We start from the raw sequence: 57,671 nt of genomic DNA on the forward strand, positions 1-57,671 counted from the left end.
CCATGAGAGTAATCCTCCTTTGATATATGTTTTTTTCGTCGAAACCATTATACCTTAGAAAGTGATTACTCTCATTTTTATTTTCTTTATTCAACTAACAATTTCTTTACACCAATAATCTAAAAATAGTCTTGCGTAGACATAAGAAATCATTTATAATAGCCGTACAGAAAATAGTATTCCCAGACAGGAGTACTTTCAACAAATCAGATTATAATCAGTATTCGAATTTTCAAAACATCAGAGATTTTTCAACAACATATCCATGCCTAATAATATTATATGCAGTGTATCGTATTTTCTGTACCGGCAATATATCACAATGCACATCCGGTCATTTATTTATACGTAGTCCTGCGCTGGGAGTCGATGCATTGAGGGAGGAACCCATGACATCAGAAGAAAAAGAATATCAGAAGCTTTTCAATGAACTGTATCAATATGAGAAGCAGGGAGTCTATATGGAAATGGAAGGCAGCCCGGCAAGTCCGACACAGATCGTGCGTGCACATATGCTGCGGGAAAATACGGGATATATGCGGGATTATGTGCTTAATGAAAATGGTGACATTAAAGAATTGTATTTTCATCAGATTACTAATAAGGAAATGTAAATACCCTCTAACTAATTCATAAAATGTCGAAATATATAATGACGCTCCGGTTTTTTGTTGGTATAATGAAAAAAGATAACAGGGAGGTAGATTATGGATCAGAGGAGAAGAAGACGACGACGGGGAAGGAGACAGACACGCCGTAGACGTAAGCGTAATCTGTTACTGAAGATGATTATTCTGATCATATTAATAGTAGGTACTATTGCAGCGCTTTTATTATGGAAGAAGTATGGACCATCGAAAGAGACTGCTGATTTGAATAAATATTATGGGGTTGAAAATGATAATCAGCTTGCTATTGTTGTGAATAATCAGATCATAGATTCGAAAGGGATGATTACGGACGGTAAGGCGTATGTGGAATATTCCGTCGTACGGGATTATATCAATGAAAGATTCTACTGGGATCCGAATGAGAATACGTTGCTGTATACATTGCCGAATGGAGTAGTATCTGTTGGCGTGGGAAGCAAGGATTATTCTGTTGGAAAAGAGAAGAACAGCGAAGAGTATGTCATTGTAAAGGCTGAAGGAAGTACAGCTTATGTTGCACTTGATTTTGTTAAGCAGTATACGAATATGGATTTTGAAGTATACGATAAGCCGAGTCGTGTAATGGTGAATACCGAGACTGGAAGTGTTGATGTGGCTCAGGTAAAACGTGACACACAGGTACGGTATCAGGGTGGTGTGAAGAGCCCGATCCTTACAGAAGTAAAGAAGAACGACAAGGTACGCGTGATCGAGGACGAAGGTGACTGGAAGAAAGTTCGTACAGAAGATGGATTTATTGGATACATTGCCAAGAGATCGTTGAAGGATGTTACAAAAGAAAAGATTTCCAGAGACTTTAAAGAACCGGAATATACGAATATTTCCAAAGATTATACGATCAATATGGCCTGGAGTAATGTGACTAATTCGGATGCTAACAGCGGCATTCTGCAGTTGATTGCACAGACAAAAGGACTTACTACATTATCACCGACATGGTTCCATGTGGCAGATACAGATGGTGATCTGGAATCTATTGCCAGTACAGAAGTTGTGAACTATGCACATCAGGCTAATATTGAAGTATGGGCCGCAATCCGTGATTTTGACGGAGGCATTGATTCATATGATGAATCCTATGAACTGCTCAGTCATACGTCAAGCAGAACGAATCTCATTAATCAGCTGATCTCAACAGCGTTGTCGACGGGCATTGATGGTATTAATGTAGATTTTGAGAAGATTTCAGAGAAGTGTGGCGAACATTACATTCAGTTTATTCGCGAATTGTCTGTAAAGTGTCGTCAGAATGGGCTGGTGCTCTCTGTGGATAACTATGTACCACAGGCATATAATCAGCAGTATCACAGAAAAGAGCAGGGTGTATTTGCAGACTATGTAGTCATCATGGGATATGATGAGCATTATGGCGGCTCACCGGAAGCCGGATCTGTGGCATCTTATGATTATGTGAAAAATGGTGTAGAACAGACGGTCAAAGAAGTTCCGTCAGAGAAGGTGATCAGTGGTATCCCATTCTTTACGAGAGTGTGGAAAGAGACGCCGAAGACCGATGCGGAACTGGCAAAAGCAAAAGGGACGGATAATGAAGACTATACTATGAATGTAGAAAGTACAGCGTACGGTATGGCAGAAGCACAGACCGTAGTAGAGCAGGTTGGCGTCACTGCTGAATGGGATGATAAGACCAAACAGAATTATGCGACCTGGGAAGCTGACGGAAGTACTTATGAAGTATGGCTGGAAGATGCGGAATCGCTGGCACCTAAGCTGCAGCTTATCAAAGATTACAATCTGGCGGGTTCGGCCGCATGGCGTCTGGGACAAGAGACATCTGATATCTGGGATGTAATCCTTAAGTATGTGAACTGATATCAGAGCTAAGAAAGTAAGGTCTGATATTAACAGGTAAGTGGAAATGAATAGATATCCTCCGAGAGGCATATATTTAATTGATATAAGCCATCGGAGGATATTTTTTTGCGTCAGAAAATAGAATTGATGATTACAGTATTATTGTTAGCTGGGCTGATATTTGCCAGCAGAAAAGTAAGCAGATATGCGGCGAGTGACAACGTAAAAGATGTCGCTGGAAATAAAGTGGTTGTGGATGCCGGGCATGGGGGTTCTGATCCCGGAAAGATCGGAATTAATGGATTGGAAGAAAAGGAAGTGAACCTGGCAATCGCGCAATATGTGGAAGAGTTATTGGAAAAGGAAAAAATTGAAGTTGTAATGACCAGAGAAAAGGATGAGATGCTGTCAGAAGATAGTGGAGAAAAAACTAAAATCGGTGATATGAAAATGAGAGTAGAGCAGATTAACAAAGAGAAACCATTGCTGACGGTCAGCATTCATCAGAACAGCTATCCACAGGAAGAGATTAAAGGAGCACAGGTGTTTTATTATACGCATTCAGGGGAAGGAAAGAAGGCAGCAGAAATCATGCAGGAATCTTTGCTGGTATTGGATGATACGAATCATAGAAAGGCGAAAGCAAATGATACATATTATCTGCTGAAACGAACGGAAAGTCCTACAATTATTGTAGAGTGTGGATTCTTAACCAACGCAGAAGAGGCTGGCTTATTAAAGCAGGAGGAGTATCAAAAAAAAGTCGCAGAAGCGATTGTGGCAGGAATAAAGGCTTATATGGAAAAATAAAAAAAAGCGTGTTATACTGAGGGTTAAGAAAGCGAGAGAAACGAATGAAGACAATAATTAGGAAAGTAAATAAAGAACATCCGGAAGCAGATATCATTTGCCAGGCCGGAGATATTTTGAAAAAAGGCGGACTTGTTGCATTCCCGACAGAGACAGTATATGGACTGGGTGCCAATGCATTAGATGAAGAGGCGGCTATGAAGACTTATGCCGCAAAAGGAAGACCATCGGACAATCCGCTGATCGTGCATATTGCAGATATGAAGGATCTGCCGAAGATCGTGACAGAGATTCCGGAAGCAGCGAAAAAAGTAGCAGAGAAGTACTGGCCGGGACCGCTTACGATGATATTTCAGAAGAGTGACCTGGTGCCGCATGGAACAACCGGTGGACTGGATACCGTGGCGGTTCGTATGCCAGATCATCCGATAGCGAGAGATCTCATATTGGCTGGCGGTGGATACATTTCCGCACCAAGTGCTAATACTTCAGGAAGACCGAGCCCGACGACTGCACAGCATGTGGAAGAAGATCTGACTGGTAAGATTGATATGATCGTGGATGGTGGACCGGTGGATATCGGAGTGGAATCTTCGATTCTGGATGTGACCGTAGATCCACCGATGATTTTGAGACCGGGAGCAATTACCAAAGAAATGTTTGAGGGTGTAGTTGGAACGGTTGCAGTAGATCATACATTGATCAAGCCAGACAGTAAAGAAGTACCAAAAGCTCCGGGCATGAAGTATCGTCATTATGCACCAAAGGCACAGCTTACGGTTGTAGAGGGTGACACAGACGCAGTGGTAAACTATATTAATGAACGGACAGCAGAACATGTAGCAAATGGAATGCGGGCGGGTATTATCGCAACGGCTGAGACGATGGAACAATATCAGGCAGGCGATGTTAAGTGTATTGGAACGAGGGCGGATGAACGCACGATAGCGGCAGGTCTGTTCGGCGTTCTGCGTGAATTTGATTCAGACGGAGTCCATGTGATTTATAGTGAAGCATTTCAGGAAGAAGGCATTGGAAGCGCGATCATGAACCGGCTGTTGAAGGCGGCAGGTCATCAGGTAATTCATGTATAGAGCCTGTATAGAGAAAATTATAGATAACATAGAGATAACGGAGGTGCGTAATGAGTACGAAAAGAGAAGACTATATCAGCTGGGACGAGTATTTTATGGGAGTTGCCAAGCTGTCGGCCAGTCGTTCGAAAGATCCGAATACACAGGTGGGATGCTGTATTGTCAGTCAGGATAATAAGATTTTATCTATGGGCTATAACGGATTCCCGATAGGTTGTTCTGATGACATGTTTCCATGGGTCAGGGAAGGGGAAGATGATCTAAAGACCAAGTATTTCTACACGGTGCACAGTGAATTGAATGCAATCCTGAATTATCGTGGCGGAAGTCTGGAAGGCTCGAAATTATATGTATCTCTGTTCCCTTGCAATGAATGTGCCAAGGCAATTATTCAGAGCGGAATTAAAGAGGTCATTTATGACTGCAACAAATACGATGGCAGCAGCAGGGTGCAGGCGTCTATGATGATGTTTGATGCGGCGGGCGTGAAATACCATCAGTATCAGCGGTCGGGAAGAAAGATTGAGATAGAATTATAAGTAAATAATGAATGTGATAGAAAGAATGTGTCTGCGGATGCATTCTTTTTTTTGTATGGGAAGCATATATCTGTAATAAAAACAGAAATGGAGAAGGATATATGTCTGAAAAACGTCCGGGATTTATCGTAAACTTTTTTGTGCGTGCATTTGTCGGTGTATGTATGATTTTCTTTGTAAATGAATTTCTTGCTTATCAGGGGATAAATGTTGCGGTTGGAATGAATCTATTTAGCTTTTTGACAAGCGGAACCCTTGGAATTCCTGGGGTTGCGTTGCTTTATGGTATTTCCGTATATCACATTTTGTGAAAAATATACAATGTTTACATATTCTTAAAAAAGTGGTGGACTTTTACGAAAAGTAAGAATATAATACATCTTACAAGTTACATAAACTTGTATCTGAGTTGTTGAATCTAGTTGAAAAATCTGATTATGTTTCGTGATCTGATCAGGTCGATCAGAAATCAAAACAGAAGTAACTGAAAAATGGAAAAGTACAGAAGGAGGAAAAGTCTAAAAAGAAATACTTTATGTAAATTAATTTAAGGAGGGAGGATGATGGTGAGTGGAAAAAAATTAGTCATTTGCGATGCAGAAACGGAATATGCTGCTCGTCTTGCCGAGTACCTTGGTGGGAAAAGAGACCTGTCATTACAGGTAAAGATCTGTGAGAGCCCGGAGCAGGTACTGTCAATGAGGCGGGATACGAAGATTGATATTCTGCTGGCAGATGAAAATATGAAATTCACGGAAGGAGTATTGGATGCAATCCCGGAAGTGATGTATCTGTCGGTCTTTGAGACAAGTGCACCTCCGGATCATAAGCCCCGGATCTACCGTTATCAGTCAGCAGATGCCATCTATACATGTCTGGTTGATGGATTGACTGCGAGTGGAATGGGAGATCTGTGGGCTGTGAGAAAAAAGAACAGAGGTCAGCTGATCGGATATTATAGCCCGATACGTAGACTGGGACAGACCTCACAGGCGATTAAGCATGGTATACAGCTTGCGAAGAAATCGAATGTTCTGTATCTGAATATGGAACCATATGCCGGAATAGGTGGTCACTTTGCAGACGAAAAGGAAAGGAATCTGTCGATGCTTCTGTATTATGCAAAACAGGAGATCGGTAATCCGGGACTCTTAATAACTACGTTGGTACAGCAGATGTCTGGGATGGATTATATTCCTCCGGTGACGTACCCAGAGGATCTGAAAACAGTGACAACAGAGGAATGGCTATGGCTGCTTCGGGAAATATTGGAACGAAGTATTTACGATGTGTTGATTCTGGATATAGGTGACTGTATTCAGGGAATCTTTGATATTTTACAAAGTTGTGACCAGGTCTATATGATGACTTCCGGAGACAGGCTGGCTGTTTCCAAGCTCTGTCAGTACGAGGAAACACTTTGCCGACATGGGTACGGCAGTTTATGGGAAAGGATGATTCGCTGTGACGTCAGAAGAAGCATTAAAAACAAAAATACTGGGGCGGCTGGATCTGTCTCGTGAAGTAGAGGATGAAGAATTACAGGAACTGATATTTTGTGTGCTGGAAGAAGAAAGTGCGGTGGAATATATTCCGTTGGAAGAAAAGGCAAGACTTGGGAAGGAGCTTTTCAATGCGTTTCGCAAGCTGGATTTGCTGCAGGAGTTGATTGAGGATGATGAGATTACAGAGGTTATGATTAATGGAGTGCAGAATATATTTGTAGAAAAGCATGGACGGCTGTATCTGACGGACAGGCATTTTGTATCTCGGGACAAACTGGATGATGTGATTCAGCAGATTGTGGCTGGGACGAACCGTCTGGTAAATGAGGCATCGCCGATCGTAGATACCAGACTTGCTGACGGCTCGCGTGTTAATGTGGTGCTGTATCCGGTGGCGTTGAATGGACCGGTAGTTACGATTCGTAAGTTTCCGAAAGAACAGATTACGATGGACAGGCTGGTAGAATTGGAGGCTCTGAGCGAGGAAGTAGCAGGAGTGCTGAAAAAACTGGTTGTGTCCGGATATAACATATTTATCAGCGGAGGAACCGGCTCCGGTAAGACGACACTTTTGAATGCACTCTCTCAATATATTCCAAAGGAAGAACGTCTCATTACGATCGAGGACAACGCAGAATTGCAGATACTGGATGTTCCGAATCTTGTGCGGCTTGAAGCCAGGAATGCCAATGTGGAAGGCATTGGCGAGATCACAATTCGTGAGCTGATACGCTCGGCACTTCGTATGCGTCCTAATCGCATCATTGTCGGAGAGGTCCGCGGACCTGAGACCATTGATATGCTGCAGGCGATTATATGTACTATATAATAATTATATATATAACGTATATAAGGATGGAAAATATAGCCTGCAAATAAAAAGTCAAGGCTAAATTGAAGAACATTGAAAATTTTATACAGGTTGAAAATTAGGTATCAAAATAAGACCACCACACCAGTGCTGGTCTGAGAATTATAATGATGATTAGGATTCTGGAAGAGATGAAAGATATTCTTTCACTCGTCCGTAATAGATTCTTAGAAACTTGTTGGCACCTGCAGTCATATAGACATAATAAGGCTTGCCTTGTGCCCGTTTCTTATCTATGAACTGATACACAGGATCATCCTGTGGGTGTGTTTTTATTAAGACATCCATTACCTGAAATAAAGTCTTTCTAAGATCAGATGAGCCTCGTTTTGAAGTTGGAACACTTTTTTGTTCATAACTTCCCGATTCATTAACACCAGGATCTACACCGGCAAAAGCAGTAATAGCACCTTTATGGGTAAAACGGGAAACATCACCAATCTCAGCCATCAATTGAGGACCAAGCGAAGCACCAACCCCTTTCATCGCCATAACAATAGGATACTCTGGGAGTTTGGATGCAGTTTCATTCATAAGTGTGCGTAGTGATTCAACGGTTGTAGAAGCACTGTTAAGCTGGTTTACAGCCTGCTTGATAATAAGCTTTGTAATGTCATCCTTAGGAAGTACAGGAACAAGTTCCTTTGCTTTTCCATAGATTTCCTCAGCTTTGGATTGGCTGAAGTTGTACTTCTTACGTTTGCACCAGTTTTGATAATGGTCGATAAAGGCATTCAGAGACATTTTACGGACACAGTCCACATGCCAGTATGTAGATGCAAAATCAACCCATTTCTGGCTGCCGTCACTGCGTGCAGGACTGTCAAAGTAAGTATTAACACCAGGATAGGTTTGGTCAAGGATGCCGATAAGATTATTTTTCATAGCCGTCTTGTGCTTCATGTAAAAGCCGAACTGACGGTTCATGGTTTTGAGCTGATTGCGTAATTCATCCATAACATTATACTGTTTAAGATTTTGCCATTTGTCAAGAGCATATCGGGCAATCTTAACAGAATCCGCTTTATCAGATTTCACTTTACGAAGAGAATCATTATCAAAGTCTTTGATAAGTTTTGGGTTAATGGCACTGACGAAAAGATTTGCCTTTGAAAGCTGATGGGCGAGGACTTCATAATAACGTCCTGTGTGCTCCATCACGATTCGGGACTCCCCTTCAACAGAGTTGATGAGTTCTACAAGTGAATGGATATCACTGGCTGTGTGTTTGATTTCGAAAGGTGCGGAAACAATTTCACCGAAAGGTCGCATGATAGCAACCATACTCTTACCTTTTGAAACATCGATACCTACTGCGTTCATAAATTGTCACTCCTTAAGATTATTGCAATGGATAAATACCAGTTTTACTCATTGCCTATTCAATCTACTGTGGTGTGACGCGAATGCACCTATGGCGATTCAACCTGCATAAAACGAACGCTGCGAATGAGGAGCTGGTTATCAGTCTAATTTACGGACGCGAAGTCCAAGATTGGAAGACGATATACCGATTGCTCCATCATTATACAGCTTAAGCAACAAGATGGATAATTCCTTACTGGCTGTAAGGGATATTAACCATAAACATATTGTAGTAGATTAGAGGGAGGGGCATAGGAACGATATGAACATTAAGTATAGGTTATTGTGTAAAAGGTTAATAGAGGAAAGGAAGAGAGTAGGTGTCATTCAATATTATAATGTACTGTTCATAATGGAGTTAGTGTCAGATAAAGACATATGGGCTTTAGAACAGTGGATGAATGGTATAAATAACATATATATGAAAGATATACATAATTGGTGTAGAATACATTTTGTTAAATATCACACTGTATTTGTTTACAGGAAAGAGTATCCGGTAAAAGCAAATATTTGGAATGGGTATTCATATATAAGGTGGCGGATGGAGCGGTTGATGAATTTGGGATAAGATAAAATAGTGATTGCATGAAAGAGAGCCTTAAAGCAGGGTGTTCTTTTGAAAGTATGGATAGAATTAAAGGCTGAAGGGCTCTGCGCTATTCGTTTGGCAGAGCCTGAGTATTCTCTTGATCCGTAGAAAATAAATCTAACTGACCTTCTGGAGTGGAACTTTGACCGGATTCATCTTCAGTTGATGGTTCTCTTTTTTTGGGTGTTTTATGAGTGTATAATTTCTCAAAAGGAAGTGAATACTTGGATTTTTTATTGTATTCTAGTAAAAGAGCTTCTGCGAATCCTAATGAACCGGCACGACGTTCTCTGGCAGTACGACTGATTTCTCTGACAGAGACACGCCCAACTTTTTCTTTGAAGGTGTCATCTTTCATTGTTTCTCCATAAGCATTATCCAGACGGGCAATAGCATTAAGCATATTGGAACTAAAGGACATAGGCGCACCTTCCCATGTGGCAACACAAAGGCGTAAAACACGATCAAGAGTGTGAAAACCATATTTTTCATAGATATTAATTAAAGTGGATACAGCACATATACCTCCGGGGCGAGAGGAAGAAGTAATAGTGAGATCATATGATTCAACAAGGTCACGAATAATAAGTTCTCTATCATTACCAGCTTCAATATTAGCCATGAATATTTCATAAGGTAATAACGATTTGACATATTTCATCTGATTTGCAAAAATATCTGCTTCTTGGGTGTAAACAAGATCATCATAAACCATACACCAGACAGGAGTTTCTCTTGATCCAGAGACGAGAGCAACAATCTCTATAGTGTGTTGTCCGTTGAACACATAATTTATCCCATCACGTCTACTTACTTTTACAGGGTTTATCTGATAAAGATCAAAATTAGCTGCAGCACGCTGAACGTGTTTGATGGAAAGATTACGTTGATAATCTTGATTTGAACATAAATTTTTAATAGGTATTTGCTCAAAATGCACTTGGGGAACAAACTTTTGTAAATCTTCGGTATTTCCATCCATAATTATATTTCCTCCAATTTTTTTAAAATATTATTTGTGGTTGATATTAGACACATAAGCTGATATTTAAGCTTATATTTTGCTGTATCAGATGCAATTTTAAAATCTGAAACTTTTAATACTCTTTCGATAGAACTGTTCCACGAGGGAATCGTCAATGTAAGACTTGCAATTTCCGCATCTGGATCAAATTGTGGCAGGTTGCGTATTGAAGGAATAGAAACGGAAGATTCTTTCCTTAACATCGGTTTGGCGTAATTATTCCATAGTAATTCCCTTTTCATATCATGATAACTGAGATGTTCTATCTTTTCGGCAAGAAGGTAGTTATTTAGACTTAAAAGTTGCTCTTTTGGTAATCCTGAAAGCTCAATAATATTAGCTTGGGAAATCCAGAGTTGACCAGAACGAACTCGTTTGACAAAATCCGGAACTTTTTCATCAATTATATCTAGTGCACTACTGTAAGCAGAATATTTGTAAACGGTAGCCATTGCTACATTACATTCTTCGGATATTTTTTTTGCTGCGATGCTTGCACCGGAAATATGAGATTTATTCGTAGATGAAAGTTGTCTTGAAACTATAATTTTTTCAGCATCATATTTTTTCCCAATCAGGTATTTTTTATTGATATTGGTTAAATCCTCTCGTTTAAGTTGGTCAGTACATATCCATGAAATTACATCTTCTTTACTGGAAAAATGGAGTCTTTTTATTCGGAAAGGAATACTGTGTTTACGAAATAATTCATATGCTTCTATACCATTAATGACAATACCATTCCATGTGCAGATGGGGGTGTGATAGGAATGACATAATATCTGTTGTTCAAGTTGTTTATAATCTTTTTCACTGAGATATTGATACAAATTGGTGAATTCTAGTTTTGTTTTTAATGTATATATACTATAATTGCGCATACTCATCTCCCATTATTTCTGATTTGAATTCTGTTTGTGGCAGTTTTGTGATGATGTTATCCATGGAAAATAGAGCTATTTTTTTATCTGGGTAAATATTGCCTTCTAAACGAAAAATGTTAAATTTCTCCCAAGAAAGGTTAAGTTGGGAAAGTGAATATAGTAATTCTCGGCTGTACAATTCATAACTGTTACCATTGATGACAAAATAATCCTTAACTTTATGTGCCAATTTATCCTCCGCACAACTAGCCTTTATACCTATCATTTTTTGATCAGGATTAACAAGAAGTTGAATATATTCTGGGTTACCAATTTGACGGAGTGTATTGCGGTGGATTCGTATACGATTCTTTTTAAAGTCAATACATATTAGTGGATGGGAAGAGTGTTTGTTGTTCATAGGATTTTTCCTCACTTTCTGCTGTTGATGGTTCTTTTGCTTTTTCTATGGATTTATCAGTTGCCTTCTTCTTTTCTTGTATGTCAAATACTGCGTAGCCTTCAAATATATTGACTTGCATTGATTTTTGATGTTCTTCCACTGGAATACCGAACTGATTCTTCCATTCTTCAGGATAAGAAGGTGTCCTAGCAGTGGTTACAGTTCCATTGTCTTTTAGAGTACGAGGAAATATTTCAGGTGAAGTTAAATCGAAAATGAACAGTATTTCATTGCCAGAACGAATTAGTTTGCCGAGAATCTTGTACCGATAATTAGGATTCCAGTCCATGAGAGATATCACTTTAGCAAAGAAAATTCGACAGGTGATTTGTTTTGGCGAACGCTTTTTTCCAGAGGAACACCAACGAAAAGAGTCTTTTTCTTCTTCTCGACAGGGACGGACAGCCAGTTTTTTTTCAATGGAATTGACTAATATTTGCACATATTCGACATCGGGTAGATTTTTTATGCAGGCGGTATTTACAGATACCTTGTAGTTATTAAACGTAAACGAAGGTTCGTAAATATGAGCGAAGAATTCGCCACGTACAACTTGATAACCGTCATAGCTGAAAGAATCATCGTCAATGACTTCCATTTGATTTGAGGGGCTGGGCGCGACTGTTATTGGCATAGGTGTGTTGATTTTCATCATATCAGAAGGTTCTGTAGTCATATTCCATTGATTTATAGGTTGCTCGCTCATTGGGTGTCTCCTTTAATTTCTGTAATAATATTCTTTATATTTTGTATAATGGTTTCTTTGGGAGTGGTTTGTAGCTCGGGTTCTTTATAAGGTTTACTTTCTGAAGCAGTCTGCCAGTTTTTGTCTGCTGTAAATTCTGTTAATTCTGGCGCTTGAGACTGAGTATAGTAATTATTACCGAAGCTATTCATCCAGTCGGCAGGATAAGCTAACACACTCTTAGAATCAGATATTGTATCAGGCATGTTGTTATTGGGGGCGGATACGTCGTTGGTACTTGTCGGTATTCGTATTTCTGTATCGTCCATGTTGAAAATAAGGACATTTTCATTGCCTTTTTGGTGGGCAACTCCTAATATTCTATATTTGCATTTTTTGTCCCATTTAAATATCTCGTATAATGTTGGCAAAAATGCAGCGCCGGAAATTGGTTTTGGAATAAGTTGACCATCTTTGAGACGTGACCACTGCACTTTATTTTTTGTTTCAGAGGAACATGGTCGGATAGCAAGTAGTTTTGAGCTTGGGTGTATTAGCAGTTCGACAAATTTTATGTTTGGAAATTTCCGTATAGCATCTTTGTTAAAAGAGATCTGTTTATATGAAAAAGAAACAGAAATCCGACCAACAGAGGAGAAAAATTGTCCTCTGGCAACTTCATAGTCTCTTAAATCGAAGGAACCGGCGGAAGCAGTAATTGTATCAGGTACATTCATATTTGCCGGTTTAAGGACGCTTTGAGATGCTTCAAAGTAGTCTCTAGCTTTAAATCCAGACCATCTTGGATTAATGCTTATAAATCCACTTAGAGAGCCTTCTTGTATCACATGTAATTCTGGTAAAATCTCTTTATTTCCATATTTCGCATTTGTAATTAATTTTTGAACAGCTATGAAATCATCTCGGGAGATAATAGCTTCGTGATGTCCGACTTTTCTGTATTGATTACGGTCTTGATTGTTTTTCCTTGATTTATGGTCAAGATAATTAGGAGTCCATGTTTTTCTCGCCAGAACATCCCCACAATGGCGTTCATTTTGAAGGATTTGTAGTATGGTACTGGATGACCAGACATCATTATTCTTTTTTGTTTTACAACCGAGTTCTGTCAAAGAATCAGCAATTTGTTGAGTACTGCTTCCATTCAGATACATATAAAAAATAAGCTGCACAATTTTAGCTTCATGTGGATTGATTACAAGATCTCCATTTTCGTCTTGGTCATATCCGAGCAGAGGAGGTGTAAGGAATATTCCCCGACGAAAACGCATTTCAATGGAAGAATTCATAATTTCACTTTTGGTATGACTTTCTTCCTGTGCAAGTGTTGACATGAATGACAGAATCATTTCGCTTTTGGGATCAAGAGTATTTAAATGCTCTGTTTCAAAAAATACACCGACGGGTGGACGGAGTGAAGAAAGCTCTCGTACATATCGGATACAGTCAACAACGTTTCTTGCAAATCGGGATACACTTTTTGTTATGATTAAATCAATTTTTCCGGCTTCACAATCTTCAATCATTTTTTTGAATGCATCTCTATGTTGAAGCGAAGTGCCTGAAATGCCTTCGTCGGCATATATTTCGACAAGCATCCAATTCGGATTTTTATTTACTACATCCTGATAATGATTTTTCTGTAATTCATATGAGGATGTTTGGCGTGGATCATCCGTAGATACCCTTGCATATACAGCTACTCGTAGTTTTTTTTCTGTTTTAAAAATATCCTCTGGTGGAAGTGCCGGAATTACTTCCAGTTCTTCTGGATCAATACCTTTGTATCTTTGCCGGATTCTGGCTTTCTGTTCATCAATATTACTGCTTCGTTCTTCACTTTCTTTCATCAATAGCGACATCCTTTATAGTTGATATAACTATCATAGAATTTTTGGATTGAAAAAGACATAAACCATCAGTTAAGTGATTAACAGATGGTTTATGTAGAAATAGATATTTGATTGTTATTGAATGATTTAATAATCATTCGGGTTATCAGCATCGTAATTGTGTTTTGAGGATAGATGCCAATCATTGATTCGTAAAATATTCTTTATGGCTGAAAGAACCTCGAATATGTAACGTTTTTCAGTGCTGGTACAATCTGCCATTAATAAATCAATATCAGTTTGATATTCCGTAGGATTGTATAACAAGTTTCCATAGAGTAATTCATCAATAGTAATTTCAAGGGCATTGCTAATTTTGATTAAAGATTCTAAACTGGGTTTACGCTTGGCATTTTCTATATAGCTTATATAAACAGTAGAAAGATCAGCGATTTCAGCCAGCTCCTCGGCAGATAATCCTCGTTGTTTGCGGGTTTCTCTTATACGTTTGCCTATAAGTGCATAATTTATTTCCATGTCCTCACCTCCTTTCCATCACAACTTGACTTTTTTGTGTTGTAGATAGAAAAAATGGTGAGTTATACAATAGTAATTGGTTGTATAAAAAGAAGTATATCATATGTATATAGCAAAAAGAAGATTGTCGATTGATGGGAGAAAAAGGCGATAAGTTGTAATTGAACAACAGCGAAAAAAAGGTTATTATTTATGTATTAAAAATTATGTCTGAGAGGAAAATACATGGCAGATAAAGAGGAAATTAAAACACTGGAGGAATTAGAGGAAAAAGGAAGAATACTGCGGGAGTACAAAGAAAAATTCCGGCAGATGTGCCAAGAAAATAAAATGATAAAGGGTTCGACAGTGCTGAAACTATATGATAAAATTGAAGAAATACAAAGAGAATATGAGCATTTAGATAATAAGCTGACATTAATGGAATACAACTTTATATAGTTCTATTTTTTTTGTTTTAATACTACTGTTTCCCTTAGTAAATACTTGCAAGATACATCTCTAATATTTTTTCGGATTTCTAGTTACAATTAAGGTAACTACTATCGGAAAGAGGTGTATTTACTTGCGTACAGAGGATTATATTGCGGACAATATTATAGCTTTATGTAAAAAACGTGATATGAGTAAATATCGGCTGTCACAATTGACTGGTATATCTCAATCTTCGATTGGAAAAATTATTGCTAAAGAAAGTTTACCCACTATGCCTACTGTAGAAAAGATATGTGATGCACTGGGAGTAACAATGGCACAATTCTTTGCCGGAATGGATGTTCCAGTAAGCTTATCAGAATCACAACAAGAGGTTTTGAATATTTGGAATAATCTTGATGAAAAAGAACAGAATGTAGTGATACAAATGCTCCGGGGACTTCAAAAATAAAGGAAACAGTTGTAACGAAAATGTTGACTGTTTCTTTTTTTATGGAGTTGGGAGATTATGGTGATTGAAAAGAAATATTATGATATTGCACAGCGTGAATTGGAAGAAATGCAAAGAGAAATTAATGCAGAAAAAGCGCAAATGTCAGAAGAAGAGATACTAGAGGATAAAAAATGGCATGATGAACAATTGGAAACAATTATAAAAAAGGCAGAAGCTCATATGCGTTGTTTTAAGAAAGTTCCAGATCCTCAAAAAGTAGTGAAATTCACTTTTTTACAAAAAGATGCATTGGAAATTGCACGAAATATGCAGATGAATATAAAAACTGAGCGTAAAGAAGATGATTTATGGGGGACGATAGAAATGTCATTTAAAAATATGTGGTTTTTAGATTCGGCTCCTAGTGAATGGAAAGATATTTGGAATAACTTGATGAAAGAAGCTCAGAGAGTGTATATAGAAGCAAAAGATAACATGGTCATGTATCAATATTATTATGATTTGGCGGTAGAAGTTCCTTGTGTGTAGACAAAATACAAATAATGATATATGAATGCTGTTCTGTAATAATTTTATGATATACTGTGGATATGATATGTAAAAATAGTCGGAGAAAGATTTGTGAATGTACGATTATTTAGGAGGAAAAAGCATGACAGATGCAGAACAAAGAGAGGCTGCCCGTCAATTTGTAAACCGATGGATGGGAAAAGGGAAAGAAGATGAAGATGGACGTTCTTATTGGATTGATTTATTGACGAATGTTTTGGGAATGGATAATGTGACAGAACGTTTGAACTTTGAAAAGAAAGTTGTAATTGATGGAAATACAAAACGTATTGATGTATATATTCCTGAAACACGAGTAATTATTGAACAGAAGAGTCTTGGAAAAGCATTGGATCAGAAAATCAGGAATTCAGGAGATGTTGATCTTACTCCATTTGAACAGGCAGACAGATATAATGGGAAGCTGACTTTTGATGAAAGAGCTCGGTGGATTGTTACGTCAAATTTTGCTGAAATTTGGATTTATGATATGAACCAGAAACAGCCAGAACCGACAAAGATTGCTTTAGATGAATTACAAAGCAAATATCCATTGTTGGACTTCTTGGTGAAAAAGGAAGTAAAGACAATATCGCATGAAATGGAAGTATCAATAAAAGCAGGAGGTATTGTTGGGCTTATTTATGATGCGTTTTTAAAACAATATCGTATACCAGATATTAAGGAAAAGGATGAAACATTTGAGCAGAAAGAAAAAAGAGAGCATAAACTAAAGAGCCTGAATGCTTTATGTGTGCGAATTGTTTTTTGCTTGTATGCAGAAGATGCTGGTATTTTTGGAAAGAGAAATATGTTCCATGATTATTTGGAAACATATGAAGTAAAGGATTGCCGGAGAGCTTTATTAGAATTATTTAAGATATTGGATACACCTGTATCAGAGCGAGACGAGTATTTGGAGGAAGAACTTGCTCAGTTCCCGTATGTAAATGGTGGGTTATTTGCTGATGAAACTATTGAGATACCACCTTTTACAGAGGAAATTAAAGAATTACTTCTTACAAAAGCGTCAGAAGATTTTGATTGGAGTGATATTTCTCCAACTATATTTGGAGCGGTATTTGAATCTACATTAAATCCTGAGACCAGACGTTCAGGAGGAATGCATTATACATCTATTGAAAATATACATAAAGTTATTAGTCCGCTTTTTTTGGAAGATTTGCAAAAGGAATTTGATAGTATTAGAGCAATTCAAGTGAAGCGTACCAGAGATAAAAAATTGGAAGAATTCCAAAATAAATTGGCATCACTTACATTTTTTGATCCTGCGTGTGGTTCTGGAAATTTCCTTACAGAAACATACTTGTCGCTTCGTCGTTTGGAGAATGAGGTGATAAAGGAAAAAGTTGGCGGACAAATGACATTGGTAGAGGTAAATAATCCAATTAGAGTTTCTATTCAGCAATTTTATGGAATAGAGATTAACGATTTTGCAGTTACAGTTGCAAAAACGGCTTTATGGATTGCAGAATCTCAAATGTTGGAAGAAACGAAAAATATTGTGTATGGATTTAATGATGATTTTCTTCCTTTAAAGACATATGTAAATATCACAGAAGGAAATGCATTAAGAATTGATTGGAATGATGTAATTCCTGCAGAAAAATTATCGTTTATAATGGGAAATCCGCCATTTGTAGGAGCACGTTGGATGGCGTCGGAGCAGAAGGAAGATGTTGAGAAGATATTTGAAGGATGGAAGAGTATAGGAAATCTTGATTATGTTAGTTGCTGGTATAAAAAAGCAGCTGACTATATGGGAAATTATAATATCAGAGCAGCATTGGTATCAACTAATTCAATTACACAGGGAGAAAGTGTTTCGATTCTCTGGAAACCGCTTTTTGAATCAGGTGTACATATTGATTTTGCATACAGAACATTTATATGGGATAGTGAAGCGTCAATAAAAGCGCATGTTCATTGTGTAATTGTTGGCTTTAGCAGAGCTGTAAATAATAAGCAGAAAATAATTTATTCAGGTGAGAACGCAATTCCGGCGAATAATATTAATGGATATTTGCTTGATGCAGAAAATATATTCATTGAAAAAAGAATGAAACCATTGTGTAATGTTCCTGAAATAGCATTAGGTGGGCAAGCAATTGATGGTGGATTTTTAATATTGACGGAAGAGGAAAAGGAAGAGTTTTTGGAAAAAGAACCACAGGCTTCTCCGTTTTTTAGACATTATATGATGGGAAAAGATTTTATTGATCGAAAGCCGAGATATTGTATTTGGCTTGTTGGAGCTGATCCTGGATTATTAAAAAAATGTCCGATGATATTAGAACGGGTGAATAAAGTACGTGAATTTAGACTTAGTAGTACAAGAGCGAACACAAAAAAAGCGGCTGAGAATCCAACTTTATTTGCATCAATACTTGAACATAAAAATCAATATATTGCGATTCCCAAAGTTTCTTCTCAGAATCGTAGATATATTCCAATGGATTATTTAGATGGTGAAATTATTCCGGGAGACAAATTATTCACTATGCCAAATGCATCATTTTATGAATTTGGTGTATTGATGTCGAATGTTCATATGGCATGGATGCGAGCAGTGTGTGGAAGATTAAAAAGTGATTATAGTTATTCAAACACAATAGTGTATAACAATTTCCCGTGGCCTGTAGTAACGGAGAAGAATCGGGAACAAATTGAAAAATCGGCACAGGAAATTTTGAAAGCAAGAACATTATATCCTAATAGTAATCTTGCGGCTTTATATGATCCTTTAACAATGCCAGCCGAGTTACGGCGAGCACATACTGCAAATGATAAAGCTGTTATGGCTGCGTATGGCTTTAGTACAAAAATGACGGAAGCAGATTGTGTGGGAGAGTTGATGAAATTATACCAGAAAATGCAATGATAAAAGTTTATAGAGCTGTTTTTTGCTCAAAGTAAAATATTTGAAAACATAGAATATTCCAAATCCATAAAAGCTGAATGAAAACCAATATGGGAATTTTACAGGTGGTACAAAATTTGTAAAATTTTCATATTGGTTTTTTTGTAATCTGTAAAAATTATAAATTTGGATATCAAGTAAGGTTTCGGATTTTTGATTTTTATGTATTTTTCAATTTTGGATATGGCTCCGAAATTGGCAATTTTGCGGAAGTGTATCCACACTTCCTGTCCTTGCTGTTTTTAAAATCACATAGTGATTTCACAGGGATATAGAGATATTTAGTCTATTTTATATCCCTGTGTTGTGACCGGAAAAATTCGGGGAACCAAGTGTATATTTATGCTGAATGTGAGGAACTGGGGAGCACAATCCTCAGCAAGAATCCTACGTCCGGAAAATATCATATTGCTAAAATAGCGATATGGTATTACCGGGGTGGATCTTGCTCTAGTGTGTACTAAGACCTCGGCATAAATAGAAAAATGGGTTTGGGGAATCCCCAGCAAGATGAAAACCTGATGAGAGAATATTGTGATGAAAGACAATATTGTTAAACACAGGTGGATCTTGCTCTGGGGTAAGAAAGAAGTATCTTTATATTATCAAAATGATATTTGGAGTTTATGTTGTTGGAAAGTCGTAAGCAGGAAGATAACTTCAAGTTGTTGGTGCAAATATAATGAATAGAAGTGTCCAGTACATTTTTGGTGATGGGTATTTTGGTGGAATCCATTTTTATTTATTTTTGAATAATAAAATTTTGAATCTGCAGCCGATTCTGCCTGCTGGACAATGTTTTTAGATATCTGTAAACGTCACGGACTGGAACTTGATGAAGAACCATCGTATGATGGAAGAAAGTATTTGGAAACACGATAGAAGCAAACGCTGTACTTATCGTCTTGTCTGGCAGGGAAGATTATTAGGTATTAACCAGAGAGATATCGGCAGAGAAAACAGAAGTGATAGACAATGATATTTGTTAGATATGCTTCTTGTCGTTGGCTGCATCATATTAAAACGCTTTTTACGTTAAAAAAGTGCTGTGATCACAAGGCTTTTTGCAAGCAAAAATGAAAAGGCTATATATAGGTAGCCTGTGAAACTGGAAGTGCCCATTTTGGGCCTGATTTAAAGAATAATGTTCTGACAGAGACCAATGGAATGACTCTCTGCTGGGGCTCCAAAAGAAAGGAAAAATGATTATGGAAAAAATGATGAATACAAAAACAGAGGGTAACACATTTACAAAGAAAATCGGGCAGACAGTCTATGTTGTCCGTTATCATTTCAATGAAAATGCAAAGGAAACAATGCAGGAGAAGATTAACCGGATGCTGGTTACAGAAGCAAGTCGACAGGCAGTGTATTAAAATTAGGTGGATGTAATTGAAGAAAAAATATGATATCATGTGAGTAACAAATCGAGATTGGACAAATAAAGAAATTGTAGGAGGAATATATATATGGTTGGAAGAATTTATCACATTGGATTAACCGTTTTTGATTTGGATCGCTCGATTGCTTTCTACAGAGATATTCTTGGGCTTAAATTTCAGGGTGAAATCTTTATGGAAGACGAAGAGACAGATAAAATGTTCCGTAAGGAAAATTGTAAAGCAAGGGTTGCATATTTGAATGGTTCAAAGGCTCTTGAAGCACCACCGATTGAATTGATTCAGTTTGTAGACAGTAAAATCCATAAAGAACAATCAGACTTGTTTACGACATCTATCTCAGAAGTATGCTTTTACACGGATGACATTGATTCTGTTTACAAAACCCTTATCGAAAATCATGTGGAGTGCTTGTCTGAACCGCAGTATTTCGACTTTAGGGCAGATGGATTTGGGGAAAGCAGAGCTTTTTATTTCAGAGACCCGGATGGAATCATTCTTGAGATGATGCAACCACTTTGATGAAAAATTATAAGTACAGGAAAGTGACAACTTCACGTTTGTAGAATTCAAAAATTTAATATGAAATGTGAGATAGAGCGTATGGAAATAATCTATACGTTCTATTTTTTTGCCTTTTTTGAAAAAGTGATTAAAAAACTATTGACATTTTGTTACTGGTAGAAGCAGATGGTTATAAAAAGCTTTTGATAACTATGAGTGCAAAAACAGATAGCTGCGAAAATTTATTATGAGCTAATAGCAAAATTTGATATTTTGTGATATTGAGGGTATGGGGAATAGTAATCTCCATTAAGTTCGTCAGAGAATTATAATCCAGAAATGGGATTTTGAGTTACTCTAGGCGATACTTGCTTTAGAAAATGATTTGCCATAATGAGTTAGAATATGGGAGGAGGAAGCGTTAAAAAAAGAGAGAGCCATAAGCAACTCTCTCTGTGATAAAATCAAAAAGTTATAGTATCAGTGATTCGGTAAGATTACAAAAATCCTTAACAGGAATATTTTCTTTAAGTGGTAAAGCTGTCTCTAAAAAGGTTTCGTCTGCAAATCTTTCGAGTTCGGAATCAAAATGTATAATAGAAGCATTTGTATTTAATTGGTATGGCGGAATTGTAATAAAATAATCATAATCTTCGTAAGAAGGAGTGGCGCAAGAAACTTTGATTTTTCCGCCCAATTTCAATTTTGCAAATTCTCCATAAATGGCAGTTAAGGCTTTTTTCCTTTCTTCATCAGAAGTAATTCTATCTACATATCTAATATACCAATAATCTATATTTCCCTCTTTTAATTCAATTAAATAATCGTATGATCTGGGCGTTCCAGATTTTATTGTCCATTCAACTTTATGAAGACTTGTCATCATGGAAAGTCCACGCATTAAGGTAGAAAAAAACTTTTCATGCACCTGAACAGTAGAGAGATCCAAAGAAAATCCATTGTCTGCAATTATCTTTTTTCGTTCCCGTATTTTTTTAGAAGAATATCCCGTTGCATCATATAATTCTTGGATAAGTTCTGGATCATCAATGGCTTTTGCAATTTTATCAATAGTGCTTTTATATGGTCTTCCAGATCGGACACCGTTGAGCATTCGTGAAATGGTTGCATTATTTAAGCCTGTTTGTTCAGATAATTCTTTTTGTGTTTTTTTCTGTAAAATGATTTGAAGTATATTGATGAATCTTTCCTGATCGTAAACGCTGTCAGGATTTATTAGTGTGCCTGAATTTGATATAAATTCGTTCATTCAAATCTCCTCTTGACTTCTTTGACTTTGTATAAATTGACTTCTTGTATTTTATTTTATCAATTATATCCCTAAAAATCAATTTAAAACATAAAGAAATCAAAAAATGCTTTATTGATATTCTCTTAAAAGTCAAAGAAGTCAAAAACGTAATTGACATTTTGATATCTTTGTGTATAATGTAAATCAAGAAGTCAAAGAAGTCAAACGAATCGAAAAGAAAGGAAGGAGGGCTGTGGATTGAAATATAGGGTTGTTTCGGTTTTGAAAGATAATAGACCACGTTTTTTGATTATTTCTGATATTGAAGAAATTGAAATCCTTCCATCAAAGTATTTGAAGCATCTGGATCAGATTAATGCTTCTCCGAATACTGTAAAATCCGCAGCCTTCGCACTTTCATATTATTACAATTATCTGCAGGAGCAAACGATAGGATTGGATGAGATTACATTGCTATCCTATTCAGAGCAGAATAAACATTTTATTGATTTCTTGTATTGGGTTAAGAGTGGAAAGCATACTGAGCATAATACACAGACGAGCAATAAGACCTGCAATATGTATCTTGGTGCAGTCTTCAGATACTACCAGTTTTTGGCACTGGAAGATGTTTTGCCAATGCTTAAAGTCTTACGAGTAAAAAAAGTATCATATTTTGACAGTATGGGAGTAAATCATCAAAATGCAGTGAATTCGTTTAAAGGTTTCTTCAAAGAAGAAGAACCTAATCTGGAAGAAATAACATCCGAAGAAATACAGGAGCTGATAAATGCCTGTACGAATGATAGAGATCGATTGCTGATAGCAATGATGGCAGAAACCGGTCTTAGATTAGGGGAAATTCTGGGAATCCATTATACCGAAGATATTGATTTTGAAAGAAGGACGGTTCGGGTAAGGTATCGTGAATCCAATACCAACTTGGCAAGAGCAAAAAATGCAGAATATAGAATGGCTTTGTTAAGTAATACAACTTTTGAGTTCTTGGTTAAGTACATTTCTGATAACCGAAAAAGTCTGATGAACTCGGAGTATCTATTTACAAAATTAACTGGAAAAAACAAAGGAGAGCCATTAGATGCGGATTCTGTGTATAGCATGTTGAAAAGGCTATCCAAAAAAACGGATATCAATTCCCATCCGCATCAGCTCCGACACTATTTTGCGGAGGAAAGAAGAAAAGAAGGATGGGATTTGAATGACATTCGTTTTGCCCTGGGGCATAAGAAAGTTGAAACTACCATTAAATACTTGGGTGAAAATAATGAACGATTGATAGAAGCGACAGATCAATACTACTCAAATAATGAAGATTTATACCAAATTGCAGATTTTCTGTAAAAGGAAGGAGGGATTACCTTGGCAGTATTAAAAATTGTTCCGAAGTTATATCAGGAAAAAATATCTGAGAAATTAAAGGAAGAAATATCTTTAGTTACGACTGGAGAAGCAAAATACTATAACCGGTTATACAAATTTTTTCAGTATACAGATATACAGTGTACTGCAGATATTAACTATGAAACGAGAAAAATGTATATGGATTCTCTTGAAAAAGAGGATATTTCAGAAAAATATAAAGCGGAATTACTGAGCTTATTTGATCGTTTAAAAATAGAAAATATGCCAGATGTCTATTCACAAGGAAAGCCCTTCTCTGTAGAACAGGAGTTTTTTAAGCAAGACAAATTGTTTTTGCTGTATGTCCCCAATAAGAAGAAAGCACAATCTTTCCGTCAGGTGGTTGATAAGAATGATTTGTTATGGGACTTAACGAGGATACATTCATCACAGTTGGTGCGACAGACAAAAATATTGCTGTGTGAAATTCTGAATATGGATAAGGTACAAAGACATCGAAGATATTTTTTAGAACCATTAAAAGCACTTATACGGTTTTGCGATAAGTACGGAATAGATGATATTGAAGAAATGGAACAGGCAGACGAAAACAGATTTTATCTGTATTTAAACAAGGAGTCGGAAATTATAAAAAAACATGCTTCTAAGATTGTTGAGTTTGCGAGAAGAACGTTATTTCTAACAGATTCAGAGACAAATTGGCGAGCGTGTATCTGGTATATGGATAGGTTTCAGTTTGATAAATCGAGAATCAATGCTAGTTCACCTGTTAAAAGCCTTTCATTTATTAATATTTACGAAAAAGAAAATCGTTGGTATTTACAATTATACGCAAAATATTTGGTCGGGATATCGGATCTGTCTTTATCAAATATCCGAAATACAATAAGTTTTATTTCACAATTTTTAAAATATCTGGATGGACAGAGTAAGAAAGTAACTGAACTGGAGATACAAGATATAGAGGGTTATGTGTCTGTTTTGGATAAGTCCGATATTAAGTATTCTACTTTTAACCGATATATCACACATATGCATACATTTCTACAGTTTTTGAAAATGAAAAATATTGAAGTGTTGAAGTTTTATCCGGAACGATTTTTAAAAAAAGGTTTTTCAGAACACAATGAAAGAAGTGTTCCAGAAAAAACAATTGCTCATCTGATTAAGGAGCTGCCGGCATTCCCAGAGCATTTACAGTTGATGTATTTGATTTTGTTTTGCACAGGAATTAGGAAAAGCGAGGTTTGTACAATAAAATCGGGAGCCTTTTATTCACAAGGCAATGAGAATTGGATGCGCATATATCAAAGCAAAATGCGGAGAGAAAAAGTCATTCCTGTTCCCAGTTTATTGGTTGGACTGGTGAATGATTATGAAAAAAAGTACGGAATAAAAAATGGGGAGTATTTATTCAAAAATAAAAAGGGTGGTGCATTTAATGGACAGACATTTTCAAATCAGATGATTCGGGAGTGTAAGGTTCGTGGGATTGCCTGCGGAGATTATATCTTTAGAGCACACGATTACAGACATAACCTTGCAACTTCAATGTACGGAAATGGGGTTTCTATACAAGGGGTACGAGATTATCTAGGACATTCAAGTGAGAATATGACAAAACAGTACATTGATTTCATGCCGGAACGTATTGTATCGGCTGAAGATAAATATTTCTCTAAAAATCAGTCATTTAAATTGAAAGGAGCAGAAGATGATGAAAGGTAATATTAATTTGATTTCGTATGACTGTTATCAACAAGCTACAGAAAAACAGTTGGCAGGACTGAAATGGAAGGAAAACAGGGTGTACTACATATCAGAGATTCATAATGAAAAGATGCAGGATGAGATTTATGGGTATATCGATGATAGATGTAGACGTTTGTCATTATCAACAGTAGTAAATGATATTTACAGATTTGATCTGTTGAAAGAATTTCTGAATGAGAAGTGTACAAGTTGTAGTAGCATCACTGATAAAAAATGGGAAGAACTGGAGAGAAGTTATAAAGCATTTTTATATAAAAAAGGATTGGCGCTGTATGTTAGAAGAAATAGACCGGATAGGCGGAATGTTGAGCAACAAAGTAGCGCTCAGATTTCTTTTCTGAAAATGTATTATGAGTATGTTGTGAAGTGTAAAACAGCAGATATTCCAGAAAATGAAAAAGATGTATGGGATATGAGAAAGTTGGATATTGTGCCAAGGAGTAATCCGATTCGTGGAAGATATAGATTAGATTTTCGTGAGATCAGGCAGAAAGAATTTAAAGAGATAATAAAGAAAATATTGTATAGCCACTGCCAGACAAAAGCAATGGGTAGTATAAAAGGTGAATTGCGTGGATTCCGTCGGTTTGCTAGTTTCATGTATGATCGATTCCCAGAAGTAAAGCACTTTACAGAAATTAGCAGGGATATGATAGAAGATTATCTGGTTTATATAAAAACGGATACTGGTCTTACATCAGTCAGTTACACGACAGAGCTGTCGGTTTTGGATAATCTGTTGGATGAAATAGGGCGTGAACTGGAAATAGGAAATATATGCAACCTTTTTCTGTCCAGTGATTGCAGAGCATATGACAACGCTTTACCAGAAGCGTATTCAGATGCAGAAATCAGAAGATTTAATTGTGCATTAACAAAATTAAAGCCCCAGTTAGGCAGATGTTTAATAATACATCAGATGCTCGGTACAAGAATAGAGGATACGTTGACTTTGCGAAGGGATTGCTTATCTGAGAAATCTGGACATTATTTTATAACTATTATCCAGCAGAAAACAAGGAAATATAAAAGACCAGTTAGCAATCAGCTGGCAGAATTGATTAGAAAAGCAATAGAAGTTTCAGAAAAGGAGCATCCAGATTCAGAATATATTTTTCTGCAAGATAATGGAAAATTGTATACAGATTCAATGCTGAAATATCATGTAAATATCATGATTTATGAAAATGATATCAGGGATGATAATGGAAATTATTTTGAGTTTCGTACACATCGTTTTAGACATACTTTTGGAGTAAAACTTACAGAAATGAAATTAGATGATGATAGCATTGCAAGGCTGTTGGGGCATAAGGATACACGAACCATACCACATTATCGGCGGTTAAGAAACGAAGCATTAGCGGAGGATACAAAGGCTGTACGAGATGAAATGAATGAATTATTAGCACAATACAGGAGGGAAAAGGAAAATGCAGAAACACGATAAAATGGTAGCACTGGCAAAAGAAAAAAGTGCGGAAATGACGGAAACAGCAATAACAGCTATTGAAACAATGTATAGAAAAAATATAAAAATTTCAGTTGCTGAACTTACAAAACTAACAGGACTTTCCAGAGGTTTTTTCTATAATAATCCGAATGTGAAACAGGTCATGATGGAATTGAAGGAAAAACAACAGGGAATGATATTGCGAAATCCTAAAAGTGATGCTATTGCAAAAGCACAGGAAGCACGGATTAAGAGTTTAGAACAGAAATTATCCGATAGTGTTCCGAAAAACGAATATGAAAGTCTTCAGAAAAAATATGAAGAATTACAGGTGAAATATAGTCAAATGAAAAAGGGAACACTGTTGAAGATGTACGACCAATTATAGGAAGAAAAGGAGAATATTTTATGCAGAACGAAATTTATGATGAGAAAAATGGACTTACTTATATGTTATGTGGTGATTATTATTTGCCAAAATTGGCACTTACAGATATCGAACCAACTTATGGGAAATATGGGATGCTTCGTAAAAGCTATTTACAGGAACACAGAAAGGCAAAATATCAAATATTGTTGTTACAAGGAAAACTTGTCGAGCATTTGAATCAGATTGATGCAGAAGCAAGGGATAGGGAAGAACAATTAGTAAAACAGATGATGGAGAAACAAGGAATTACAGAGAAATTAAAAAGGCAGGACAACATGGAATGGACAAGGAGGATGAATGCCATTTGTCATGATGCAGAAGAGATGATTTTGACGGAAATGATATACACAAAAGGATAATGAACTGCATTGGATAGCAAGAATTTTGCAGCCCGGATAGCAAAAAAGTGGAAGTCCGGATAGCAAAAAAAAGGAAGTCCGGATGGCAAGATTCTTGCTGTCCGGAAAGACAAAAAAGTGAGGGATTAAAAATGTTGGTTAAGTACATAATAAAAGTGTTTTTATATTTAATTCTTGCAGTAATGACATTGATTCGCTGGTTATTAAAAATTCCGATGATGTTGGGAAATATTTTGCTTTACTTTTTATCAATTATATTTATTCTGACAGGTGTTTTGAGTTATGGATTTGCATTGGAATCTGCAAGAGAATGTGGGCGAATGATAATAATTGGGATGGCATTTGGTGCAATACCAGATTTTGTCCCATTTTTGGGAAAAAGTTTAGAGACATTGGTTGCCAAACTGTTAAGTATGACAAATGAATGAGAAAGTCAATATGAAAGAGGGCTGTGAAAGGCTCTCTTTTCTTTTTGCAACTGTGGAATGGCAAGATAATAACGTTATATACAGTGTGTATTAAGTACAGATATTGTATTTCTGCATGATGGGAACATAGGGAGTCCATATAAAGGCGTTGTCAACAGGACATAAAGGTAGTTTGAGTACCGGGCATTCGGATAGTCCAAAGGACATGCTCAGGCGATTGGAAACGATGGTGCTTATGGGGATGGACGTACCACTGGCAGCTATTCAGAGACAGATTGCATCGGCGATAGATATCATTATTCATATTGGAAGACTTTGGGATAAAAGCAGAAAGCTTCTGGAGATTGTAGAGGTGATGGATTATAACGGGGAAGAAATTGATACAAGGATTTTGTACCAGTTTGAAGAAACAGGCAGAGAAAATGGAAGAATTGCCGGCAAGTGGAAGAAAGTTCAGGATCTTGCAAATACGGAAAAGTTATTTTCGGCAGGATATCAGACGCTCTGAATATGCATCAGCATTATTCAAAACTGTGTCACTTCAAATGCTTTTGGCGTATCTGTTCTATGAATCAAAAATCGCATTTATCATTTTAACACCTGTTGGTGTCTGGTATTTTTTGCACTGGGAAGTGGATAAGATTAATCAGAAACGAAGAGAATTTCAGGAGCAGTTTCGGGAGGCAATACAGTCACTTGCAGCATCACTTCAGGTAGGATATTCGATTGAAAATGCCATGAAAGAAACAAAAAAGGATCTAAGTATACTTTATAAGGAGGATACGGCCATACAAAGAGAATTTACGCATATGGTTCGACAGATTTATCTGCAGATTCCGGCAGAACGGATTTTGGAAGAATGGGCAGAGCGTGTAGAGCAGGAGGACGTCAGGAACTTTGTAAATGTATTTGTTATGGCGAGAAGAAGCGGAGGTAATATGATTGGTATTATTCGCAATACAGCCGGGCAGATCCGGGACAAGCTGGAGGTAAGAGCTGAGATAGAGACGATGCTTGCAGCACGAAAATACGAATTTAAAGTCATGGCAGTAATTCCCTTTGTGATGATTGCTTATATGAAATTCAGTTTTCCGGAATTTATGAAGATACTATATGGGAATCCGACAGGAATAGGAGTGATGACAGCATGTCTGGCAATATATTTCGGCGCATATTTGCTTGGGGAAAAGATTGTAAATATCGAAGTCTGATGCTGGGAATCGTCATTGGAAGCTGCGTATTGGCAGTGATACTGCTTGTGACAGATCAGAGAGAGGCAACGAAATCGGTGACGAGTATCCCCAGAGAAAGCAGTGGACATGGAAGTATAACAAAGGAACTTCAATTGATAGTAAACGGTATACGTCAGAAAGACAAGGTGAGGATTACGGTTCAGGAAAGGAATTATTCAGATGAAGAACTTCAGAAAGTCTTCGATCAGGAGACAGAAAAACTTGGTGATCGAATCCTTGGACAGAATAAAAATCTGGACAATGTGCGGTATGACCTGAATCTGATCAAGGAAATTCCAGACGTTCCTGTTCGCGTAGAGTGGGAGGTTGATCGCTATGATGTGATCAGTGTATATGGCGTTCTGAATGAAGAAAATCTGATGAAAGAACCAGAAGGAGTTCTGGTAAACCTGAAGGCCTGCCTGATATATAAGCAGGATGAGACGAAGCGTGCGATAACTGAAATGACAGTAAAAATATATCCGCCACTAGATGATAATGATGAGAAAACAGTCTTGCTTGTGACAGAAGAACTGAGAAAACAGGAGGAGTCTTCCAGGCAGAAGTCAGAATTCAAGATTCCGACACAGATAGATGGTAATACGATAGTGCTTCGTAATCCTCAGAATCTCCGGGGATGGTATGCGTTAGCGTTAGGACCGATGATATGTATACTGTTGCTGGTATTAGACCGACAGAATCGTCAAAAAGAAGATCAGGAGACAAAGCAGCAGATGATGTTAGATTATCCGGAGATAACGGATAAACTCACGCTACTTTTGGGAGCAGGAATTACAGTAAAAAGTGCCTGGCAGAAGATTGTAACCGATTATGAGAAGCAGAAAAATTATCGGGGAATCCGTTTTGCTTATGAAGAAATGGCGAAGACATGCAACGAGATGCAGAGTGGAGTAACAGAGTTGGAGTCGTACGAACAGTTTGGGAAAAGATGTGGGTTAAAAGCATATCGGAAGTTGGCTGCGTTGCTTACACAGAATCTGCGAAAAGGAAGCAAAGGTTTATCAGAACTGCTTCGGGCAGAAGCCGATCAGGCATTTGAAGAACGTAAAGCTGCTGCGAAGAAAAGAGGCGAAGAGGCAGGAACTAAGCTTTTGCTGCCAATGTTTATGATGCTTTCGATGGTACTTCTGATTGTTATAGTTCCGGCATTTTTATCTATTCAAATGTAAGGTCCCCAGATGTAAAGACGATTAGAGGCAAGGAAGCTTGGATGTGAAGAAAGGAGAATATGTATGATAAAGAAAAAGTTGTACCGAATGAGATGGAAGGGGTTTCAATTAAAAAAGAGGATCACGGACATCCTGCGTGATGAGAAGGGGATCGGTGTGGTGGAAGTTATTCTGATCCTTGTTGTGCTGATTGGTCTGGTAATCATTTTTAAGTCGCAGCTTACCAGTCTTGTAAATACGATATTTGAGAAAATTACCAGTGAAAGTTCCGGCATATAAATCAGAAAAGAAACGTGGTGAGGTAACAGCATTTCTGGCATTAATCTTTATGCTACTGGTTGGATTTACCGGAAGCATGATGGAAAGTGCGTCCCTGCAATCTGCCAAAAGTTATCGGAGAGCAGATATGAACTGTGCCATGGAATCAGTATTTGCGGAATATCAGCGGGATATGCTGGAAGAGTTTGATCTGTTTGTGCTAGATGCTTCTTATGAGAGCAGTGATTATAGTGAAGAAAAAATTTTTGACCGGTTGTCTTATTATGGAGCATCCGGCATGGAACAGACAATGAAACGGGTGCAATTGTTGACGGATTATAATGGCGCAGCATTAGAGGATCAGATAGCGAAATATATGAAAAGTAAGTATGGTCTTAGTTCGTTGAATCCTTTCGGTGAGGATGAGGATGTCTGGAAAGAGCGGGCAGATGAAGCGGAAGAGTCGGTTAAGATGGAGGATCGTGTAAATGAAGAATTGACGGGAATTCTGTCGGAGAATGAACAGGAACTTCCGACAGAGAATAACCCACTTCCCAATATGCAGAGGGTTGCATCTACTCCATTGGCTGAACTTGTAATGCCAGAGGGGAAAGAAGTGTCTGATGCCAGTGTGACGTCCGATACTTTGGTATCAGGAAGGACCCTTCAGCGTGGATATGGAGATTTCAGTGACAAGGCAAAACAGGAGTCTTTATCGAAGATATTGTTGGATGAATATCTTTTAGGACATTTTGATACAGCAGTGGAGGAAGATGGGGCAGATGGCACACTGAAGTATGAAATGGAATATCTGCTTGCCGGGAAGAACAGTGACCGGGAGAATCTGAATGCAGTATTAAAACGTTTGTTGATGCTTCGGTTTGCGCCTAATTATGCGTTCCTTCAGCAGGACGCAGCAAAACAGGCGGAGGCGCAGAGTCTTGCTCTGACACTATGTAGTCTGATTGCACTTCCGGTGGCAAGTGAAGCGGTAGCACAGGCATTGCTGTTAGCGTGGGCACTTGGGGAAAGTGTTATGGATCTTCGAAGTCTTATGAAAGGTGGGAAAGTACCGTTAGTAAAAAGTACGGAGACATGGCAATTGTCGCTTGCCGGGCTTATGACACTTGGAACTGAGGATGACCATGGAGAAGGAATGGATGCAGAAGAAGGTCTGGATTATAAGGGCTATCTACGAGGATTGCTTCTTCTGGAAAATAAAACAAACCTGATTCTTCGGACTGAAGATCTGATAGAACTATGCATGCGTAACGAAAAGGGACTTACGTGGTTTCGTGCAGATCATTGCGTTTACAGGATGGAAGTGGCCTCGACGGTGCGGCTTCGAAGAGGAATCACTTATACATTTAACACTTATTATACTTATCAATAGCTGAAAGGCAGAAGGATGTCCTTTGGGATATAGTAACAATCTTTTTTGCATATATAGAAAGGAGATGCTCTCTATGATGCCTCCCTCAAGGCATATGATGAATTACTCTGTGAATCCCTCGTATCACAATACAAAAACAAATGAACAAACTGAAAACCAGAGGACATCCTTCTGCCTTTTGGCAACAAAAGGATCTATTACAATAGAGGCGGCATTTGCAATTCCATTGTTTTTTCTGGCAGTTTTAGCTCTTTTTTACATGATGGAAGTAATGTCCATACGCACCAGTGTGCGCAATGGAATGCAATATGCGGCAAAACGCGCGGCAGAAGACTGCTATCTGACACAGATGGTCTCACCGTCCGCATTGGAGACAGAGATTGTCAGGGCAATTGGCAGTGAACGATTGGAACGAAGCATTGTCGTAAATGGAAGCAGTGGAATCAACTGTCAGAATTCACGTATGTCGATGTTGACAGGCATTCTGGAAATGGAAGTGATTTATCAGGTGAAGCTTCCGATACCTGTATTTACAGCAAAGGCGGTTCACATGAAAGAAACTATGCGGATGAAAGGATGGAATGGTTATCAGTCGGCATTCTGGGATAAAGAGGATAATGAGACTGTGTACATTACGGAGACAGGCATGGTATATCATCGGGATTATCATTGTAATTATCTGGAACTATCTATTCGAACAGTCAATGCAGGAACGGTGGATGACCTGCGTAACAATGATCAGGAAAAATATCATCCCTGCGATAAATGTGTGCATGGAAGTGCGGCTTCGCAGGTATATCTGACAGACTATGGCAATCGTTATCATAATTCATTAAGTTGTAGTGGACTTAAACGAACGGTATATGCGATTCCTGTATCAGAGGCAGTAGGGAAAGGAGCATGTACAAAATGCAGCAAATAAATATATATCTGATGGAATACGGTTGGTTCCAGGTTATTGGCAGAATGATGGTATGTCTGGCATTAGTATTCATGGCTTATAAAGATGTACGGGAGCATAAAGTATCTGTGATTGCACTTATAGGCTGTGCTTTAATAACCGGAATTGAGAGTGGTATAGCTGTGGTTACCGGGGGCTCCGGAGCATGGAAATCATATCTGGCAGGTCTGGTGATCGGATCACTTTTTATCGTAATCAGTAAAGCAACACGAGAAGGTCTGGGATATGGAGACAGCTGGTTGATGTGTATTCTGGGAGGGTATCTTGGAATCTGGAATATGCTTGAACTGTTAGTGATGACCTGGATGTTAACTGCAGTGGTAGCAGGGATTATACTGGCGCGAAGTCGATTCAAAAAGCGAACGTCAATACCTCTGGTTCCGCTTATTACAGTTGGATATATAGCCGTATGGCTGACGGAGATAATGGTGGCTGCAAATGCATAAGAAAACGAGGTATGGATGAAAAGAAATTATAAAATATACAAAAATGAAGGAAAACTTGCAAAAATTAGAACAATGGAATTGAATGGAATGTTTACAGTAGAAATGGCATATATTGTGCCTTTTATATTAATGATATTTTTTCTGAGCATTATGGGAATATTTTATTATCATGATAAGGCACTTACAGCGGCTGCCGCACACGAAACGGCAACAATTGCCGGAACAAAGGTCAGAGAAAAGGATGAAGTAACAGAAACCGTAGTGTCAACAATTTTTGAAGAACGGATCAGGGGAAAATGTATTGTATTTGGCAATCCAAGTGTAAATGCAAAAGTTAACAAAGACCAGATTACGATTACAGCAGGTGCAACAAAAGGTCGTATGAAGCTTTTGGTCGCGGAGTCTTCAAGCATTACAAAACCAGAAGAAAAGATAAGAAGTTATCGAAAATTAGGATTGAAAAGATACTAGAAAGAAGGAACAAATGGAAATACATACAGAAGTAAAGAGCGAGTTGAATAAAACATTGTTGCGCATTTGTGTTCCGGGCATTACGGAAGCAGATTATCAGATACGGATGCTACAGATGAATCAGATAAAAGGAGTGCTGCCTGTTGCTATACGCGGTGAGGGAGAAATGACTGTATACGAATATGAAATTACGGGTCTGGTATCAATGAAAAATAAATATCGGCAGGACAAGATTACTAAAGAAGAGATGAAAAAGTTTCTATCAAAAATGCAGGAAACAATTTGGGATGTGGAACGTTATTTACTGAACTCAAATAGAATCCTGCTGGAACCGGAAATGATTTTTGAAAAGAACGGTGAATTTCATTTTTGTTATATGCCACAGTATGATGGTACGATTCGGGAAAGCTTTCATAAGTTAATGGAATATTTTGTACAATGGACTGATTATCAGGATATAGCCAGTGTCCAGACTGCGTTTTTGCTTCATAAAGAAACAATGAGAGAAAATTACAGTCTTACAGGAATCATAGAAAGTCTAAGCGAATTAGAAGAAAAGAATAGAAATATAAAAGTTGACAAAGCAATTACTAAAGCACAAACGGAGATATGGGATACAAAAGAGGACGATGTGTATCAGGAAAGTACACACACATATGACACAGAGGAACATGACTGGATCACAAGGCAGGAGATGGGCAGTAAAATTATGAAAGAGACGGATAATCTCTGGAATCCGGTAAAGAAATTTTTAAATCGCCATAAGCGGCCGAGATGGGGAGACTGGGACGGAATCTATATTGATGAAGAGGAATTATGATGTTATACTAATATCATAGAATTACAATATAGAGGAGACAGGGATGAATCAGAAAAAAGCACCCTGCACGGTTGTTCTGATTGCTGTTAATACTGCAGTCTTTCTGGCACTTTCAGTTATCGGAATGACAGAAGATGCAGGATTCATGTTACAGCATGGAGCAATGTATGCACCGGATATCTTGTACAATGGTAAATATTATGAATTGTTTACCAGTATGTTTTTGCATTTTGGATTCCAGCATCTGATGAGTAATATGATCTCATTGGGCGTGATGGGGTGGCAGCTTGAATCTGCAATTGGAAGGATTCGTTATCTGTTAATCTATCTGCTTAGCGGAATCGGTGGCAACCTTTTATCATTGGCTGCAGATATACATGGTGGAGAATATGCAGTATCTGCCGGAGCATCGGGAGCAATATTCGGAATCATCGGAGCATTACTTTATATTGCGATTCGTAATTATGGACGAGTGGGCAGTGTCTCGGGCAGAGGCATTGTGTTTATGATAGTTATTACATTCTATTATGGCTATAGCAACACAGGAGTTGACAACTATGCGCATATAGGTGGGTTGATCAGTGGATTCCTTTTAGCAGTAATCCTGTATCATAAGTCAGGGAGAAAGAAAGGGATACGATCACAATAAAGGTATCGGGTATACTGTTTGAATGCATGGTGTGGCAGCAGTAGAATAAACGGGTAATATACGATAGGCGAATATAGAATTGGCTGAATCGTGAATATAAGGAAAGAAGGTAATTGTTATGAAAGACTGTAATTGTATTTTTTGTAAGATTGCAAATGGAGAGATTCCATCTGCTACCTTGTATGAGGATGAAGAGTTCCGTGTAATTCTGGATCTTGGTCCGGCAACAAAGGGACATGCTTTGATCTTGCCGAAGGAGCATTATGCGAATCTGTATGAGATTCCTGAGGAGACGGCAGGAAAGTCTATCATTCTTGCGAAGAAGATGGTTACAAGAATGAAGAAAGCACTGAACTGTGATGGATTTAATGTACTTCAGAATAATGAGGAACCTGCGGGTCAGACGGTGTTCCATTATCATATGCATCTGATTCCGAGATACGAAGGCGATAATGCTTTTCCAATGTGGAATGCAGGTGAACTCACGGATGAAGTCAGAGATGAAGTCCTGAAGAAGGTAAAAGAGACAGAATAGCGGAATATAGGAATATAGGAATATATTCGTAGACAATGTTATAAAGCAATGAGAGATAAGGAAATTAACAGTGGGAATAGAGTCCGAAAAAAGAATGGATTCGATGCTGTATATGAGGAATATCATAAAATGGTATTCCGTATAGCGTATCATTATACCTGCAATAGAGAAGAGGCAGAAGACATTTCACAGGTGGTCTTTGGTAGATATTACATTTTTTCAGAAACCGGTCGTGTGACAAACGTACGGAGTTGGCTGGCGACGACAGCCAGGAACGTTGCGGTGAATCATGTAAAACATATAAGCTATGAAAGACTGCTATGGGCGAAAGAAACGATGGAAGACTATCTTGGATATGAAGAAGATCCGGAAGAACAATTTTTTGGAACTTTACGTGAGAAAGATGAAATCGAATGTGCATGCAGGATATTGGCGGCACTAAAGACCAAAAAACGGAAATGGTATAATCTGGCAGTATATGCATATTGTAATGAGATGCCTAGACAGGAGATAGCTGACCGTATGGGAATGTCTTTGGATGCAGTGATGAGTACGTTGACAAGAATCAAGGATTGGATCAGAAAAAATTATAAAGACGAGTTTGACCACATTAATACTTAACAGAAAAAGGTGTCAGACTGACACCTTTTTCTATACTTATACAACAAAAATATCTTTATAGTTTAAAGTGGTTTTAATTATGCACGTGCAACAGACTCGATCAGATCAATGATCGTATCGATGGAATCCTGCTGGTTAGAGTTCTTCATAGCTGAGATATAGCGATCGCGGTTCTGGTAAAGCTCATGAATTGTATCCAGAAGCTTCTCGTTGGTGATCTCTTCCTCCTCCATTACGGTGCTGAATCCCTGACGCTCAAATGAACGCGCATTCAGAATCTGGTCTCCCCGGCTGGCATTGGCAGAAAGTGGAATCAGAAGATTCGGCTTACGCAGTGCGAGCAGTTCGCAGATCGCATTAGCTCCAGCACGTGAGATAACAATATCTGATAATGCAAAGAGATCCTTCAGTTCATCTTTGATGTATTCATACTGTACGTAACCATCCAATGCGTTCAGTGAAGGGTCGAGCTTACCTTTGCCACACAGATGAATAACCTGAAAATCTTTTAATAATACCGGAAGAATACGACGGACAGCTTCATTTACCGCTACAGCGCCGAGGCTTCCACCGATGATAAGAATTACAGGCTTACCGTCTGTCAGCCCTGTAAAGTCGAGTGCATGCTGGCGATCTCCTGACAGCAATTCCTGTCGAATCGGAGAACCAGTCAGTACCGCTTTGCTTGCCGGAAGTAGTTCTACTGTTTCCGGGAAGTTACAGCACACTTTTGTAGCTGACGGAATAGACAGCTTATTCGCAAGCCCCGGAGTCATATCAGACTCATGAATGATTGTTGGAACCTTGCATTTCTTTCCGGCGAATACGACCGGAACAGATACGAAGCCGCCTTTGGAAAAGATTACATCCGGTTTTAATAATTTAATTAATCGATGTGCTTCACGGAAACCCTTGAGTACACGGAAAGGATCTGTGAAGTTACGAAGACTGAAATAACGTCTCAGCTTACCGGAAGAGATCCCGTGATATGGGATACCGAGCTGTTCGATCAGCTCCTTTTCAATTCCGTTATATGAACCGATATAGTGAATATCATAGTTCAGTTCTTTGAGACGCGGCAGCAGAGCAATGTTCGGCGTGACGTGCCCGGCAGTGCCGCCGCCGGTTAAGATAATACGTTTCATAGTGCGCCTCCAATCAATATCAATAAAGTAATTGTAAACGAGGGGAGTGCGATGGTCAAGGGAAAAGAGGAAGTTATGAAAGAGCATTTGAACGATTACGAAAAGAGAATATGGGAAGGAATCGATAAGGACGCAGAAGAAATTATAAAAATGGTGGAAGCGGATCCTGAGGCGATGTCTGCGGAGCCGAGTGAAGAAATGGATCGGAAAATCTATGCGATGATTCCAGGCCATGAAGATGCGGATTCGGAAGATTCGGCGATGGAGGGCTTGTCAGAAGAAGACCAGGAAGCACTACGTCTGGGCAGAGAGTTACAGAAGCGGAGAAAAGAGAAAGAAGAGGAAAAATCCAGAGCAAAAAGACGCCATCACTGGAAGCGAATCACAGCTGCGGCAGCAGTATTGGTGCTTGTGATAGGAATAGGAACAACAGGAGTAGGTGGACCGAAGAAAATCGTGGAGATGGTGGAAGGAACATTTGGCGGAAGAGATGCTTCGCGAGTGAATGTATCGAAAGAGGAGACTAAAGATACAGCGGACAGTGAAGAAGAACAGGCATATCAACAAATTAAAGATGAATTGGGATTTGATCCCATTAGGATAGTAAAAATCACTCCGAAGCTGAAATATGAATATTGTGAAGTGGATGAAGATATGGAAATGGCGCAGTTGCTTTATAAAAATGGTAATGCAAATGTGTCTTATGTAATGAGTTCGTCTTATTACGAGGAATTAATGGGAGTTGATTTAGAAGATACTATAACAGATAGTTATACTTTGGAAAAAGGAAAGCTCAGGGCAAAAGTTATGGAATATGAATTGCCGGAAAGCAAGAAAAAGGAATATTCAGCAACATTCGAATATCGGGGAGTTTATTATCATATGATAGGGATTATAGAAAAAGCAGATTTTGAAGAAATTTTAAAAAATTTGCATTTTCCTTCTTAAAAAACGACAGGTTTTGCAAGTTCGGTTGTCTATATATATGAGAAGAGTTGGTAGCTGCGGAGAATATTATGCAGAAACGAGCGATATCTACAATCTGTGCAATTTCAATGCTCATCTGTTTACTGCTGAGTACAAGTACCGGTATGTCAGCAGAAGCATCTGACAACAGGTCTATGTTGGATGGTTCCTATTTGACAAATGAAACTGAATCTACTGGCACAGATATTAAGATTACTAGAGGGGAAAACCTTCAGGTAGGTTATTCGAAGATACGTAAAGTCAAGGCAGGTGTGATTTATGCCGGTGGAACAACCATTGGGCAGCATACCTGTAAGTCGATACAGATTACTGTTTCCGTTGAACGCGCGAAGTGGGAAGACGAGGAATGGGAAGTTGTAGAGGTGTGGCATAAGGAGAATACCGATGCAGACCTTGTAAGTACCAGCAAAAAGCTGGAAGTAGAGGGTGGTTGGTATTACCGGGTTGTATGTATTCATTCTGCGGATGGAGACATGAGCAGCTCGGCGACGGATGGCCTATATGTGGAGGAACCATAGTGACGTCACATTCCCCACAGGAACCGCAGATTCCTGACGTTGATGCATAAGTTCTGGCAGGAAAGCTGTAACGGAAGTCTATGAGGATAGTAGAGAACAAACAGGAGACAGATTCTCTGGGTTACACACAACATGTCAGGCCGTAGGGATATATGCGGCCGCCCCGAATCATAGGTGGACGGAACAGCCGGAGAGTCTGGCAGCGTCATCTGTTCTTGTATTAATGAAAACTGAATATGGAAAAGTGCTGCTGTGGCTTTTGGAAGTGGAGAGACAAAAGTGAACAGTAAACAGCACGAAAAAGGAAAAGAGACCGAGGGAGACGGTCTCTTTTTCTTAAATCAGGTTACACGTATTTATGAATGCTTACTGTGCCAATGCCTGACGAAGTGCTTTTGCGAGCTGGTCCGGACAGGATGTTGGCTTGAATCCGCACTGGATTCCTTCCAGACGCTTGATGGCATCTTCGGCCTTCATGCCGGTTACCAGTTTTGAGATGCCCTGCAGATTGCCGTCACATCCACCAATGAATTCTACTGATTTTATTACATCACCGTCCAGCTCCAGATTGATCAGCTGTGAACAGGTGCCGCGTGTTTTATACTGCATATCTTAAATCCTCCTATCATAATTAATATTGAGTCTTGATTAAAGACTATCGGCATTATAACAGAAGCAGATAGAAAATACCAGAGTAAAAATGTGCACAGAATTATAGAGTCGTCATGAAAAACATGGTATACTATCGGAGGTAGAAAAGGAGGATGAGATATGATCGGTATTATCGGAGCTATGGATGAAGAAGTAGCAGCATTAAAAGAGAAGATGGAAGTGGAGAAGGTAACAGACCGGGCTTCTATGCAATTTGTGGCAGGTAAGCTGGAAGGTAAAGAGGTGACTGTAGTGCGCAGCGGTATTGGTAAGGTCAATGCGGCAGTGTGTGCACAGATTCTGGCATCGGAATTTCATGTAGATACATTGATTAACACAGGAATCGCGGGTTCGCTGGATGCAAAGATTGATATTGGAGATATGGTGATCTCTACCGATGCACTTCATCATGATATGGATGCGACTGCATTTGGTTATCCGTTGGGAGAAGTGCCGAGAATGGATATTCTGGCGTTTCCGGCTGATGAGAAGCTGATCCGTCTGGCAGTAGAGGCGAATGAGGAAGCGAATCCGGATATTCACACATTTACCGGAAGAGTGGTAAGCGGAGATCAGTTTGTGGCTTCTGATGAAGTGAAAGAGAAGATCCGCAGTAATTTTGGCGGACTGTGTACGGAGATGGAGGGAGCTGCAATTGCTCATACCGCATACCTCAATGACATTTCGTATGTCATTATTCGTGCTATTTCGGACAAGGCAGATGGCAGTGCATCTGAGGACTATCCGACCTTTGAGAAGAAAGCAATTGCCCACAGTGTACGACTTGTGGAGAAATTAATGACAAAGCTTGCGTAGCGTTATGGCTGAATGCGAGGTGACCAGATCTGACAGAGATGGACAAGCCTGACAGAATATGAGAAAACTCGCAGAACTCTATGCGAAATATGAAGAACGGTTTTTCCGCCCTCGTTCGGCGTTTCGAGTATAATCGAAACAAAGAAGGAGGGCATTTATTATGTTGGAAATGATAATGGACAGGCATTTGCAGTTTGTGCTACTGGGGGCTGTGGCATCGATCGGGCTAATCAGTAAAATTATTACAGGGGTGACGCTTAAGAAACTAGTATGGGCGGCAGCAAATATGGGGAAAAGTACGCATCCGTTGATGCGCCTGATCCGGGCAAAATATGAGCATGCGTGTATGGTAAGTGATCGCGTGCAGAATGTGGAAGTGTTTGTGGAGAAATACATATATGAATACCGGATTGCAGGATTGTCACTTCACAGTTGGCGAAGATTAGAAAAGGGGACGGCGTGGATCTGTGCGGCAATCGGTGTATTGGCAGCACTTGGAGAATATGTGCTTCATGGAATGAATGATCAGGTACTGCGTAATGGCGCATTTGGACTGGCCGCAGGTGTTATTTTATTTGCACTGCGGGTGTCAGTAGATGAGAATTATCGTCTGCAGGCAATACGCACATATATGGTAGATTATCTGGATAATTTCTGTGCGCGCAAATACGAAAAGAGCCGGGAAAAGAGTATGCCAAAATACGAAGAAGAATCAGTACCGAAGATTATGCCAGAGGAGAAGCAGGAAATGAAACAGGAGCCTGTTCCGGAACTGATGCCTGAAAATATACCGGTAAAGGAACCGCCAAGAGAATCCATAAGGGAAACCATAAGAGAAGCGGAGAAAATCCCTGAAAGAGAAGCAGAGAAAGTCCCTAAAAGAGAAGCAGAGAAAGTTTCTGCAAGAGAGCCTGCAAGGGAGCCTGTGACAAAGCCGACATCTGCAAGGCAGGATAAAAATGTATCTAAGGAAGTGTTGATTCGGGAAATTTTGGAAGAATATCTGGCATGATAATGAGAAGAAGGTCTTCTTGAAAGTGGAGAGTCAAATGCGAGACAAATTAGACTGCATATCTTGATATAAGGTATGTAAACTGGTAAAATAGATAAAAAGTTCATCATAAGAATAAGGATGGTAATATGGAGAGATTATATGACAGATTGAGTGCTTACCAGGCATCGGATTATTATGGATTCCATATGCCGGGGCATAAGAGACAGGCATCCTGGGGCGACAATCTTCCATTTGGAATCGATATCACGGAGATTGAAGGGTTTGACGATCTTCATCACGCAAGTGGAATTCTGAAAGATGCGCAGGAGCTGACAGCCAGAGTGTACGGCGCGGAAGAAAGCCGTTTTCTGGTGAATGGAAGTACAGTAGGAATCCTGAGTGCGATACTTGGCTGCACGAAGAAGGGCGGTAAGATACTATTTGCCAGACAATGCCACAAATCAGTCTATCACGCAGTCTATCTGAATGAATTGAATCCGATCTATCTGTATCCGGAATTTGATGAGGATTTACATCTGAATACTTATATTTCTGTAAGCGCAGTGAAGACTGCGCTTATGGAGCATTCGGACATACGCGCTGTGGTAATCGTGTCTCCGACATATGATGGCGTGATTTCTGATGTGGAAGGAATTGCCGCAGTGGTGCATGCATATGGTATTCCACTGATCGTGGATGAGGCACATGGAGCACATCTGGGATTTCATCCGTATTTTGATAAAAATGCACTGGCAAAAGGAGCTGATGTGGTAATTCACAGCGTTCACAAGACACTGCCGTCGCTTACACAGACGGCTATTTTGCATGTACAGGGTGAGATTGCAGATCGCAGACGGATCTTCCGTTATCTGGATATGCTGCAGTCCAGCAGCCCTTCGTATGTGTTGATGGCGTCGATCGATAACTGCGTGCATCTGCTGGCAGAAAAACGAGACGAGATGTTTGTACCGTATGTGAAGAGATTGCAGGAAGCCCGGGCGCAGCTGAAGCAGATGAAGTACTTGAAGCTTTTGGAGACGGAGCATTATGACTGGTCTAAGATTGTCGTATCGGCGAAGGGAGGTGGCCTTAGTGGAAGGGAACTGTATCGCATTTTGCGTGTGAAATACCATTTGCAGATGGAGATGGCGGCAGGGACTTATGTGATTGCAATGACGTCGATCAGTGATACGGATGAAGGTTTTCAGAGATTAGTAAAGGCATTTCTGGAGATAGACAGCGAGATTGGATTGAAAAATGAGCAGATGAACGCGAGCAAACAGATGGCGCTGAATGATGTGGTGGAAGCTATGGAGGATGCTATGGGAAGACTCCCTAAGAATCCGCAGGTCATGAACAGTGCCAGGGCTCTGGAAATTCCATTGGAAGAGACCGAGATGGTATTATGGGAAGAGAGTGTGGGCAGAATATCAGTGGAATATGCCTATCTTTATCCGCCGGGAAGTCCGTTGATCGTGCCGGGTGAACAGGTGACCGAAGAGGCGGTAAGGTTGCTGCAAGATTACCGAAAAGTAGGATTTTCCATAGAGGGATTAGAAAAAGACGATTATCTGAGAGTGCAAAAAAACTGGTAAAATGACCGTAGATATAGTAAGATACACAAGAGAATGAGGATCAGACATGGGGAAGATATATTGCATGATGGGGAAAAGTTCATCAGGAAAGGATACGCTGTATCAGAAGGTTCTGGAGCGACTGCCGCAGATACACAGGGTAGTGCCGTATACGACCAGACCGATCCGGGAAGGCGAGCAGGACGGAGTGGAATATCATTTCGTGGATGATAAGCAGCTTGCCGAGCTGGAAACAGACGGTAAGATCGTGGAGCTTCGGGCATATAACACGGTACATGGTATCTGGAAATATTTTACCGTAGATGACGGTCAGATTGACCTGGAGCAAGGTGATTATCTGTTGATCGGTACACTGGAGACCTATGAGAAGATCCGGGAATATTATGGTGCGGAGCATCTGGTTCCAATCTATATAGAAGTGGAAGATGGGGAACGGCTTGCAAGAGCACTGGAACGGGAGCGCAGACAGGCAGTTCCAAAGTATAAAGAGATGTGCCGGAGATTTCTTGCGGATGAAGAAGATTTTTGCGAGGAGAATCTGAAGCGCCTCGGGATAGATAAAAGATATAGAAATACGGACATGGAGACATGTCTAAATGAGATAACAGGAGTGATGTGCAATGGGAAGTTTTAAGGACGTAGTAGGACATAAAAATATTATCGAATATATTCAGAACGCAGTGAACGCCAATAAGGTTTCTCATGCGTACATTCTAAACGGAGAACGTGGTTCGGGTAAGAAGATGCTGGCAACGCTTTTTGCAGAGACGCTGCTTTGTGAGGAACAGGGAAGTTCGCCTTGTAACAAGTGTCATTCCTGCAAACAGACAGATAGTGGCAATCATCCGGATGTAATCTGGGTGCAGCATGAGAAGCCGAATACGATCAGTGTGGATGACATTCGTACACAGCTGAATAACGATATTGAGATCAAGCCGTATCAGGGACCATATAAGATTTATATTGTGCCGGAGGCAGATCTGATGACGACGCAGGCGCAGAATGCATTGCTGAAGACATTGGAAGAGCCACCGGAGTATGCGGTGATCTTTCTCCTGACTGAGAATGCAGAGAAGCTTCTTCCGACCATCACTTCCAGATGTGTCATGTTGAAGCTGCGCAATATCCGCGATAAGCTGATCCGCAAATACCTGATGGAGAAGCTGGAAGTACCGGATTACAAGGCTGATATCTGTACAGCATTTGCACAGGGCAATATGGGCAAAGCAATCATGTTGGCACAGTCTGAACATTTCGGGGAGATCCGTGATGAAGTAGTACAGCTTTTGAAATATATCCATGATATGGAAATCAGCGAGATCGAAAAAGCGATCAAGAGATGTCAGACATATAAATTAGAAATCAATGATTATCTGGATATTATTATGATATGGTATCGAGATGTGTTATTATATAAGGCGACCAAAGATGTGAATGAGATTGTATTTAAGGATCAGGTATCCAGCATCAAGGAGCAGGCGACCAGAAGTTCATATGAAGGTATCGAGCTGATACTGGAAAGTCTTGAAAAGGCGAAGACCAGACTGGATGCGAATGTTAATTTCGAGCTGGTTATGGAGCTTCTGTGTCTTACAATAAAGGAGAACGGCTAAATGATAAAAGTAATTGGAGTAAGATTCCGCACGGCAGGAAAAATCTATTTCTTCTCGCCAGGAGGACTGGAACTGAAAGCGGGAGATAAAGTAATCGTAGAGACTGCGCGTGGCGTGGAGTTTGGTTCAGTGGTGACCGGTATAAAAGAGGTGCCGGATGATCAGATATCCCAGCCATTGAAACCGGTTATCCGAATTGCCACACAGGATGATGTGCGGAGAGAGGCAAAGAACCGGGAAAAGGAAAAAGAGGCATTTAAGATCTGTCAGGAAAAGATCCGCAAGCACGGATTGGAAATGAAACTGATCGATGCAGAATATACATTTGATAATAACAAAGTACTGTTTTATTTCACCGCGGATGGACGTATCGACTTCCGCGAACTGGTAAAGGATCTGGCAAGTGTATTCCGTACCAGAATCGAATTGCGGCAGATTGGCGTCCGCGATGAGACAAAGATCCGCGGAGGCATTGGCATTTGCGGAAGACCGCTGTGCTGTCATACTTATCTGACAGAATTTGCACCGGTATCGATCAAGATGGCGAAGGAGCAGAATCTGTCATTGAATCCGACTAAGATTTCAGGTGTGTGTGGACGATTGATGTGCTGTCTGACCAATGAGGAAGAGACATACGAAGAGCTGAACAGTCATTTACCATCTATCGGCGATTATGTGACCACACCGGAGAAGCTGAAGGGAGAAGTACAGTCGGTAAATGTACTGCGTCAGACGGTTAAGGTTATTGTATCACTGGATAATGACGAAAAGGAAGTTCGTGATTATAAAGTGGATGAACTTCGATTCAAACCGCGCCGCAGAAAGAATAATCGTGTTTCTAAGGAAGAAATGAAGGAACTCAGAGGTCTGGAAGAGAAGAACGGAGCATCCAAATTAAACGATGAGTAGAGAATACGATAAAAATGAGCTGATCCATCCAGGCGAACGTCTGGATGATCTGCAGACGGGCGGATATTATCTGATCCAGGATCCGTCCAGATTCTGTTTTGGTATTGATGCAGTGTTGCTGTCGTCTTTTGCCCGTGTGAAGCGTGGCGAGAAAGCATTGGATCTTGGAACCGGAACCGGCGTGATTCCGATTCTGCTGGAATCCAAGAATCAGGGCGCATTTTACGGCGGTCTGGAGATTCAGGAAGCCAGCGCGGATATGGCGAGACGGAGTGTGCAGTATAATGATCTGGAACAGAAAATCGAGATAAAGACCGGAGATATCAAAGAGGCGGCAGCCCTGTATGGCGCGGCCTCTTTTGAAGTTATTACGGTAAATCCTCCGTATATGATCGGAGAGCATGGTCTGAAAAATGACAACGAAGCCAAGTACATTGCCAGACATGAAGTGTACTGTACACTGCGGGATGTGGTGGAACAGAGCGCGAAGTTATTGAAAGACAAGGGTAGATTCTATATGGTTCATCGTCCATTCCGGCTGCCGGAGATCATGTGTGAGATGTGCAGGGCAAAGCTGGAACCGAAGCGGATGCGTCTCGTATATTCCAGAGTCGATAAGGAACCGAGTATGGTGTTGATTGAAGGCATGAAGAATGGCAGGCCACGGATGCAGGTGGAAGCGCCGCTGATCGTATATGAGCAGGATGGAAGTTATACAGAAGAAGTGTTGGCTATGTATGGCGATATGAAGAAGAGCCGGGAAGAGAGATAGCAGAACGGCAGAGTAAAAGATAAGAAATAAAGCACAGTTACAGGAGGATAATTATGAATCCGGGAACATTATATTTGTGTGCGACACCAATCGGTAATCTGGAAGATATGACATTTCGGGTAATTCGGACATTGAAAGAAGTGGATATGATCGCAGCAGAAGATACCCGTAACAGTATCAAGCTGCTGAACCATTTTGAGATTAAGACACCGATGACCAGTTACCATGAATATAACAAAATTGAAAAAGGACATAAGTTAGTACAGATGCTTCTGGAGGGAAAGAATCTGGCACTGATCACAGATGCGGGTACACCGGGTATTTCTGATCCGGGAGAAGAACTGGTGCAGATGTGTTATGAGGCCGGAGTGCCGGTAACATCGTTGCCGGGAGCTGCAGCATGTATTACTGCACTCACATTATCAGGATTGTCCACCAGAAGATTTGCATTTGAAGCATTTCTCCCATCGGACAAAAAAGAACGGCAGCAGGTACTGGAAGAGCTGAAAAATGACACTCGCACGGTTATCTGCTACGAAGCACCGCATCGATTGGTGAAGACGTTAAAGGAACTGCTGGAAGCGCTTGGCGACCGTCGGATTACTATCTGCCGGGAACTGACGAAGAAGCATGAGACCGCATGGCAGACACATATTGCGGAAGCTTGTGAGTATTATCAGGAAAATGCACCAAAAGGGGAATGTGTACTGGTGATCGAGGGCAGAAGCCGGGAGGAATTGAAGGCAGAAGAGCAGGAGCAGTGGGAACAAATGCCGTTAGAAGCACATATGGAACATTATGAGTCTCAGGGCATGGATCACAAGTCGGCAATGAAGCGGGTAGCGAAAGACCGTGGAGTCAGCAAACGCGATATATACAGAATGCTACTTGAACTTGGACAATCTGACTAAGAATCGGTAAAAAGATTGTTCAATCTGGTCATAGTAACCAAAGAATGGATTCGGTATAATGGATGACAGTAGAAAAAGACTGTTTACTCAGGAGGAACGAACATGGCAAGTTTATCATTAAAACATATTAATAAAACATATCCAAACGGATATGAAGCAGTAAAAGATTTTAATCTCGAGATTGAAGATAAAGAGTTTATTATCTTTGTCGGACCATCAGGATGTGGTAAGTCTACAACACTTCGTATGATCGCAGGTCTGGAAGATATTACAGGTGGAGAGTTATACATTGGCGACACCAAGATGAATGATGTAGATCCTAAGGATCGTGATATCGCGATGGTATTCCAGAACTATGCCCTGTATCCTCATATGACTGTATATGACAATATGGCATTTGGACTGAAGCTCCGTAAAGTGCCGAAAGACCAGATTGATAAGATGGTTCGTGAAGCCGCTAAGATTCTTGATCTGGAGCCATTGCTGGATCGTAAGCCGAAGGCATTGTCAGGTGGTCAGCGTCAGCGTGTAGCTATGGGACGTGCGATCGTGCGTGATCCTAAGGTATTCCTGATGGATGAGCCACTGTCTAACCTGGATGCCAAGCTTCGTGGACAGATGCGAGTAGAGATTTCCAGACTGCATCAGAGACTGGGAACGACCATTATCTATGTAACACATGACCAGACAGAGGCTATGACACTGGGAACCAGAATTGTAGTTATGAATGGTGGTATCGTACAGCAGGTAGATACACCACAGGTATTGTATGATAAGCCGAATAACCTGTTTGTAGCAGGATTTATCGGATCTCCACAGATGAACTTTGTAGATGCGCTTTGCTGCGTGGAAGGGGACGGCGTGATCCTGTCTCTGCAGGATGCAGATATCCGCCTGCCGAAGGACAAAGCTAAGAAGCTGATCGATGGTGGATATGATGGAAAGAGAGTTGTTCTTGGTATTCGTCCGGAAGATATTCATGATGATCCGGAATATCTGGCAGCACACCGTGATACAGTGATCACAGCGAAGATCCGTGTATACGAGATGTTGGGAGCGGAAGTATTCCTGTACTTCGATTACGATGGAGCGAATATGACTGCAAGAGTAAAACCAGATACCAAGGCAAGAACGAATGATATGATCGATTTTGCACTTGATCCGGAGAAGATTCATGTATTCGATAAAGAGACCGAATTGACGATTACAAACTAGAATATTGGAAAAATTATAAAGAGACACAGGAGACGATGAGGATTCATCGTCTCCATTTGTATTCATAAACTGCATTACCATATTATGGATTACAGACTTTACCGAAATAGTATAGGCGACAGGGCGGAACGACACAAATTTTCACAAATCAACATGAATTATGTATAATAGACATATGTTGTGTGGGCAGGGGGATCAGAAAGAAGGTGCGTATGAAAATAAAAGTAATTCTCCCAATTATGGTTGCAACTGTGGTGGTGTGCAGTTATATTAAATATCAGAAAACAGAAGTTGAGATTGCACGCTTTGATTATCGCATGCGGGTGATGAAAGAAGAAAGCTGCAGGATGCAGAATGGGAGGGGATTGTTTGCTGACGAATCAGGTGATTCAGAAAACAATACAGGATATCAAGAGAGTATCGGGATATGAGATTTCACTGTGGGGAGCGGATGGAGAGAGTGTGGCGTCATCCGCATCGGAGTCTGAGACTCTGAAGGATAAAGTAAAAAGCTTTATAGAAGACAGTGAAATGGAAGATATATCGGAGAGAGCGGATGAAGAGACAGCGTTATTTGCCATATATGCAGACAGTACACTGGAGTATGTGATGGCACTGACCGGGACTGGCGATGACCGTATGCTGGCCGGGCGTATGGGTGTTATTCAGGTGGTTGGGCTGATGAAAGCATGTGGGGAACAGATGGATAAAGATCGTTTTATTCAGAATCTGCTGTTAGACAATCTGCTTGTGGTGGACATTTACAATCGTGCAAGAAAGCTGCACATTGCAAATGAGCGACGGAGAGTCGTGTTTATCGTAGAACCGAAGGATGAGAATGACAATCTGGTACTTGAAACAATGCGTGGACTTTATGGTATGGGAACCAGGGATTTTGTTACAGCGGTAGACGAAGGACATATTATATTAGTAAAAGAACTGGAAAATAAAGAGGATTACCCGGAGATCCTGCAGATGGCGAAAGTAATCGTAGATACTCTGAGTATGGAAGCAATGGTGAATGTGAGAGTATCCTACGGAACGATCGTGCAGGAGCTGAAAGAGGTATCTCGTTCATATAAAGAAGCGGACATGGCACTGGAAGTGGGACGGGTATTTTATGGAGAGCGCGGTGTGCTGGCATATAATGAACTTGGCATCGGACGTCTTGTCCATCAGTTACCAAGATCTCTGTGCGAAATGTTTCTGAAAGAAGTGCTGGCTGTAAATGCAACGGAGATGTTCGATGATGAAGAACTGGTCACGGTATATGCATTTTTCGATAATAATCTTAATATTTCTGAGACAGCCCGTAAGTTATTTATACACCGGAATACGCTGGTGTATCGCCTGGAGAAGATTCAGCGGAAGACAGGTCTGGATGTCAGAGTCTTTGAGGACGCACTGACATTTAAGATTGCGGTTATGGTAGAAAAGCATTTAAAATATCTGAATAACCAATAATAAAGGGCGGTTGCTTATTGTATGGCAACCGCTTTTTGTGTTACACTAAACAAACGAAGTCAGTCCATTAAGAGAGGCTGGAAGGAGGAGAAGAATATGGTAAAACTTTACGATAAAGGCGTATATCTTCTGAATGGAACAGAGATTGCAGAAGATGCGCGTCAGGTGGAGCAGAAGACCGGACAGAAGATATCCAGAGAGGAAGCCGTAAAGCAGACGATGGCTTACCGCATTCTGGAATCGCACAATACATCTGGCAATATGGAACGGCTGCAGATTAAGTTTGATAAGCTGACATCTCACGACATTACATTTGTCGGTATTATACAGACTGCGAGAGCATCCGGACTGGAAAAATTTCCGATTCCTTATGTCCTGACTAATTGCCACAATTCGCTGTGTGCAGTTGGCGGTACGATCAATGAAGATGATCACATGTTTGGACTGACATGTGCAAAGAAATATGGCGGCGTGTATGTACCGCCTCATCAGGCTGTTATCCATCAGTTTGCCAGAGAGATGCTGGCAGGTGGCGGCAAGATGATTCTTGGTTCTGACAGCCACACTCGTTATGGTGCGTTGGGTACTATGGCAATGGGCGAGGGAGGACCGGAGCTTGTAAAGCAGTTGTTGAATAAGACTTACGATATCCGCATGCCGGAAGTCATTGCGATCTATCTGGACGGCGAGCCGAGGAAGGGTGTCGGTCCTCAGGATGTAGCACTGGCGATTATCGGTGCGACGTTTGGTAATGGATATGTGAATAATAAGGTTATGGAATTTGTCGGTCCCGGTGTGGATAAGCTGAGTGCAGATTTCCGTATCGGTATCGATGTTATGACCACAGAGACCACCTGTCTGTCTTCTATCTGGAAGACGGATGAGAAGATCCGCGAGTTCTATGAGATTCACGGACGTGAGGGTGATTATAAAGAACTGAATCCGGGAGCAGTGACCTACTATGACGGTATGGTGTATGTGAATCTGAGTGAGATCAAACCGATGATCGCAATGCCGTTCCATCCGTCCAATGTATACACGATCGATGAAGTTAATGCGAATTTGGAAGATATTCTTCATGAAGTAGAGAAGAAGGCGCTGGTAAGTCTGGATGGCGCGGTAGATTATTCGTTGCAGAGCAAGATTGTAGACGGCAAGCTCTATGTGGATCAGGGACTGATCGCGGGATGTGCCGGTGGTGGCTTTGAAAATATCTGCGCGGCAGCAGACATTATCAAGGGCAAATATATCGGTGCGGACGAATTTACATTCAGCGTATATCCGGCAAGTACGCCGATTTATATGGAGCTGGTGAAAAATGGAGCAGTCGCTGATTTGATCGAATCCGGAGCGATTGTGAAGACGGCGTTCTGCGGACCATGCTTTGGTGCAGGAGATACTCCGGCGAACAACGCGTTCTCAATCCGTCATTCTACCCGTAACTTCCCGAACAGAGAAGGATCGAAACTTCAGAGTGGACAGATCGCGTCAGTAGCATTGATGGATGCGCGTTCCATTGCAGCAACTGCAGCGAATAAAGGCTTCTTGACACCTGCAACAGATCTGGATGTACAGTACAAGGGGCAGAAGTATCACTTCGACAGTAAGATCTATGCGAACCGCGTGTTTGACAGTCATGGCGTGGCAGATCCGTCTGTGGAGATTAAATTTGGACCGAATATCAAGGACTGGCCGGAAATGCAGCCACTGCCACAGAATTTGTTACTGAAAGTAGTATCAGAGATCCACGATCCGGTAACGACGACAGATGAGCTGATTCCGTCAGGCGAGACATCTTCTTACCGTTCTAATCCACTTGGACTCGCGGAATTTGCGCTGTCAAGAAAAGATCCGGGATATGTAGGACGGGCAAAAGAAGTACAGAAGGCACAGAAAGCAATCGAGGCAGACACCTGCCCGAAGACAGCACTGCCAGAATTACAGACAATCATGAGTAAGGTGCATGATAACTTTGAAGGTGTAAACCGGAGTAATCTGGGAATCGGAAGCACGATATTTGCGGTAAAACCAGGAGATGGTTCGGCAAGAGAACAGGCAGCGTCCTGTCAGAAGGTACTTGGCGGATGGGCTAATATTGCCAACGAATACGCGACCAAGAGATATCGCTCGAATCTGATCAACTGGGGTATGCTACCATTTATTACAGAAGAAGATCATGAGCATCTGAGCTTTAAGAACGGAGATTATATTTTCGTACCGGATATCCGAAAAGCGGTAGAAGATAAAGATGAAGTGATCCATGCATATGTGATCGGAGATGAGATCACAGAATTGTCATGGAAGCTCGGCGAGCTGACAGACGTAGAAAGAGAGATTATCCTGAAAGGATGTCTGATCAATTACTATAGAGGATAATTGAGAAAGTAAAATGAGGAACTCAAATTTAAAGAAAAATTTGAGTTCCTCATTTTAGATGTTGAAAAGAAGTGAACAAATATGAAAGAAACTAAAATTAGAAAGTGAAAAATCGTTAGTAAGTCAAATAAAAATCTAAAATTTAATGCAACAAATCGTGAATTCCAGTAATCTTATATATAGATACCAGAGTCATAAGTCATGAACCACGAAACAATCCGTATGGTATCGATGAGTAAACAAGAAAATGAAATTCGAAGGAGGTACAGCATGAAATGTGATGCGGCAGCATTTGCCGGAATGTATGAGACTATCTATAAAGACCTGTACCGCTATGCATTGTGTATGATGAGGAATTCCCATGATGCGGAGGATGTAGTGAGCGAGACCGTTATAAAAGGGTATGAGAGGATACATACGCTGCGCAGCGAGGATGCGTTCAAAAGCTGGATGTTTACGATATTGTCAAATGTGTGCAAGCGCAAATGGAAGGCAATGGCGAAGCAGAGTCCGGTAGAGAATGAAAATGTGTGGGAGCAATTATCGGACGAGGCGGCGGGAGAAGATACGATGAATCTGCGCCTTGATCTCCGGCGTGCACTGGCAGTGCTTTCCGAGGAGGAACGGATGATCATCGGTCTGTCGGTGTATGGTGGATATCAGAGTCAGGAGATCAGCAAGATTCTCCATATAAAAGATGGGACAGTACGTTCTAAGAGAAGCAGAGCAATCGGTAAGATGAGTATGGTGTTGAAGAAGGGAGGCGCAGGTTATGAATAAATGGGAAGAAGATATGATAGAACAGCTTCGCAAGGAATCAGAAGACATCCAGATTCCAGACAGTCTGCGGCCGGATAAGATAGAAAAGCGGTTGACAGAGCGACCGAAAAAGTATCATTGGAAGAAGGGGTATACGGCAGGACTCGCGGCTGCTTGTTGTCTGCTGGTATGCGGCGCAGTGTTGGGGATTCAGAAAAGCCCACAGAGAGTATCACCTGTAGAAAAACAAGATACAGCAACCGCTCAGGCTGAGAGTTCCGACATTCAGACAGCGAAAAGCTATGATCAGATTTATGAATATCTGCAGGCGAATCAGGATGACCAATATGGAACAGATACCGGAATGTTGGAACGGGGCGTTGTGACGGAATCAGCAGAAGATTCATCGAGCACGAATTCGGCGGCGGCCGTGGATACAGGAATGGCGCAGAGCAGCAAATCATCAGAAAATGCAGTGTATTCAGAAACCAATGTACGTCAGGAAGGTGTAGACGAAGCAGATGTGGTTAAGACAGATGGACGTTATCTGTATACATTAAAAGATAATGGCAGGTCTGTGGCAATTGTGGATACTGCAAATGGAGAATTACAGATGGTTATTTCTATACCGGTTGAAGCTGATGATCAAGCCAGGGAATTCTATGTCAGTGATGGTCATCTGATTCTCATCAGCGAATTTAATCAGGAGAGAGAGGATGGTGCCTGGACGTATGCTTCGACAGATACAAGGGTGACAACTTATGATATTACAGATCCGGAGAAGCCAGAGAAGGCAGGGGAAGTGACACAGAGTGGATCTTACACATCCTCTCGTTTGACGGACGGGCATCTGTATCTGTTTAGCCAGTATTCGGTCGATGTAACGAGTGGAATTACACCAAAAGACGAGAAAGATTATATTCCGTATGTGAATCAGCAGATGTTGGAGGCAGATGACATTTACCTGCCGCCATTTTCTCAGGCATATATGTACGAAGTGGTAAGTTCGGTAGATATTGCGAAGCCAGGAGAGATTCAGGACAGCAAAGCCATTTTCAGCGATGGCGGGGAACTCTATGTGAGCAACGACAACATCTATTGGTATGAGACTCGATGGTCAGAAAAAACAGAGACCGTGATAAAGCGTATGTCTTATAAAGATGGGAAACTGAAAGCAGAGGCATCCGGCAAGGTAGATGGATATATCAATGATTCGTTCAGCATTGATGAATATGATGGCTATCTGCGGGTGGTCACTACCGATGACGAGACAAATGGATTATATATTCTGAATTCAAATATGAAGGAAGTTGGATCGATCACCGGGCTTGCAGAGGGAGAACAGGTATATTCCGCGAGACTGTTGGGAGATACGGGGTATTTTGTGACATATGAGCAGACAGATCCGTTGTTTTCCGTAGATCTGTCGGATCCGAAGAATCCGAAGATCATCGGGAAACTAAAGATACCAGGATTTTCCGAATATCTGCATTTCTATGGAGAAAATCTGTTGCTTGGCATCGGTATGGATGTGGATGAGGATGGATTTACCACGAATGGAGTGAAGCTGTCCATGTTTGATATCAGTGACAGCAGTGATGTGAAAGAGATACAGAAGTACACACTGGAAAATGTCTACAGCGCAGCTGTGATGTATGATTACAAGGCAGTGCTGATTGATCCGGAGAAAAATGTGATCGGATTTGCGGCAGATGGAAACAACAGTGAGAATTATTATGTATTTTCCTATAATGATACGAATGGATTTGAATGTCTGATGAATGAGACGGTTAATGGAAATGGCTACCAGTCGGCGCGAGGAGTCTACGTGGATAATACGTTGTATGTGGTTAAGGGAAACATTATCGAAGCCTACGATATGGCAGATTATCAGAAAATAGACGACTTGATCTTGTAGAAAAATGTCGTTTGGAATAGTAATGAAATTGTAACAGATTTTTAACAACTTACCGCGAAAATTTTGACAATGAATACACCGTATGTTAAACTGAAATAAGCTATATAAAAACATAGTTTGCAGTATTACTGAAACATTTTGAGGTGAGAACATTGGATAAATATGAATATCGGGTAAAAACAGAGCAGATGCTGGAGCATATGGAGCGCAAGCGTTATAAAAAAGCGATGGAGATTGCGGATACCATAGACTGGCGTCGGGTGAAGAATCCGGCGATGCTGAACAGCGTCAGTGAGATATATGAATTTAACGGAGAATATCAGAAGAGCAGGGATGTGTTGTTTGTAGCATATGATCGTGCACCAAACAGCAGAAAGACGATCTATCGTCTGGGAACACTGGCACTCAGGCTGAATGATGTGGATGAAGCTTCCGATTGCTATGAAGAATTTGTGAAGCTGGCACCGAAAGATCCGAATCAGTACATTTTAAAATATAAGATTCTGAAGGCGCGTCGTGCACCGCTGTCGGAGCAGATTGATGCGCTGGAAGAATTTAAGAAAGCAGAATATATTGAAAAATGGGCATACGAGTTAGCATGTCTGTATGATCAGACCGGTATGACGGCAGAGTGTCTGGAGGAATGTGATGATCTGATTCTGTGGTTCAGCGAAGGTAAATACGTTTATAAAGCGATGGAGCTTAAGATGAAGTATAAGCCGTTGACACCGCTTCAGCAGGAGAAATACAACAGCCAGAAGAAAGCATATGAGCATCCGCTGGTTGAGTCTGAAGAAGCAGAGGAACAGCAGGAAGAGGAAGCTAAGGCGGTTGAAGAAGCACCGGAGAATGCTGTGGCAGAATCCCCTGAAAAAGACACGGATAAAGGTGAGGATAAAGGAGCGGAGACATCGATTCTTAGAGAAGAACCAAAAGAGGTATCTACAGAAGATATCGCAGCAAAGGCTCTTGCGGCAGTAGCTGAGACAGAGGAAGTTCCGCTGACAGCTGAGAAGAAAGAAGCTGAGGAGTCAGAAGAACCGGCAGAAAAGCCACATAAGAGATCCGGTCTGCGCCAGTCTGTAAAGGGCGCAACCCTTGCAGAGGCACTGAAAAAGGGAATGGCGGTTGCGAATGGAGAGAATCCGGAAAGCAAAGCATTGAATAAATCAGATGAAGATCTGCGTGTAACCGGTCAGATGAAGATTGACGATATCCTGCAGGCGTGGGAAGCTAAGCAGAAGGATAATGCGGAAGCGATTGAGATCCAGAAGAAGAAAGATGAAGAGATCCTTGCGCAGAAGAAGCTGGAAGCAGAGAAACGTCGTGAGGAAGAAGCGCGACGCATCGAAGAACAGCAGAGAGCGGCCGAGGAAGCACGTCGTATTGCTGAACAGAAGGCAGCAGAAGAAGCCAGAAGAGCAGCGGCACGGCGAGCAGAAGAAGAACGGCTGCTGGCAGAGCAGAGAGCAGAAGAAGAGCGCAGACGTGCAATCGAAGAAGCAGAAGCAGAAGAGAGACGCCTGGAGCAGGAGGCAGCTGAGAAGGCTAAGGCTGAAGCGGAAGCCCGCAGAAAGCAGGAAGAAGAGGAAACTCAGGAAATTGAAGATGCTCTGGAGGAAGTAGAAGCAGATGAGGACGAATTTGAGGAAGCTGAACTGGAAGAAGTAGAAGCAGATGAGGACGAATTTGAGGAAGTCATGCCTGAAGAGCCGGAAGCAGATGAAGATGAATTCGAGGAAGCTGAATTCGAAGAAGACGAGTTCGAAGAAGCTGAATATGAAGAAGTTCCGGATAAAACGGATGATCTGGCAGATCTGCTCCGTGAACTGGAAGAGACTGATGCAGAAAAAGAAAACGATGCTCAGGGATTCTTTGATGATGAATTTGAAGAAGACGATGTGAATGACGACTTCCTGGATGATGATCTCGACGCAGAATATGATGAGTATGAGGAAGAGCCGAAAGGTGAAGAAGCATACGACGATGCTGAATTCGAGGAAGACGAATTTGAAGAGGGCGACTTTGAGGATGAGTTCGAGGAAGAAGAGCCAGAACCGGATCTTAGCAGCATCGATGATCTGACGATTGAAGAACCTAGTGAGGAAGAGATCCAGAGACGTATCAAGAAAGGACGCGGAGGCGTACCATTTGACACAGGATTCGTAGTAACCGGACGTTATGATCTGAGTGCTACCAGTGAGATCGGTCTTCGCGCCGGTCTGACAGAGGAGCAGAAGCAGTTATTCTCTTATTTCGTGCCGGTACGAGGCATGAGCGAACAGATCGTAGAAGTTCTGGACAATGACCGCAGAGAGCGGAGAGAAGGAACATCACGTACCGGTAATATCGTGGTTATCGGACATAAGGGATCTGGTAAGACTGTTCTTGCAGTAGATATTGT

The 57,671-nt window shown here is 40.4% G+C and carries 57 protein-coding genes and 2 pseudogenes (1 of these 59 running past the window's edge); 49 read left to right on the top strand and 10 right to left on the bottom strand.

Annotated features, from left to right (window positions below; translation table 11 throughout):
• Window positions 1–389: 389 nt before the first annotated feature.
• From OCV65_RS09275 to OCV65_RS09310, 8 genes and pseudogenes are all read left to right on the top strand, one after another.
• Window positions 390–614, top strand: a complete 225-nt coding sequence (locus tag OCV65_RS09275) for a hypothetical protein (protein ID WP_262581808.1) — start codon at window positions 390–392, stop codon at window positions 612–614.
• A gap of 93 nt (window positions 615–707) precedes the next feature.
• A complete protein-coding gene (locus OCV65_RS09280) occupies window positions 708–2,504 on the top strand; it encodes a glycosyl hydrolase family 18 protein (protein ID WP_262581809.1) in 1,797 nt (598 codons plus the stop codon).
• A 108-nt stretch (window positions 2,505–2,612) separates the two neighbouring features.
• A complete protein-coding gene (locus OCV65_RS09285) occupies window positions 2,613–3,296 on the top strand; it encodes an N-acetylmuramoyl-L-alanine amidase (protein ID WP_262581810.1) in 684 nt (227 codons plus the stop codon).
• A gap of 44 nt (window positions 3,297–3,340) precedes the next feature.
• Complete coding sequence (locus tag OCV65_RS09290) at window positions 3,341–4,390, top strand: L-threonylcarbamoyladenylate synthase (protein ID WP_262581811.1); 1,050 nt, start codon at window positions 3,341–3,343, stop codon at window positions 4,388–4,390.
• A gap of 50 nt (window positions 4,391–4,440) precedes the next feature.
• Window positions 4,441–4,929 carry a deoxycytidylate deaminase gene (locus tag OCV65_RS09295; RefSeq protein WP_118383262.1) on the top strand — a complete coding sequence of 163 codons (489 nt, stop codon included), beginning with the start codon at window positions 4,441–4,443 and terminating at the stop codon, window positions 4,927–4,929.
• 101 nt (window positions 4,930–5,030) lie between these two features.
• A complete protein-coding gene (locus OCV65_RS09300) occupies window positions 5,031–5,240 on the top strand; it encodes a pro-sigmaK processing inhibitor BofA family protein (protein ID WP_118453207.1) in 210 nt (69 codons plus the stop codon).
• A gap of 252 nt (window positions 5,241–5,492) precedes the next feature.
• Window positions 5,493–6,452 (top strand): P-loop NTPase family protein, encoded by a 960-nt coding sequence (locus tag OCV65_RS09305; RefSeq protein WP_262581812.1) that lies wholly within the window; start codon window positions 5,493–5,495, stop codon window positions 6,450–6,452.
• Window positions 6,394–7,248, top strand: a pseudogene (locus tag OCV65_RS09310) (CpaF family protein); the annotation flags it as partial. The gene OCV65_RS09305 and the pseudogene OCV65_RS09310, both read left to right, overlap by 59 nt.
• 171 nt (window positions 7,249–7,419) lie before the next feature.
• Here the strand turns inward: OCV65_RS09310 and OCV65_RS09315 are convergent.
• The 7 genes from OCV65_RS09315 to OCV65_RS09345 form a co-directional block, all read right to left on the bottom strand.
• The gene (locus OCV65_RS09315; protein ID WP_055249025.1) at window positions 7,420–8,628 is read right to left on the bottom strand and encodes an IS110 family RNA-guided transposase; all 1,209 of its coding nucleotides are present in this window, start codon (window positions 8,626–8,628) and stop codon (window positions 7,420–7,422) included.
• Between the two features lie 701 nt (window positions 8,629–9,329).
• Window positions 9,330–10,244: a DUF6551 family protein gene (locus tag OCV65_RS09320; RefSeq protein ID WP_055155695.1), complete on the bottom strand. Its 915-nt coding sequence runs from the start codon at window positions 10,242–10,244 to the stop codon at window positions 9,330–9,332.
• Window positions 10,245–10,246: 2 nt separating this feature from the next.
• Complete coding sequence (locus OCV65_RS09325; RefSeq protein ID WP_055145197.1) at window positions 10,247–11,167, bottom strand: hypothetical protein; 921 nt, start codon at window positions 11,165–11,167, stop codon at window positions 10,247–10,249.
• The gene (locus OCV65_RS09330; RefSeq protein ID WP_044999283.1) at window positions 11,154–11,570 is read right to left on the bottom strand and encodes a hypothetical protein; all 417 of its coding nucleotides are present in this window, start codon (window positions 11,568–11,570) and stop codon (window positions 11,154–11,156) included. Before OCV65_RS09330 ends, OCV65_RS09325 begins: the two co-directional genes overlap by 14 nt.
• On the bottom strand, window positions 11,530–12,318 hold the full coding sequence (locus tag OCV65_RS09335; protein WP_055262224.1) for a hypothetical protein: 789 nt from the start codon (window positions 12,316–12,318) through the stop codon (window positions 11,530–11,532). The genes OCV65_RS09330 and OCV65_RS09335 overlap by 41 nt, the downstream gene beginning before the upstream one ends.
• A complete protein-coding gene (locus OCV65_RS09340) occupies window positions 12,315–14,168 on the bottom strand; it encodes a recombinase family protein (RefSeq protein WP_055145187.1) in 1,854 nt (617 codons plus the stop codon). The genes OCV65_RS09335 and OCV65_RS09340 overlap by 4 nt, the downstream gene beginning before the upstream one ends.
• A 129-nt stretch (window positions 14,169–14,297) precedes the next feature.
• Entirely contained in the window at window positions 14,298–14,687 is a 390-nt protein-coding gene (locus OCV65_RS09345; RefSeq protein ID WP_008374249.1) for a helix-turn-helix domain-containing protein, read from the bottom strand.
• Between the two features lie 225 nt (window positions 14,688–14,912).
• On the opposite strand from OCV65_RS09345, the gene OCV65_RS09350 reads away from it, so the two are divergent.
• The 6 genes from OCV65_RS09350 (at window position 14,913) to OCV65_RS09375 (ending at window position 20,988) form a co-directional block, all read left to right on the top strand.
• Entirely contained in the window at window positions 14,913–15,128 is a 216-nt protein-coding gene (locus OCV65_RS09350) for a hypothetical protein (protein WP_015525605.1), read from the top strand.
• A 124-nt stretch (window positions 15,129–15,252) separates the two neighbouring features.
• Window positions 15,253–15,573 carry a helix-turn-helix domain-containing protein gene (locus OCV65_RS09355; protein WP_013976760.1) on the top strand — a complete coding sequence of 107 codons (321 nt, stop codon included), beginning with the start codon at window positions 15,253–15,255 and terminating at the stop codon, window positions 15,571–15,573.
• Between the two features lie 57 nt (window positions 15,574–15,630).
• Window positions 15,631–16,104 (top strand): hypothetical protein, encoded by a 474-nt coding sequence (locus OCV65_RS09360; protein WP_055262222.1) that lies wholly within the window; start codon window positions 15,631–15,633, stop codon window positions 16,102–16,104.
• Between the two features lie 124 nt (window positions 16,105–16,228).
• Complete coding sequence (locus OCV65_RS09365; protein ID WP_055164298.1) at window positions 16,229–19,027, top strand: DNA methyltransferase; 2,799 nt, start codon at window positions 16,229–16,231, stop codon at window positions 19,025–19,027.
• A gap of 1,247 nt (window positions 19,028–20,274) precedes the next feature.
• Entirely contained in the window at window positions 20,275–20,442 is a 168-nt protein-coding gene (locus OCV65_RS09370) for a transposon-encoded TnpW family protein (RefSeq protein ID WP_015513594.1), read from the top strand.
• A gap of 93 nt (window positions 20,443–20,535) precedes the next feature.
• On the top strand, window positions 20,536–20,988 hold the full coding sequence (locus OCV65_RS09375) for a VOC family protein (protein WP_055262220.1): 453 nt from the start codon (window positions 20,536–20,538) through the stop codon (window positions 20,986–20,988).
• Between the two features lie 454 nt (window positions 20,989–21,442).
• Here the strand turns inward: OCV65_RS09375 and OCV65_RS09380 are convergent, their stop codons facing one another.
• Window positions 21,443–22,240: a helix-turn-helix domain-containing protein gene (locus OCV65_RS09380; protein ID WP_055262245.1), complete on the bottom strand. Its 798-nt coding sequence runs from the start codon at window positions 22,238–22,240 to the stop codon at window positions 21,443–21,445.
• Window positions 22,241–22,480: 240 nt separating this feature from the next.
• On the opposite strand from OCV65_RS09380, the gene OCV65_RS09385 reads away from it, so the two are divergent.
• The 18 genes and pseudogenes from OCV65_RS09385 (at window position 22,481) to OCV65_RS09470 (ending at window position 36,624) form a co-directional block, all read left to right on the top strand.
• A complete protein-coding gene (locus OCV65_RS09385; protein ID WP_013976748.1) occupies window positions 22,481–23,584 on the top strand; it encodes a tyrosine-type recombinase/integrase in 1,104 nt (367 codons plus the stop codon).
• An 18-nt stretch (window positions 23,585–23,602) separates the two neighbouring features.
• Complete coding sequence (locus OCV65_RS09390; RefSeq protein ID WP_055262248.1) at window positions 23,603–25,333, top strand: tyrosine-type recombinase/integrase; 1,731 nt, start codon at window positions 23,603–23,605, stop codon at window positions 25,331–25,333.
• Window positions 25,320–26,828, top strand: coding sequence for a tyrosine-type recombinase/integrase (locus OCV65_RS09395; protein ID WP_227337806.1), 1,509 nt, complete (start codon window positions 25,320–25,322; stop codon window positions 26,826–26,828). The genes OCV65_RS09390 and OCV65_RS09395 overlap by 14 nt, the downstream gene beginning before the upstream one ends.
• Window positions 26,812–27,219: a DUF6262 family protein gene (locus OCV65_RS09400; protein WP_008374214.1), complete on the top strand. Its 408-nt coding sequence runs from the start codon at window positions 26,812–26,814 to the stop codon at window positions 27,217–27,219. The genes OCV65_RS09395 and OCV65_RS09400 overlap by 17 nt, the downstream gene beginning before the upstream one ends.
• Window positions 27,220–27,239: 20 nt before the next feature.
• Window positions 27,240–27,620 carry a TnpV protein gene (locus OCV65_RS09405; protein ID WP_008374212.1) on the top strand — a complete coding sequence of 127 codons (381 nt, stop codon included), beginning with the start codon at window positions 27,240–27,242 and terminating at the stop codon, window positions 27,618–27,620.
• Between the two features lie 131 nt (window positions 27,621–27,751).
• Window positions 27,752–28,048, top strand: a complete 297-nt coding sequence (locus tag OCV65_RS09410; RefSeq protein WP_015525616.1) for a hypothetical protein — start codon at window positions 27,752–27,754, stop codon at window positions 28,046–28,048.
• A 139-nt stretch (window positions 28,049–28,187) separates the two neighbouring features.
• A pseudogene (locus OCV65_RS09415) lies at window positions 28,188–28,556 on the top strand (ATPase, T2SS/T4P/T4SS family); the annotation flags it as partial.
• Between the two features lie 25 nt (window positions 28,557–28,581).
• Entirely contained in the window at window positions 28,582–29,259 is a 678-nt protein-coding gene (locus OCV65_RS09420) for a type II secretion system F family protein (RefSeq protein WP_262581815.1), read from the top strand.
• Window positions 29,196–30,470, top strand: coding sequence for a type II secretion system F family protein (locus OCV65_RS09425; RefSeq protein ID WP_262581816.1), 1,275 nt, complete (start codon window positions 29,196–29,198; stop codon window positions 30,468–30,470). Before OCV65_RS09420 ends, OCV65_RS09425 begins: the two co-directional genes overlap by 64 nt.
• An 87-nt stretch (window positions 30,471–30,557) precedes the next feature.
• The gene (locus OCV65_RS09430) at window positions 30,558–30,749 is read left to right on the top strand and encodes a Flp1 family type IVb pilin (protein WP_262581856.1); all 192 of its coding nucleotides are present in this window, start codon (window positions 30,558–30,560) and stop codon (window positions 30,747–30,749) included.
• Window positions 30,730–32,121, top strand: a complete 1,392-nt coding sequence (locus OCV65_RS09435; protein WP_262581817.1) for a DUF5702 domain-containing protein — start codon at window positions 30,730–30,732, stop codon at window positions 32,119–32,121. The genes OCV65_RS09430 and OCV65_RS09435 overlap by 20 nt, the downstream gene beginning before the upstream one ends.
• A 178-nt stretch (window positions 32,122–32,299) precedes the next feature.
• A complete protein-coding gene (locus OCV65_RS09440) occupies window positions 32,300–33,043 on the top strand; it encodes a TadE/TadG family type IV pilus assembly protein (protein WP_262581818.1) in 744 nt (247 codons plus the stop codon).
• Window positions 33,031–33,528, top strand: a complete 498-nt coding sequence (locus OCV65_RS09445; protein ID WP_262581819.1) for a prepilin peptidase — start codon at window positions 33,031–33,033, stop codon at window positions 33,526–33,528. Before OCV65_RS09440 ends, OCV65_RS09445 begins: the two co-directional genes overlap by 13 nt.
• A gap of 15 nt (window positions 33,529–33,543) precedes the next feature.
• Window positions 33,544–33,999, top strand: coding sequence for a TadE/TadG family type IV pilus assembly protein (locus OCV65_RS09450; RefSeq protein WP_262581820.1), 456 nt, complete (start codon window positions 33,544–33,546; stop codon window positions 33,997–33,999).
• A gap of 13 nt (window positions 34,000–34,012) precedes the next feature.
• A complete protein-coding gene (locus tag OCV65_RS09455) occupies window positions 34,013–34,819 on the top strand; it encodes a DUF6382 domain-containing protein (protein WP_262581821.1) in 807 nt (268 codons plus the stop codon).
• A gap of 43 nt (window positions 34,820–34,862) precedes the next feature.
• A complete protein-coding gene (locus OCV65_RS09460; RefSeq protein ID WP_262581822.1) occupies window positions 34,863–35,468 on the top strand; it encodes a rhomboid family intramembrane serine protease in 606 nt (201 codons plus the stop codon).
• 118 nt (window positions 35,469–35,586) lie between these two features.
• A complete protein-coding gene (locus OCV65_RS09465; RefSeq protein ID WP_118383252.1) occupies window positions 35,587–36,003 on the top strand; it encodes an HIT family protein in 417 nt (138 codons plus the stop codon).
• A 48-nt stretch (window positions 36,004–36,051) separates the two neighbouring features.
• Window positions 36,052–36,624: an RNA polymerase sigma factor gene (locus OCV65_RS09470; RefSeq protein WP_262581823.1), complete on the top strand. Its 573-nt coding sequence runs from the start codon at window positions 36,052–36,054 to the stop codon at window positions 36,622–36,624.
• 77 nt (window positions 36,625–36,701) lie between these two features.
• Here the strand turns inward: OCV65_RS09470 and OCV65_RS09475 are convergent, their stop codons facing one another.
• The gene (locus OCV65_RS09475) at window positions 36,702–37,769 is read right to left on the bottom strand and encodes an undecaprenyldiphospho-muramoylpentapeptide beta-N-acetylglucosaminyltransferase (RefSeq protein WP_262581825.1); all 1,068 of its coding nucleotides are present in this window, start codon (window positions 37,767–37,769) and stop codon (window positions 36,702–36,704) included.
• Between the two features lie 51 nt (window positions 37,770–37,820).
• Here OCV65_RS09475 and OCV65_RS09480 point away from each other — a divergent pair, with 51 nt between their 5' ends.
• Window positions 37,821–38,717 carry a DUF4367 domain-containing protein gene (locus OCV65_RS09480; protein WP_262581826.1) on the top strand — a complete coding sequence of 299 codons (897 nt, stop codon included), beginning with the start codon at window positions 37,821–37,823 and terminating at the stop codon, window positions 38,715–38,717.
• A 68-nt stretch (window positions 38,718–38,785) separates the two neighbouring features.
• The gene (locus tag OCV65_RS09485) at window positions 38,786–39,274 is read left to right on the top strand and encodes a DUF6147 family protein (RefSeq protein WP_262581827.1); all 489 of its coding nucleotides are present in this window, start codon (window positions 38,786–38,788) and stop codon (window positions 39,272–39,274) included.
• Window positions 39,275–39,640: 366 nt separating this feature from the next.
• Here the strand turns inward: OCV65_RS09485 and OCV65_RS09490 are convergent, their stop codons facing one another.
• Complete coding sequence (locus tag OCV65_RS09490) at window positions 39,641–39,883, bottom strand: TIGR03905 family TSCPD domain-containing protein (protein WP_118383248.1); 243 nt, start codon at window positions 39,881–39,883, stop codon at window positions 39,641–39,643.
• Window positions 39,884–40,045: 162 nt separating this feature from the next.
• Here OCV65_RS09490 and OCV65_RS09495 point away from each other — a divergent pair, with 162 nt between their 5' ends.
• The 15 genes from OCV65_RS09495 to OCV65_RS09565 form a co-directional block, all read left to right on the top strand.
• Window positions 40,046–40,741, top strand: coding sequence for a 5'-methylthioadenosine/adenosylhomocysteine nucleosidase (locus OCV65_RS09495; protein ID WP_118383247.1), 696 nt, complete (start codon window positions 40,046–40,048; stop codon window positions 40,739–40,741).
• 160 nt (window positions 40,742–40,901) lie between these two features.
• Entirely contained in the window at window positions 40,902–41,753 is an 852-nt protein-coding gene (locus OCV65_RS09500; protein ID WP_262581828.1) for an MgtC/SapB family protein, read from the top strand.
• 128 nt (window positions 41,754–41,881) lie between these two features.
• A complete protein-coding gene (locus tag OCV65_RS09505) occupies window positions 41,882–43,330 on the top strand; it encodes an aminotransferase class I/II-fold pyridoxal phosphate-dependent enzyme (RefSeq protein ID WP_262581830.1) in 1,449 nt (482 codons plus the stop codon).
• A 46-nt stretch (window positions 43,331–43,376) separates the two neighbouring features.
• Entirely contained in the window at window positions 43,377–43,964 is a 588-nt protein-coding gene (locus OCV65_RS09510; protein ID WP_262581831.1) for a nucleoside/nucleotide kinase family protein, read from the top strand.
• Window positions 43,951–44,943 carry a DNA polymerase III subunit delta' gene (gene holB / locus OCV65_RS09515; RefSeq protein WP_118383243.1) on the top strand — a complete coding sequence of 331 codons (993 nt, stop codon included), beginning with the start codon at window positions 43,951–43,953 and terminating at the stop codon, window positions 44,941–44,943. Before OCV65_RS09510 ends, holB begins: the two co-directional genes overlap by 14 nt.
• Window positions 44,944–45,852 carry a PSP1 domain-containing protein gene (locus OCV65_RS09520; protein WP_118383242.1) on the top strand — a complete coding sequence of 303 codons (909 nt, stop codon included), beginning with the start codon at window positions 44,944–44,946 and terminating at the stop codon, window positions 45,850–45,852. It abuts the gene before it with no gap.
• Window positions 45,845–46,624 carry a tRNA1(Val) (adenine(37)-N6)-methyltransferase gene (locus OCV65_RS09525; protein ID WP_262581832.1) on the top strand — a complete coding sequence of 260 codons (780 nt, stop codon included), beginning with the start codon at window positions 45,845–45,847 and terminating at the stop codon, window positions 46,622–46,624. The genes OCV65_RS09520 and OCV65_RS09525 overlap by 8 nt, the downstream gene beginning before the upstream one ends.
• A 53-nt stretch (window positions 46,625–46,677) precedes the next feature.
• Entirely contained in the window at window positions 46,678–47,535 is an 858-nt protein-coding gene (gene rsmI, locus OCV65_RS09530; protein WP_262581833.1) for a 16S rRNA (cytidine(1402)-2'-O)-methyltransferase, read from the top strand.
• A gap of 102 nt (window positions 47,536–47,637) precedes the next feature.
• Window positions 47,638–48,750, top strand: a complete 1,113-nt coding sequence (locus tag OCV65_RS09535; RefSeq protein WP_118453192.1) for an ABC transporter ATP-binding protein — start codon at window positions 47,638–47,640, stop codon at window positions 48,748–48,750.
• Between the two features lie 212 nt (window positions 48,751–48,962).
• Window positions 48,963–49,181, top strand: a complete 219-nt coding sequence (locus OCV65_RS09540; protein ID WP_262581835.1) for a hypothetical protein — start codon at window positions 48,963–48,965, stop codon at window positions 49,179–49,181.
• Entirely contained in the window at window positions 49,120–50,214 is a 1,095-nt protein-coding gene (locus OCV65_RS09545) for a PucR family transcriptional regulator (RefSeq protein ID WP_262581836.1), read from the top strand. The genes OCV65_RS09540 and OCV65_RS09545 overlap by 62 nt, the downstream gene beginning before the upstream one ends.
• A 96-nt stretch (window positions 50,215–50,310) precedes the next feature.
• Window positions 50,311–52,590, top strand: a complete 2,280-nt coding sequence (locus OCV65_RS09550; protein WP_262581840.1) for a hydratase — start codon at window positions 50,311–50,313, stop codon at window positions 52,588–52,590.
• Window positions 52,591–52,860: 270 nt separating this feature from the next.
• Complete coding sequence (locus tag OCV65_RS09555) at window positions 52,861–53,370, top strand: RNA polymerase sigma factor (RefSeq protein WP_262581841.1); 510 nt, start codon at window positions 52,861–52,863, stop codon at window positions 53,368–53,370.
• Window positions 53,363–55,267 carry a beta-propeller domain-containing protein gene (locus tag OCV65_RS09560; RefSeq protein WP_262581842.1) on the top strand — a complete coding sequence of 635 codons (1,905 nt, stop codon included), beginning with the start codon at window positions 53,363–53,365 and terminating at the stop codon, window positions 55,265–55,267. Before OCV65_RS09555 ends, OCV65_RS09560 begins: the two co-directional genes overlap by 8 nt.
• A 188-nt stretch (window positions 55,268–55,455) precedes the next feature.
• On the top strand, window positions 55,456–57,671 hold the 5' portion of the coding sequence (locus OCV65_RS09565; RefSeq protein WP_262581857.1) for a hypothetical protein. 574 nt of this gene lie beyond the right edge of the window; 2,216 of the gene's 2,790 nt are visible here — the first part of the coding sequence; it begins with the start codon at window positions 55,456–55,458; its stop codon lies beyond the right edge, outside the window.

Origin of the sequence: Dorea ammoniilytica (assembly GCF_025567415.1) — a bacterium.
GTDB lineage: Bacteria > Bacillota > Clostridia > Lachnospirales > Lachnospiraceae > Claveliimonas > Claveliimonas ammoniilytica.

Coding starts and splice junctions, on each gene's coding strand:
- OCV65_RS09275 (WP_262581808.1), top strand. CDS start 390: ATGACATCAGAAGAAAAAGAATATCAGAAGCTTTTCAATGAACTGTAT.
- OCV65_RS09280 (WP_262581809.1), top strand. CDS start 708: ATGGATCAGAGGAGAAGAAGACGACGACGGGGAAGGAGACAGACACGC.
- OCV65_RS09290 (WP_262581811.1), top strand. CDS start 3,341: ATGAAGACAATAATTAGGAAAGTAAATAAAGAACATCCGGAAGCAGAT.
- OCV65_RS09295 (WP_118383262.1), top strand. CDS start 4,441: ATGAGTACGAAAAGAGAAGACTATATCAGCTGGGACGAGTATTTTATG.
- OCV65_RS09300 (WP_118453207.1), top strand. CDS start 5,031: ATGTCTGAAAAACGTCCGGGATTTATCGTAAACTTTTTTGTGCGTGCA.
- OCV65_RS09305 (WP_262581812.1), top strand. CDS start 5,493: ATGGTGAGTGGAAAAAAATTAGTCATTTGCGATGCAGAAACGGAATAT.
- OCV65_RS09315 (WP_055249025.1), bottom strand. CDS start 8,628: ATGAACGCAGTAGGTATCGATGTTTCAAAAGGTAAGAGTATGGTTGCT.
- OCV65_RS09320 (WP_055155695.1), bottom strand. CDS start 10,244: ATGGATGGAAATACCGAAGATTTACAAAAGTTTGTTCCCCAAGTGCAT.
- OCV65_RS09325 (WP_055145197.1), bottom strand. CDS start 11,167: ATGCGCAATTATAGTATATATACATTAAAAACAAAACTAGAATTCACC.
- OCV65_RS09330 (WP_044999283.1), bottom strand. CDS start 11,570: ATGAACAACAAACACTCTTCCCATCCACTAATATGTATTGACTTTAAA.
- OCV65_RS09335 (WP_055262224.1), bottom strand. CDS start 12,318: ATGAGCGAGCAACCTATAAATCAATGGAATATGACTACAGAACCTTCT.
- OCV65_RS09340 (WP_055145187.1), bottom strand. CDS start 14,168: ATGAAAGAAAGTGAAGAACGAAGCAGTAATATTGATGAACAGAAAGCC.
- OCV65_RS09345 (WP_008374249.1), bottom strand. CDS start 14,687: ATGGAAATAAATTATGCACTTATAGGCAAACGTATAAGAGAAACCCGC.
- OCV65_RS09350 (WP_015525605.1), top strand. CDS start 14,913: ATGGCAGATAAAGAGGAAATTAAAACACTGGAGGAATTAGAGGAAAAA.
- OCV65_RS09360 (WP_055262222.1), top strand. CDS start 15,631: ATGGTGATTGAAAAGAAATATTATGATATTGCACAGCGTGAATTGGAA.
- OCV65_RS09365 (WP_055164298.1), top strand. CDS start 16,229: ATGACAGATGCAGAACAAAGAGAGGCTGCCCGTCAATTTGTAAACCGA.
- OCV65_RS09370 (WP_015513594.1), top strand. CDS start 20,275: ATGGAAAAAATGATGAATACAAAAACAGAGGGTAACACATTTACAAAG.
- OCV65_RS09375 (WP_055262220.1), top strand. CDS start 20,536: ATGGTTGGAAGAATTTATCACATTGGATTAACCGTTTTTGATTTGGAT.
- OCV65_RS09380 (WP_055262245.1), bottom strand. CDS start 22,240: ATGAACGAATTTATATCAAATTCAGGCACACTAATAAATCCTGACAGC.
- OCV65_RS09395 (WP_227337806.1), top strand. CDS start 25,320: ATGATGAAAGGTAATATTAATTTGATTTCGTATGACTGTTATCAACAA.
- OCV65_RS09400 (WP_008374214.1), top strand. CDS start 26,812: ATGCAGAAACACGATAAAATGGTAGCACTGGCAAAAGAAAAAAGTGCG.
- OCV65_RS09405 (WP_008374212.1), top strand. CDS start 27,240: ATGCAGAACGAAATTTATGATGAGAAAAATGGACTTACTTATATGTTA.
- OCV65_RS09410 (WP_015525616.1), top strand. CDS start 27,752: ATGTTGGTTAAGTACATAATAAAAGTGTTTTTATATTTAATTCTTGCA.
- OCV65_RS09425 (WP_262581816.1), top strand. CDS start 29,196: ATGTCTGGCAATATATTTCGGCGCATATTTGCTTGGGGAAAAGATTGT.
- OCV65_RS09430 (WP_262581856.1), top strand. CDS start 30,558: ATGAGATGGAAGGGGTTTCAATTAAAAAAGAGGATCACGGACATCCTG.
- OCV65_RS09445 (WP_262581819.1), top strand. CDS start 33,031: ATGCAGCAAATAAATATATATCTGATGGAATACGGTTGGTTCCAGGTT.
- OCV65_RS09450 (WP_262581820.1), top strand. CDS start 33,544: ATGAAAAGAAATTATAAAATATACAAAAATGAAGGAAAACTTGCAAAA.
- OCV65_RS09455 (WP_262581821.1), top strand. CDS start 34,013: ATGGAAATACATACAGAAGTAAAGAGCGAGTTGAATAAAACATTGTTG.
- OCV65_RS09460 (WP_262581822.1), top strand. CDS start 34,863: ATGAATCAGAAAAAAGCACCCTGCACGGTTGTTCTGATTGCTGTTAAT.
- OCV65_RS09465 (WP_118383252.1), top strand. CDS start 35,587: ATGAAAGACTGTAATTGTATTTTTTGTAAGATTGCAAATGGAGAGATT.
- OCV65_RS09470 (WP_262581823.1), top strand. CDS start 36,052: ATGAGAGATAAGGAAATTAACAGTGGGAATAGAGTCCGAAAAAAGAAT.
- OCV65_RS09475 (WP_262581825.1), bottom strand. CDS start 37,769: ATGAAACGTATTATCTTAACCGGCGGCGGCACTGCCGGGCACGTCACG.
- OCV65_RS09480 (WP_262581826.1), top strand. CDS start 37,821: ATGGTCAAGGGAAAAGAGGAAGTTATGAAAGAGCATTTGAACGATTAC.
- OCV65_RS09485 (WP_262581827.1), top strand. CDS start 38,786: ATGCAGAAACGAGCGATATCTACAATCTGTGCAATTTCAATGCTCATC.
- OCV65_RS09490 (WP_118383248.1), bottom strand. CDS start 39,883: ATGCAGTATAAAACACGCGGCACCTGTTCACAGCTGATCAATCTGGAG.
- OCV65_RS09495 (WP_118383247.1), top strand. CDS start 40,046: ATGATCGGTATTATCGGAGCTATGGATGAAGAAGTAGCAGCATTAAAA.
- OCV65_RS09500 (WP_262581828.1), top strand. CDS start 40,902: ATGTTGGAAATGATAATGGACAGGCATTTGCAGTTTGTGCTACTGGGG.
- OCV65_RS09505 (WP_262581830.1), top strand. CDS start 41,882: ATGGAGAGATTATATGACAGATTGAGTGCTTACCAGGCATCGGATTAT.
- OCV65_RS09510 (WP_262581831.1), top strand. CDS start 43,377: ATGGGGAAGATATATTGCATGATGGGGAAAAGTTCATCAGGAAAGGAT.
- holB (WP_118383243.1), top strand. CDS start 43,951: ATGGGAAGTTTTAAGGACGTAGTAGGACATAAAAATATTATCGAATAT.
- OCV65_RS09520 (WP_118383242.1), top strand. CDS start 44,944: ATGATAAAAGTAATTGGAGTAAGATTCCGCACGGCAGGAAAAATCTAT.
- OCV65_RS09525 (WP_262581832.1), top strand. CDS start 45,845: ATGAGTAGAGAATACGATAAAAATGAGCTGATCCATCCAGGCGAACGT.
- rsmI (WP_262581833.1), top strand. CDS start 46,678: ATGAATCCGGGAACATTATATTTGTGTGCGACACCAATCGGTAATCTG.
- OCV65_RS09535 (WP_118453192.1), top strand. CDS start 47,638: ATGGCAAGTTTATCATTAAAACATATTAATAAAACATATCCAAACGGA.
- OCV65_RS09540 (WP_262581835.1), top strand. CDS start 48,963: ATGAAAATAAAAGTAATTCTCCCAATTATGGTTGCAACTGTGGTGGTG.
- OCV65_RS09550 (WP_262581840.1), top strand. CDS start 50,311: ATGGTAAAACTTTACGATAAAGGCGTATATCTTCTGAATGGAACAGAG.
- OCV65_RS09555 (WP_262581841.1), top strand. CDS start 52,861: ATGAAATGTGATGCGGCAGCATTTGCCGGAATGTATGAGACTATCTAT.
- OCV65_RS09560 (WP_262581842.1), top strand. CDS start 53,363: ATGAATAAATGGGAAGAAGATATGATAGAACAGCTTCGCAAGGAATCA.